Source organism: Mycobacterium cajalii (assembly GCF_045809005.2).
In the GTDB taxonomy this organism is placed as follows: Bacteria; Actinomycetota; Actinomycetes; order Mycobacteriales; family Mycobacteriaceae; genus Mycobacterium.
The window spans coordinates 4,456,410-4,514,080 of record NZ_CM141436.1; the positions used below are offsets into that span (position 1 = coordinate 4,456,410).

Consider the following 57,671-nt stretch of genomic DNA (forward strand, 5'->3'; position numbering starts at 1 on the left):
TCGGACAATTTCACGACGGCCACGGAATCGTTGGCCTCAGCCATGATCACCAACTCGACGTGCCATACGTGTCACCGCCGACCAAGCCTCTCACCTCGGACCAATCGCCACCACAACGCTAGTCGGGTTGACGGGCTGGTGAAAAGGCACGATCCGGTCGCGGGCCCCGCGCCGGCGACGGGTCCGGACGTCAGCTGGCGGACGTGACCGCCAGCGGCAGCGAATCCATCAGCGCGCTCGAGCGCCGCCCGTAGACCACACCGAAGAAGTCGGCGACGGCGTCGGCGGCCAGCCGCGAGCGCAGCGTCGGGGTGATGTCGAAGGCGTGGTGGGCGTTGGCGAGCTCGGCGTAGCCAACCGTGGGTGCGCCGGCCGCGCGCAGCGCCGCACAGAAGGAGCGGGCCTGGCCGCAGGGAACGATTTCGTCCTTCTCGCCGTGGAGCACGAAGAACGGCGGAGCCTCGGGGTGGACGTAGGAGATCGGGGACGCCGCCTCGAACCGCTCGGGGGCGCTGGCGTAGCGGGCTTTCATCACGAACTGCTCGAGGAACGGCAGCATCAGATCGTGCATGTTGTCGGCGTCGACGAAGTCGTAGACCCCGTAGTAGGGCGCGACGGCCTGGACCGTGGTGTCGGCGCGTTCGAATCCGGGTTGGAACCTCGGATCGTTGGGCGTGAGCGCGGCCAGTGACGCCAGGTGCCCGCCGGCCGAGCCGCCGGTCATCGCGATGAAGTCGGGGTCGCCGCCGTAGTCGGCGATGTTCTCGCGGACCCAGGCGATCGCACGCTTGACGTCGATCAGGTGCGCCGGGAACGTGCAGCGCGGGCTCTTGCTGTAGTTGATCGAGACGCAGATCCAGCCGAGTTCGGCCATCCGGCTCATCAGCGTGTAGGCCTGAACCCGTTTGTCGCCGACGGTCCATGCGCCGCCCGGCACCTGGATCAGCACCGGGGCGCGGCTGCCGGGTGCCACGTCGGGGCCCCGCCAGATGTCGAGCAGGTGCGCGGTGCCACCGGGACCGTAGGAGATGTCGGAGGTGTGGCCCGCGTAGCGGCGGTGCGGGCCGGGCCGTTGGAAGAGGCCGTCGCGGGGGGTGCGCTGCGACGTACGGCAGGTCGGATGCGACACCTGGTCGCGAAAGTCGGGCCCCAAAGCGTCCTCGAGGGCCGCGGTGAGGGCCTGATCGGCGCGCTGTGCCGCCCAGGTGGTGGCGACCCGGCCGACGGCCGGGTGGGCCACCCGCGACAACGCGTGTCCGGTCACCACGTGGGGCGGAAATTCCGTGGACAGCCAGCCCGCGACCCAGCCGAGCGCGAACGGCGAACCGCGCAGCAGCAGCGCGCTGGCACGGCAGGTATCCCTGGCATCGGCCGCCAGTCGCAGCGCGTGGGCACTGGCCCGCGAGCACCGCGAAGCCACATCTATGGCCACGCTCATAGCTATGCCACCCCTCGACGTCAGGCACACGCCACATTGCGGTTAACGGCTCATGTCCAGCCGATGTTGTACGTGTGTCGAGGGTCACTACCCTAACCGATAATCGCGGCGGCGGAAGCCCTTTCGGGCGCGTCGTGTTGCTCCGGCCGAACCGCCGACGTCCGTTGGCTAGACTGACGTGCACATTGCCTCCGTAGCTCAGGTGGATAGAGCAAGGGCCTTCTAATCCCTAGGTCGCACGTTCGAGTCGTGCCGGGGGCACTGGTCAGAGCTGGTATCAGCGCGTTGCGTACCCGCACCAGCAGATTCGCCCAAGCGTTCGAACCCACCTCCTGTCAACCGGTTGACGCCACCGCCCGCCCTTACCGCAACTTTTGAAATGTAATCAGCGTGAAGTGTTGAGCGGGCGGGATACGGCCAGGGATATTTTCGCGTTCGCGTGCGTGACGCCTCACCGCGTGCCGTGTGCTGGGCTTGGTCGTATGAGCCTCACTTTCTATGCGCTGCTGTGGGCTCATCCGGGGGCGGATGAGGCGCTGATCGCATACGAAGACAGGGTCTTGGACCTGGTCCCCGAGCACGGTGGCCGCGTCGTACAGCGGTCCCGAAGCGACGGCGCCGACGGACGGCCCCTAGTGTCCTGCGCCATTAATTCGTTACATAATTGTAATCGATGGGCTTCGGCGGCGTTCCGCAACGAATCACGTTGGTGGATGGGATGATTCGTGTATGGCATCACGTGGGCGACCGACGGCGGAGTTGGCCTTGACCGAGGAGGAGCGTGAGACTCTGGTTCGGTGGTCACGGCGGCCGAAGTCGTCGCAGGCATTGGCGTTGCGGTCACGGATCATCCTGGCCTGCGGCGAGGGTTTGTCCAACAAGGCGGTGGCCGCGAAATTGGGTGTGTCACAGCCCACGGTGGGCAAATGGCGTACCCGGTTTGTCGACAAGCGGCTCGATGGGCTGGTCGACGAGCCGCGTACCGGTCGCCCGCCGTCGATCCTGTTGGACAAGGTCGAAGAGGTGATCGTGACGACGCTGGAACACAAGCCGGCCAACGCGACACACTGGTCGCGGACCTCGATGGCAAAGCGCAGCGGCCTGTCGCCCTCGACGATCGGGCGGATCTGGCGCAAGTTCGAGCTGAAACCGCATTTACTAAGGAGTTCGTAAATAAGTCGAGTCAGGCCGCGATGTAGGCCAAATTCGGGTCGCGGAAAAATCCCTGGACCAGGTGTGGGAGTCTCTGCAGTCGGCGTAACGCGTTGGTGGCCTTGTTCTTCAGGTCATCCTTGCTGGTGACGCCGGTCTTGCCGATGCGGTCGTGCTTGACGCTCTTCCACACCCACTAATCGGGGTTGAGCTCGGGCGAGTAGCCGGGCAGGAAGAACAGCTTGAGCCTGCCGCCGGTGGAGGCCACGAATTCCTTGGTGGCCCTGGCTCGGTGGCAGGGGTGGCCATCGACGATCAGGTAGACCGGGGCGGCGGCGTCGCGCAGCAGGCGCTTGCAGAACTCGATGAACACCGCCGAGTTGACCTTGCCGTCGTGGACCATGAATCGCAGCTTGCCCTGAGCACTCACAGCCGAGAGCATGTTGATGCTCCAGCGGGCGCCGGTGTTGGCCACCACCGGTGTGCGCCCGACCGGCGCCCAGGTGGTGCCCGAATGGTAGTCCGAGCGCACGCCGGCCTCGTCGGCGAAATAGATCGTCGCGCTCTCCCTTTTGGCGGCCTTACGAATCGTGGGGAATTGTTCGCGTTTCCATTGTTCGACCGCATCGGGGTCCTGCTGGTAGGCGCGATGCAGCGGTCGCTGCGGGGATAGGCCCATCGTGTGCAGCAGCCGGCCCACGCTGGCCTCGCTGAGGGTGATCGCGAACTCGCGGCGGATCAGCTCGGCGATCATCGAGCGGGTCCATAGGGCGAACCCGAACGACAGCTGGCGCGGATCGCTGCCCACGATCAACTCATATAGTCGCGAGAGCTGCTCCGGCACCAGCTTGGGCGGGCGACCCGGAACCGGTTTGGCCGCCAACGCGTCCTTGCCGCCGTCGCGGACCTTGGCCAGCCACCCGTAGACGGTGTTCTTGTGGAACCCCATTGTCACAGCGACCTTTTCGGGGTGCTCACCCGCCTCGACCTGCTCCACCGCCCGCTTCCGCAGCACTTCGAGCGTCTTGTGATCAAGCTTGCGGCCATCGTTATCGCGCACATACCTATTCTCGCCGAATATCATCGGCCAGCAGGTATTTTCGCTGGCATGTCTCGACTTACTTACGAACTCCTTAGTAAATGCGGTTTCAGCTCGAACTTGCGCCAGATCCGCCCGATCGTCGAGGGCGACAGGCCGCTGCGCTTTGCCATCGAGGTCCGCGACCAGTGTGTCGCGTTGGCCGGCTTGTGTTCCAGCGTCGTCACGATCACCTCTTCGACCTTGTCCAACAGGATCGACGGCGGGCGACCGGTACGCGGCTCGTCGACCAGCCCATCGAGCCGCTTGTCGACAAACCGGGTACGCCATTTGCCCACCGTGGGCTGTGACACACCCAATTTCGCGGCCACCGCCTTGTTGGACAAACCCTCGCCGCAGGCCAGGATGATCCGTGACCGCAACGCCAATGCCTGCGACGACTTCGGCCGCCGTGACCACCGAACCAGAGTCTCACGCTCCTCCTCGGTCAAGGCCAACTCCGCCGTCGGTCGCCCACGTGATGCCATACACGAATCATCCCATCCACCAACGTGATTCGTTGCGGAACGCCGCCGAAGCCCATCGATTACAATTATGTAACGAATTAATGGCGCAGGACACTAGTCACGGGCTTTCACTGTATCGAGTATCGCGTTGCTGGATCGTCAACAAGCGGAGTAACGCCACGGCTTTCGAGGCCGTGCCTCTCGTCAGTTACGTCGTCTATCCTAGGGGGACTGAATGAAGGTGGTGTCCAGGTGACCGGGCTACAGAAGGCCAAGCGCCGGGTCAAAGCCGTCCGCGCAATCCGCCGCAGCACCGAGCTCGAGGGTTCCCGCAGCACCAACGCCACGCGCGCCGACCAGGTCGCCTACGCGCTCGGCTCCATCACCGCCGCTGAACTACGCGACCGCGTCCGGCGCCGATACAACCTCCAGTAGCCGAGCTCGGGAGTGCAGCACCCCTGGGACACCGGCGATCCCGAGCAGAACTGGCGGGGCTATTTCATCCCTGGCACCAGCATCCTGAGAAACCGGGTCGGTGCCCAGACACCTGAAGCGCTGCGGGACGCGGAGAACGACCTCGTCGAGGCGCGTGTCATCGAACTCCGCGAAGCCCCCGGCCTTCTGGGTCACCGCACATACGATCTCGCCTACCTGCAAGCGCTCCACCGTCAGCTATTCCAGGACGTATACGTCTGGGCCGGAGAACTGCGGACCGTCGGCATCGAAAAGGGCGGCGAGCCTTTCTGCCCACCAGGCAGCATCGACCAGCCGATGACCCATGTCGCCGCTGACATTCACCGGCTCAACCAACTCAAGGATGTCCCCGAGGCAGATCTCGCATACACCGTCGCCTACTTGAACGACTACACGAACTTTGCCCATCCCTTCCGCGAGGGCAATGGCCGCACCACCCGCGAGTTCTTCGACCTCCTCCTCTCCGAACGCAGCGCCGGGCTCAACTGGCTGAACACCGACCTGACCGAGCTGCACAACGCATGCCACAGTGCGCGATCCGAATCCGACCTCCGAGGGCTCACCGCGATGTTCGCGAAAATTCTCGACAACGACCCTGCGTACGACTTTTGATTTCGATGAAACGAACCATGCGAGCCAGGCGGATTCAGCGCCGACTCGTCCGAGTGCTCACCCGCTACGGGCCAATGTCGGTACGGCTGCTATTCCTGTTCTTTGGTGTCGGGCCTGTTGCCGATGCGCTCGTCAATCACACTGCGCTGTGGTGAAGCACAATGCCGCTTCCTGCCCGAATCCTCATCAACGACCTCCGCTCACGCCGCAGTTTCATCCCTTCTGCTGTCGACCGACACGACGAACCTAACGCGTGGGTGTGGGAATCACAGGCAGGTGAGGGCGCGTTCGACGTCTGCCAGAAGGTCATCGGTGTCCTCGATGCCCAATGAGATGCGCGCGAATCCGTCCGCCACGGGGTCTCCCCAGCGGGCACGGCGATCGACGGAGGTGTGGATGCCGCCGAAGCTCGTCGCCGCGATGAGCAGTTCGCTCCCCCGCACAAGGGCATGCACGGCGGCGGCGTCGGCCAGCTCGACAGACACCAGGCCACCGAAGCTGCGCATCTGCGCCGCGGCCACGGGATGCGCGGGATCGTTGGGAAGCCCCGGGTAGCGCACCGCTTGCACACTCGGATGGTCCCGCAGCATCGTCGCCAGCGCCTGCGCGTTGTGACATTGGCGCTCGAAGCGCAATCCGGCGCTACCCAGGCTGCGCAGCACCAGCCAGGCCTCGAACGCGCCCAAGATCGCTCCGGCAAGCAGCCGTTGACGTTCGATGGCGGCGAGCAGTTCCGAATCGTTGGTGGCCACGTAGCCGGCCAGCAGGTCGCTGTGACCGGACAGGCCCTTGGTGGCGCTGGCCACCACGAGGTCGGCACCCAGTGCCAGCGGCTGCTGGCCCAGCGGCGTGGCGGTCGTGTTGTCCACGATCAGGCGCGCGCCCCGGCGATGGCAGGCCCTCGCCAGCTGCTGCAGATCGACAACATCGAGTCCCGGGTTGGTGGGAGTCTCAGCCAGCACCACGTCGGCACCTGCCGCGGCATCGCAGATCTGTGCACTGGCCACCTCCTCAACCGTGACTCCAACGGGCACAAGGTATTCAGCCGCATAGCGGCGCACCTGGTAGTAACCGTCGGCCGGCAGCACCAATACCGCCCCCGGCTTGGTCAGTGCGCACAATGCGGCGCTGATAGCCGCCATCCCTGAGCTGAACACCAACGCGCCGGCCGACACCTCGAGCTCGGCGAGCGCCGATTCCAGGTGCCGCCAGGTCGGATTGGAGCTGCGGCCGTAGGCATCGAGGTCCGCGGCGTCGTCATTCGCCAGGTGGAAGGTCGCGGCCAGCACTGCGGGCGGCGCCACCGGATGACCCGGGAAGGCCTGCGCACTCACGGCTTTGACGCTGCGAGTCGAATCACCAAACCGGGCGCTCATCGGCACCTGGACCGCAGTGGCGAATCCGTTCGGCGGCGTCCGGCTGCGCCGGTACCCGCGCTCGGCTGCGCGGTCAGGTCGAAATCGCCCCGCCCAATGGTGATCACCATCGCTACATCATGCTCGTGCGCACCGGCCTGCCGCATCAGGTTTGCCATCACGTCGACTGAGGCTCCGCGAAAACGACGGGCGACAACAATCCGGCCGTGATTGCCCTGGCGGAACGCACGGACGTGCGCCAGGCTGGAACCGATGGTTGCCTACGACCGGATCGGCAGTAGCTATCGCGCAACGCGGCGGCCCGACCCGCGCATCGCCGCCCAAATCCGTGCCGCACTCGCCACGATGAGCACCGTGCTCAACGTCGGGGCCGGAACGGGCTCCTATGAACCGCCCCAGACCGTCGCCGCCGTCGAGCCCAGCATGGTGATGATCAATCAACGTCCGCCGGAATCCGCTCCGGGCATACAGGCCAGCGCCGAAGCCCTGCCGTTGCGAGACAAGTGTGTTGACGCCGCGATGGCAATACTGACAGTGCATCACTGGAACGACCTCGCAGCCGGCATCGACGAACTGCACCGAGTCACCCGCGATCGAATCGTGGTGCTTACGTGGGACCAAACGGTGACCCGTAACTTCTGGTTGCTGCGCGAATACCTGCCCGAGGCCACCCGTATCAGCGACGAACTGTCCGTGCCGATCGAACGCCTCGTAGAGCTGTTGGGGGGCGCAGAGGTGCAGACGGTTCCGGTGCCCCACGACTGCACCGACGGGTTCGGGGCCGCCTTCTGGCGACGCCCAGCCGCCTACCTGGACCCCACCGTGCGCGCCGGCATGTCCATGCTCGCTTACGCACGCGAGCCCGCCCTGACCGAGGGACTAACCCGGCTGGCGGACGACCTGCACTCCGGACATTGGCATGACCGACATGCGGACCTGGTGCACAAAGATCAGCTCGACGCCGGCTACCGCCTCCTGATCAGCCACAACGATCGAGTGCGGTCCCGGTCGTGAAACCATCCCGCCGACGAGACGGGTCACCTCAGGCATCCGCACACGTCAACATCGTCGGGCGGGCGTGACGGATCAAACACCGGCAGAACTCGTTGCTTCCAACCACACGCTTCCGCGGACCTGTTCCGCGAACGTCCAAGAACCTTATTTTTGTCTTAACTTTTCCTTACTTTTCTTATTTTTTGGTGTAGCGTCTTCCGTCATGGGCTTGCTCGAGCCGCGCGATCGCGGGGTCTGGTGGCCGCCATGCCGCACCTGCGCCGGTCAGCGATCTCCCGTAGCGAAAGGGGCCGTAATGTGAGCGAGATCGGTGAGCACGCTGTGGTGTTGGGTGCCGGGATTGCGGGTCTCCTTGCCGCGAAAGCGCTTTCAGAGTTCTACGACTCGGTGACCGTGGTGGAGCGCGACAGGTTGACAGGCCACCCGAGCGAACGCAAGGGTGCGCCGCAGGACCGACATCTCCACAATTTCTTGGGTCGCGGCATCCAGGTGTTGGCGGAATTGTTTCCCGGTCTGCTCGACGAGCTGGCCGCAGCCGGAGCGGTGGTCGTCGACGACGGCGACTTGTCGCGGTTCTACACGCGCGTGGGCCACTGCGAGTTGAAACGCTCGGGCAGGTTGGCCGAGCCGGCAGCGTTGACACTGTGTCTGGCCACCCGACCATTTGTGGAATTCCACGTGCGCCGACACGTGATGACCCTGCCCAATGTGACGGTCAGAGACGGCCACGACGTCGTCGAACCAGTTGCTGGCGGCGACGCAATCACCGGGGCGCGAATCATCAACCGTGACAACGGCGTAGTAACAACATTGGATGCCGACCTGGTGGTCGATGCACTGGGCCGCGGCGCACGCACTCCGGCGTTTCTGGAAGGTCTGGGGTACGGCCGCCCGACCGAGACGCGATCCACCACGGCGCTGGGCTATTCCAGTCAACGGTTCCGTCTGCCCCACGGCCGCATCGACGAACAATTGGTCGCGACCAATCAAGGCCTCGGCCGGCCTGGGGCGTTGCTGATGGCGTGCGAGCACGACACCTGGATGCTGGCCGTCGCCCGGTCTACCGGGCACGGCGGCGCACCGCCCGACTTCGCGACCATGCTCGACGTGGCCGCCGAAACCTTACCCAGGTCAATCTCGGACGTGTTGCGCCGCGCCGATCCTGTCGGGAGGATCGCCATGTTGCGTAACCCGGCCGCGGTGTGGCGCCGCTACGACCGGATGCCGAAATTCCCGCGTGGATTATTGGTGGTCGGAGACGCACTGTGCAGCCTGAACCCCGTCTACGGGCAAGGCATGACCATGGCCGCACTGCAAGCTATTGCGCTGCGCAACTGCCTGCATGGCGGCGATCGCGACCTGGCCCGGCGCTTCTTTGACGCCGCCGCCGCCGACATCGGCCCCACGTGGACCCGCAACCAGGCCAACGACCGCGTCCCGTCGCCCTCCAGCAGACAATCATTGCGCCACAGACTGATGCGTCGAACAGTCAAGGCCACGCTGATCTCCGCCACCTATGACATCACCGTGACCGAACGCCTACTGCGCGTCGTTCACCTCATCGATCCGCCGTCCCGACTGACCGACCCCGCGCTGCTGCCACGCATCCTCGCCGCCAACCTTCGCCACCTTTTCACGCAGGTCAGAAACAGCCGCGGTAAGGCATCGGTCGATCCCGACCGGCGATCCGCACTGATCGACAACCGACGAGGAGGAAGCCCATGCAGGACCCAGCAGTCGTGACAACTACGGGGTTCGACCGACGATTGTCGACGATCACCGCCACGGCGCTGCACCGGCGGCCGGTCGATCGCGACGATTTGTTGGCGGTGTTGGCAAGCAGCGACGACGACCTGCTCGATGTCATCGCCGCGGCCGCACGGGTACGGCGTAAATTCTTCGGGCGTCGCGTCAAATTGAACTATCTGGTGAACATGAAGTCCGGTCTGTGCCCCGAGGATTGCGGCTATTGTTCACAACGGAGCGGGTCGACCACCGATATCTTGAAATACTCCTGGATCACCGCCGATGAAGCCGCCCGCCACGCCCAGTGCGCGATCGATGCCGGTGCCAACCGCGTCTGCCTGGTTGCCGCGGGCCGCGGGCCGGGTGACCGCGATATCGAGCGGATCGCCGACACCGTCGCCGCCATCAACAATTCGGCCCCATCGGTGGAAGTGTGTGTCTGTCTGGGGTTGCTCAAAGACGGGCAGGCCGAACGGCTGCTGGCGGCCGGCGCCGACGCCTACAACCACAACCTCAACACCAGCACCGGCAACTACGCCCGGATCTGCTCGACCCACACCTTCGACGACCGGACCGCCACCGTGGCCGCCGCTAAAACCGCTGGGCTCTCGCCATGTTCGGGCGCCATCGTTGGTATGGGCGAATCCGACGAGGACATCGTCGATGTCGCGTTGACTCTACGTGACCTGCAACCGGACTCGGTGCCGGTGAATTTCCTCATCCCGTTCGAGGGCACACCACTGGGCGGGCAGTGGGCGCTGACCCCGCTACGCTGCCTGCGCATCCTGGCGATGTTCCGGTTCGCCTTCCCCGACGTCGAGGTCAGGGTCGCCGGCGGACGCGAAATTCACCTGCGGAACCTCCAGCCGCTGGCTTTACATCTGGCGAATTCGATGTTCCTCGGGGACTACCTCACCAGCCAAGGACAACCCGGCCACGCCGATCGGGCGATGATCGCCGACGCCGGCTTCGTGATCGAGGGCTGCGACCAGCAGACGGAGGCCGCGCACCACCGCGACCTCGTCGTCGCCCGCCACCGCGGTGCAGGCACCACCATACCCGCCAACACGTAAATCCTGAACATGCCCGAAAGAAGGTCAAATAAGTTGCCCAGCAATGAATTCCAGGAGGGATCGTCTCGGTCCCACACCTGCCGACCACCGCAGCTGTTGCCGATCTCCGACGCCGCGGCGGCCTACCGCCTCGTCTGCAGACGCATCGACGGGCTGATCCGCAGCCGCGCTGAGGTTGCCGACCTGACCGTGCCGGCCTGTCCCGGCTGGACCATCCGCCAGACAGTTGCTCACCTTGCCGGCGTCGCCCAAGACGTCGTTTCCCTCAACATGGAGGAAAAGGCCGCCACCTCATGGACCAAGGCGCAGGTCGATCGCCTCGGCGGGACCAGCATCGACGATCTACTCGACCTGTGGGAGCAGCTGATCGACGCGGTGAGTGCCAGGCTCGATCTGGCCCCCCAGGCATCCGCAAGCCAGCTTGTCTTCGATACCCTCACCCACGAGCATGACATTCGCGGCGCGCTGGCTGAAAGCGGTTCCCGAACTCCAGATCTCACATTCGAGGTGGCACTGGGCTTCCTGACCACGATGGGCGACCGAATTTACCGAGAGGCAGGGCTGCCGGCGCTCCAGTTGACCACCCCCACCACCGGTTCGGTACAGCTCGGCGACCCACAGACCGCGCCAGGTCAACTCGCGCTCGATATCTCTGATTTCGAGGCACTGCGCGCCTTCGGCGGACGACGTAGTATCCGGCAACTGATGGCACTTCCCTGGCGCGGAGACCCGACACACCTGCTGCCCGCCTTCACGCATTCGCTGCCTGCCGCCAGCAACGGCGGCATCCGACCACCGTCCGACGACCTCCTGGAATGATCGAGACGTAACCGCCACAGCGTCACGCCGATGTGGGCCATCTCGGCGCGGCCCCGTTCGTGGAGCCCGGAGACCGCGTCGTCGACCAACATGACGCGGTAGTCGCGCTCGCTGGCTTGATAGAGCGCGGTGCGTGGGCAATTCGGAAAGTTGCATCCGGCGACCACCACGGTGTCGACGTCATTGTCACGGAGATGGTCGTCGAGGGCCGTGCCGAAGAAGGCGCCCCACCGATTCCATCCTGTCGGGTTGGAGCCTGGCACGGCCACGGTCGACCAATGCCGCCCCCGAGGCCAGCATTCCTCGTTCGCCGTGAACTTGCTCAGGTCAGAGATGCCGAGGCTTTTTCCGATGTCGGCGAGTTTGTCGACCATCCCCTCGAAGCCGGCCGGACCGAACCGCCGATGTTCCTCCTCTTCGGAAATCTCAGCCAGGTGGCGAAACTCCGCGGCGGGCAACACCTCACACACCGGGAAAACGACTGTGTCTTCGCGTGCCTCATGGGGCTCATTCATCCGGATATCGAGCCGATCCACGGCACCCGGATTGAGTTCCCGACAAGAAGGGGTGGACGGACGCGCTCGCCGGGTCTACGAGGTCACCGACTCCGGGCAGCCGGCGCTGGCCGGGGAGCGTGCCGCGCTCGCCGAATTGGCCTCCGAGATCCTCGGCCACCGGGAGGAGTCATCGCCAGCGATTTCCCCGCATTGGCGCAGCGACTCGGCACCGGCGGTGCAGGGCTACTGGCCCGCGTTGTGGGCCAGGTCGATGGCGTACTGGTTCACGAACGTGCCCGCCGGCGGGTCGCCTTTGTCGCAGGTCCCGTCGGATTCGCCGGGACGTTTGATCCACAGGTAGGCGTCGGCGTGCGCGCCGCCGGTGGCCGCGGTCGGCGGAGCGCCCAGCGCCCGGCCGCTGGGGTTGCACCAGTTCAACTTGGAGTCGGGCGCCGGCCCGGCGCCGTTGCGCGAGGTGTCGATCACGTAGTGCGAACCGTTCGTGAGCCCCGAGATCGCCTCGCCGTAGCCGATCTCGTCCTCGGTGGTGAAGAAGTTCGCAGTGTTGAGGCTGAAGCCCCGCGCGTGCCCGACGCCGGCCTGGTTGAGTCTGGCGGCCATGTCCTCGGCGCTGTGCCAGCGCAGGTGGCCGCCGTCGACATACACGGCCGTGCCCGGATTGCGGCCCAGCGTGTCGACGGCGTAGCGGATCAAGTCGTAGCGCTCCTGGCGCTGGTCGGCCGGCAGGCAGTCGGCCATGGCCAAAGCATCCGGCTCGAGGATGACCGCCGTCCGCGAGGCGCCCACGTCGGAGGCGATGCCGTCGATCCAGGCGCGGTAGGCGTCGCCCGTCGCGAAGCCCCCCGCGGCGAAGCTGCCGCAGTCGCGGTGCGGGATTCCGTAAAGCGTCAGCACCGGGAGTGCGCCGGCAGCCTGCGCGTCACCGGTGTACTTGGCGACCGTGGCCGCTGAGCCGCCCGGGACGATCCAGTACGCCTGCGGCGTGTTGGCGATTGCGGTCAGCTCGGCGCTCGGCGGATCGGCGTGCTGCGCTGCTCGCATGGCCGCCGAGCCGGGATTGACGTAGAGGGGCATGCCGGCGAACGGGTTGGCGTCGTCGACGAGGCGCACCGCCGGCACCGGACCGACCGGCCCCTCGTGATCGAGAACACCCAGGACGGAAACGGCCGCAACCGTGAGGAGGGGCGCCATCCACTGCGCGACGACACCAGCAGCTGAGAACATCACCTTAGGGAAATTAGTGCTCCAAAGCAGTCAGCGCCAATCCCCGCGGGGTGGCGGTGGCCCGTACGGCGCTTTCGGGATCAGAGTCGAGGTAGCTGCGGCCTGGGTCGAACAAATGCCCGATCCCGCCGTGGGCGGCTTCCGGACTGTCGACCGCACCGCCCTACCAAGAGGTCGAGCTGTTGGTGGCCCGTCGGGCCGCACCGCAACTGTAGCTCCGCCCTTCCGGCAGCGCAGTCATCACCTGAGGGCGAATACCGGTCATAAGCGGCTGTACAGCAGGGTGTTTGGGATATCCGAGCGCGCATTCGAATGCGCGAGTGCACATTTCGGTGAGCTCGATTCGGGTGATCTTCTGCGCTTGGACCCATTTCACACACGCTGCGCGAACGAAACCCAACCATCCCTCCACGGCAATCTCGGTGACATCGCGTGGACGGCCCTCGCCGGCAAGCTTGTCGATCAGGCGTTGGCCGACGACATTCAGCTCATTGTTGATGATCGCCTGGATCGTCGGGTCATCCGATAGCGCGCCACGGTTGATCGCGATCGCCTCAAAAGGATGATCGGCGAAATACTGGATGTGGGCCTCGAGCCCCGCGGCGAGCTGTTCTGCGAGCGGCAGGCCCGGATCGGGGTTGGCCCGCGCCAGCAATCGGTTGCTCGCACGGGTGAATATCGCCACGTACAAGTCTCGCTTGCTCGGAAAGTAGTGATAGAGCAGCGCTCTCGACACACCGGCGCGCGCGGCGATGTCCTCCACGAAGACCTCTTCATACGGTTTCTCCGCGAACATCGCGGCCCCGACATCGAGCAACTGTTGGCGTCGCTGCTGCGGCTCGAGTCGGCTTCGTGTCATGCGCCGATGATAGTGGACACATGTTGCTTAAGCCAACTAAACACGTTATTAGACAACACTTCAACAGTCAGATTCCTGATTTATCAACATATTTGCCCGGCGCGAACGACCCTTGCCCTCGGATCAGTCCGCGTTGCAGTGGAATTGGCCGAATTTGACGGCTCCAACGGTCGATCCGGTCGTTGCACAGTGGCTGATGACGAAGCGGCGGGACGAACTCGCGGTACTCCCATGTCGGCGAGTAACTTATCGAGACTTGCCACCTGCCAGGGGTCTTGAACACAAGGTTCCGGTCCACTCGGGGGTTGCTCCGTGAAATTGCCCGGCGAGAGCGCACCGCCGGCCGCGAAGCATGCCAGGCACCGTCGCCGGTGCTTGACCAAGTCAAGCCAGCCAGGACCGACGCGGATCGGCTCGCCTGCACCAAAGTGGGTAATTCCGGCTCATGGCCGGTGCCATCGAGCGCCGTGCACGCAGCACGCGGCGGAGCGTCTTGTCGTCGCCGATGCTCACGCTGAACGGCTACGTCGCCTTTGCCTTGCCCCGTACGGTGACCGCGCTGGGCGTGTCGCTACTTGCGGTCCTGGCGGCGGTTCACGCCTACGTCTGGGCAACGCGACCGGCACTGCCACAGTACTTCCTCGTATACAGCGCCGCGCTCGTCGCCGGCCGCGTGATCGCGGCAGGCGCCATGGTCTGGGGCGTCAATCGGCGTGCACCGCGAATCGGCTGGTACCTCGGCGACGTGGCCAGCCTGGCATTTCTCGTCGCCTATCTGGCAACCCGGATGCGTCGGGACGATCCGCGAGGTCGGGACGGGCCAGTTTGAACCGCTCGATCAGTGGCGACAGCTCTCTGAGTTCATCACACAGCGACTGGAAGCGGCGCTTGTCGTCGTCGGTGAGCAGGCCGGCCGAACTGTAGTGGGCGATGCGCGGCAGCCGCCCCGCGAGAGCCGTGCCCCACCGCACGCTGAGGTCGTAGACGCCAAAATCGCCGAATTGGTCTCGGCCGCTGTCACACTCACCGAGTTCCTTGAGCCGTTCCATCTGCTCGGTCAGGAACGCCACGCCGTCGTCGATGCCGACCGGCGCCGGGTTCTTCGCTGCCCCGTTCATGTCGTCCTCCTTCACAGGCGCGGCTTTGCCACGCTGATCACGTAGGGCTGGCCTCGCAGCGTCAGGTACACCCTCTCGGGGCCGACTGCCATGCCCGACAACGGGCGCCGCGGCGACCTGCCCGGCAGGCAGCGCCGCCCGGTAGTCGACGGTGCGGACGACCGGGATTGCCCCGTTCGGGTAACCGATGAAGCTCGCCGTCTCGAGCACCGTCAGATCGTGGTCGGTGGCCGCGTAGATGCGGGTGTCGTCGGTCCCCAGGTATCGGATCGGCGACGAAAGTTGGGCGCGGCCGAGCACTTCCATGCCGCTGCCGCTGCGCTGCGATGGGTGTCGAGCGCGTAGAGGACGATCACCATCGCGGGCGGCGACGTAGCTGCGCTTCACCTGGGTCCCGTCCCCGGCGGCGGCACCGACGTCCATGGTGAACGAGCCGCGCTTCTCGGGCGGCGACGACGGGTCTTGGTAGTAGCGGATCCCGGAGGGCCCGTACAGGTGATAGTCGATGGCGCGGTCGCGGTTCGCGCCCTCGATCGTTTCGGCCGGCCCGCCGGTCACCGTGGCGATCGGCAGCTGCCGATAGCCCTATTGGTCCACCGGTGTGACCGCCGACCCGTCCGCCGAGAGCGCGAGCAGGATCCGCATGCCGGCATCCTGGGCGACGTAGGCGGGCGCGGGAGCGGCGTCGACGTCGAAGACGGGCCGCAAGTCGGTCAGGTCGACGACGGCGACCTTGTTGCGCCCGGGCTGCGGCACGAACACCTGCCGGTCGTCCCGCTGGCTGATCTGCAGGTTGGCCCGACTTCCATCGGCGCCGACAGTCGCGTCCGCGCATCCTCGGGACCGGAATACGCGATCTTGGCCAGCCGGTGATCGTCGGTGGGGCCCAACAGGGCGCCGTCGCGATACGACCAGACAGGCTCGCGCATCGGCGCGCCGATACGCGACACCGCAACGTCGGGCGCGCTGTGCGCCCCGCCGCCCACCGAGCAACCCGTGAGCGCCAAGGCGCCGGCCACCGTGCCGCACCACCGCGGCCGCACCGAACCGGCCACGTTGCTCGTCCTTTCGCCGCCCGTTTACCGGTCCGGGTACCCCGTCGCCGTCCCGCTACGCCGCCGTGCCGCGGGCCGCTCACGCCGAGTCGATCTCGACAACCTGCTTGGCGATCTCCGCCAGCACGACATTCGTCCTCTGCGAAAGTTTCACCAGCATATCGAAAGCCTCCACCGCATCGACGGAAAACCGTTCCATCAGCATGCCTTTGGCCTGGCCGATGACGTCGCGGGATTCGAGAGCGCGACGCAGCTGATCACGTTCGCGTGCCAGCGCATGCACGCGCTCCCGGTCCGCGCGCACGGTGGCCGCCAGGGCGCTCAGAATGTGTAGTTGCTCGGCGGGATCGAAGGGTATGGCGTGCTCGTTGTGCAGCGCCAACGCGGTCAGGGCCGCGTCGAGCGCCGTGATCTCGACCACGCGGTGCAGCAATCCGATCTGCTCCCCGCCGTCGTCGATCGCGGTGCTGCTGGACGACCACAGTTTGGGGAGGTAGACGCCCGGGTTCTGCGGATCGGTGATGTCGTACCGGCAGATAGGCATCGGGTCGGTCGAGTGCCGGCGCAGCGCGCTCTCCATCGACGCGGCGAGCCGCGACGAGCCGCTGGCCTGCGGATCGTCGGGGTTGTCGGGAAACACGTCGAAAAAGTTCTGGCCGAGCGTTTCGTCCCGCCGCCGCATGGTGACCGTTTCGAAGGTCGTGTCAAAGCCACGGATGTTGAGGTCACGGTCCAAAAACGCGATCCCGACCGGACCCGACTGCCCGCCGGGCAGCGCCGCCGCGATCGCGTCGAACCGGTGTTCGTCCACGATCCGTGACATCCGTCGCTGAGAAGTCACTCCGATCCCATACCCAAACGTGCGGAATGGTACACCTTTTGGATCCTGATCCACCAGCAAACGCCCAAGTTCACCGGGGCACGCGCGACCGCGCCTACCGTTGCGGGCATGGGACGCGTCGACGGCAAAGTGGTGTTGATCAGTGGCGGTGCCCGTGGGATGGGCGCCGCCCACGCCGCGGCCCTGGTGTCGCAGGGTGCCCAGGTGGTCGTCGGCGACGTCCTCGACGAGGACGGGCGGACGGTCGCCGAGAACCTGGGCGCAGCTGCGCAATTCGTGCACCTCGACGTCACGGACGCCGATCAGTGGGACGCGGCCGTCGCCGCGGCGCTGAGCGCCTTCGGGCGGCTCGACGCGCTGGTGAACAATGCCGGAATCGGAGCACACGGCCCGTTGCGGGGCTCGTCGCTGTCTGATTGGCAACGGGTTCTCGACGTCAACCTGACCGGGGCGTATCTGGGGATGCGCGCCGCCGTCGAGCCGATGATCGATGCCGGCGCAGGCTCGATCGTCAACATCTCGTCGGTCCAGGGCCTGGCCGGCGCCCCCGAACACCACGCCTACGTGGCCTCCAAGTTCGGCCTGCGGGGCCTCACCAAGTCGGCCGCGGTTGAGTTGGCGGGCAACGGCATCCGGGTCAACTCGATCCATCCCGGGCTGGTGCGGACCCCGATGAGCAGGGGCGTGACCGATGAGATGATGACGCCCATCCCGATGCGCCGGGGCGGCTCCCCCGGCGAGGTGGCCAGCTTCGTGGTCTTCCTGGTCAGCGACGAATCGTCCTATGCCACCGGGGCGGAGTTCGTCGTCGACGGCGGCTTGACCAGCTACGTGCCCGTCTAGCACACAGGACTTGTGCCCCCAGTACTCTGACGCCAATGAGCCCCATCGACCCCGTGCTGTATCGCGTCGAGAACCGCGTCGCGCTGATCACCATCAACGATCCCGACCGCCGTAACGCTGTGACCGGCGAGATGTCGGCTCAGCTGCGCGCCGCGGTGGGCCGGGCCGAGGACGACGACGCCGTGCACGCCGTGGTGGTCACCGGGGCGGGCAAGGCGTTCTGCGCCGGCGCCGACCTCAGCGCGCTCGGCGCCGCGGGCACCGGGGCGGCCGAAGCCGGGCTGCAGCGCCTCTACGACGGCTTCATGGCCGTCGGCAACTGCCGCCTGCCCACCATCGCTGCGGTCAACGGCGCGGCCGTCGGCGCTGGGCTGAACCTGGCGCTGGCCGCCGACGTGCGCATCGCCGGGCCCGGCGCCTTGTTCGACGCCCGATTTCAGAAGCTGGGTCTGCATCCCGGCGGTGGCGCGACGTGGATGCTGCAGCGGGCGGTCGGCCCGCAAGTGGCCCGCGCGGCCCTGCTGTTCGGCATGCGCTTCGACGCCGAAGCCGCGGTGCGCCACGGTCTGGCGCTCAGCATCGCCGACGATCCGGTCGCCGCCGCGCTCGGCCTGGCCGCCGGCCCGGCGTCGGCCCCGCGCGAGGTGGTGCTGGCCACCAAGGCCACCATGCGCGCCACCGCCAGTCCGGGGGCGCTGGACAACGAACACCACGACTTCGCCATGCGCACGGAACTGGGTCCGCAGGCACACACCATCCAATCCCCTGAATTCGCAGCCAGATTGGCCGCAGCACAGCGGAAGTAGTCGTTTGGCCCGCGGCCTGAAACAACTTGTGTCACTTTGGTTTCTGTGGTCACATTCCGGGGTTTTCTGTCGGTGGGTGCCGATAGTTTCGCGGTGTGAGTGTTGACCGGGAGGCGTTGGGTGCGGCGTTCGACGCGCTCGACGCCGACCTGGACACGCTGCTGGGGTTCGACTGCGAGGCGTTGACCACCCCGGAGTTACTGGCCTGGCTGGGCCGGGTGGAAAAGGTGCGCCGGCGCCTGCCCGCCCTCGAGCATGCGGTGATCAACACCCTGGCCCACCAAGCCACCCCGGAGGAGTTGGGCGGCAAACTCTCCCACGCCCTCGCCGAGGCCACCCTGATCTCGCGTGCTGCAGCCAACCGGCGGGTGCGCGAAGCCGCCGATCTGGGCGAGCGCCACGGGCTGACGGGGGAACCCCTACCCCCGACGCTGGCCCAGACCGCTTTGCGTCAGCGCCAGGGCACGCTCGGTTGCGAGCACGTCACCGTGATCCGCCGCTTCTGCCACCAGCTGCCCGGCTGGGTCGACCAACCCACCCGCGAACGCGCCGAAGCCGACCTGGCCCGCCACGGCACCCACATCCGCCCCGAACAACTCAGCACACTGGCCGAGCAACTCGACAACGCCCTCAACCCCGACGGCAACTACACCGACACCGACCGGGCACGCCGGCGTGGGCTGATCCTGGGCGCCCAGGGCCCCGACAAAATGTCGCACCTGAGCGGCTGGATCACCCCCGAACTGCGCGCCACCCTCGAAGCGGCGTGGGCCAAACTCGCCGCGCCGGGCATGTGCAACAACCTCGACGAGCAGCCCCGCCTGGACGCCACCCCCACCCAGGAGGCCATCGACACAGATGCCCGCGGCCCCGCCCAACGCCAACACGACGGCCTGCTCGCCGCGCTGCGCGCGATGCTGGCCTCCGGGGAATTGGGTAAGCACAACGGGCTGCCGGCCGCCATCATCGCCACCACCACCCTGGCCGAACTCGAAGCCGCCGCCGGACAAGCTCTCACCGGCGGGGGCACCATCTTGCCGATGAGCGATGTCATCCGCCTGGCCCGCCACTCCCATCATTACCTGGCGATCTTCGACAAGGGCAAGGCCCTGGCCCTCTACCACACGAAGCGGTTGGCCTCACCCGCGCAGCGAATCGTGTTGTACGCCAAGGACCGCGGCTGCAGCGCCCCGGGCTGCACCGTGGGCGGCTACTACTGCGAAGTCCACCACGTCATCCCCTACGCGAAATCCGGCACCACCGGCATCGACGACCTCACCTTCGGCTGCGGCGGCCACCACCCCATCACCGAAAAAGGCTGGACCACCCGCAAAAACACCAACGGCGACACCGAGTGGATCCCACCCAAACACCTCGAGCGCGGCCAACCCCGCACCAACACCTACTGGCACCCCGAAAAACTCCTGCGCCACGAAGACGACGCGGACGAGGAGGACGAAAGCTGATCGCGCCCGTCAGCCCGTGGGCTCCCCCGCCCGCCGCAGCAGCATCTGCGCGTGCTTGAGCACCGGCGAGTCGACCATCTGCCCTTCGAAAGCGAACACCCCGCGCTCGCTCTTCGCCGCCGCCAGAACCCTTCGCGCCCAGTCCACCTTGTCCTCGCTGGGACGGTAGGCCTCGCGCACCACGTTAACCTGGGTCGGGTGGATGCAGACGGTCCCGCCGAAGCCGACGGCGACGGCGTCGTCGGCCTCCGCCCGCAGGCCGTCGACGTCACCGATGTTCAGATGCACGGCGTCCAGCGCGATCCGGTCGAACGCCGACGCCGCGAGCAGCGTCGTCGACCGGACATGCCGCGCGAAGTCGCGGTACCCACCATCGGCCCGCCGGCTCGAACTGCCGCCGAGGGCGGCCACCAGATCCTCTGCGCCCCACATCATCGCGACCGTGCCCTCGGCCGCGGCGATCTCGGCGGCGAACACCGCGCCGCGCGGCGTCTCGATCAGCGCGACGACGTCGCGGGGCACCAACGCGGAAACCTGCGCCGCCGATTCGGTCTTGGACAGCATCACCGTGCCGTATGCGGTATCGGCCAGGGCGTCGAGGTCCGGGGCGTGCTCGTCGGTGCCAACCGCGTTGATGCGGACCACGGTGCGCGCGGGGTCCAGCGGGTTGTCGCGCAATGCCTTGCGGGCGGCCGCCTTATCGCCTTGGGCGACGCCGTCTTCGAGGTCGAGGATCACCACGTCGGCGGCGGCTGCGGCCTTTGCGAATCGCTCGGGGCGGTCGGCCGGGCAGAACAACCATGCCGGGCCGGCGGCGCGCAGGTTCATCGATTTCCCTCCGTAGCGGGCCGCTTCTGTACGAGCGTGGTGCGCACCGCGCGCGCGACGACGTCGCCGTGCTGATTGCGCCCGGTGTGCTCGAGGGTGACGATGCCCTCCCCGGGGCGGCTTTTGGATTCCCGCTTGGCGGTGCACACGGTTTCGGCATAGAGCGTGTCGCCGTGGAAGACGGGTTTGGGGAAGGACACCTCGGAGAAGCCGAGGTTGGCGACGATCGTGCCCAGCGTCAGCTGCGACACCGACAGACCGACCAGCGTCGAGAGCGTGAACATGGAGTTCACCAGCCGCTCGCCCCGGAACCCCGGCTGCTCGGCCGCCCACGCGGCGTCCAGGTGCAGCGACTGGGTGTTCATCGTCAGCGTGGTGAACAGGACGTTGTCGGCCTCGGTCACCGTGCGGCCGGGCCGGTGCAGGTAGGTGGTGCCGATCTCGAACTCCTCGAACCACAAGCCGCGCTGGACGATCGACTTCCCCGGCCCGCTCACGACAGGCCCAGCGATCGCGCGATGAGCATCAGTTGCACCTCGGTGGTGCCCTCCCCGATCTCGAGGATCTTGCTGTCGCGGTAGTGCCGCGCCACCGGATACTCGTTCATGAAGCCGTACCCGCCGTGGATCTGGGTGGCGTCGCGGGCGTTGTCCATCGCCGCCTCGGACGCGATCATCTTGGCGATCGCCGCCTCCTTCTTGAAGGGCTTGCCGGCCAACATCTTCGCGGCCGCATCGTAATACGCCGTGCGCGCGACGTGGGCACGCGCCTCCATCCGCGCGATCTTGAAGCTGATCGCCTGATAGGAACCGATCGGCTGGCCGAACGACTGGCGCTCCTTGGCGTACTTGACGCTCTCGTCGACGCAGCCCTGCGCCGCGCCGGTGGCCAGGGCGGCGATCGCGATGCGCCCCTCGTCCAGGATGGACAGGAAGTTCGCGTAGCCGGTCCCGCGGGCACCCAGCAGGTTCTCCTCCGGAACCCGGGCGTCGGCGAAGGTCAGCGGGTGGGTGTCCGACGCGTTCCAGCCGACTTTGTTGTAGACCGGCTCGACGGTGAAACCCGGTGTGCCGCTGGGCACGACGATCGTCGAGATCTCCTTCTTGCCGCCGTCGAGGGCCCTGGTGACCGCGGTGACGGTGACCAGCGAGGTGATGTCGGTGCCCGAGTTGGTGATGAACTGCTTGTTACCGTTGATGACCCACTCGCCGCCCTCGAGCCGGGCGGTGGTGCGGGTGGCGCCCGCGTCCGAGCCGGCTCCCGGCTCGGTCAGGCCGAAGCCCGCCAGCGCGCGCCCGGCCGTCAGATCCGGCAGCCACCGTTGCTTCTGCTCCTCGGACCCGAAACGGTAGATCGGCATCGCGCCGAGGCTGACCCCCGCCTCGAGCGTGATCGCCACAGACTGGTCGACCTTGCCGAGTTCCTCGAGCGCCAGCGACAACGCGAAGTAGTCGCCGCCCATGCCGCCGTACTCCTCGGGGAACGGCAGACCGAACAGGCCGATCTCGCCCATCTTGCCGACGACCTCGTACGGGAAGCTGTGCTCCTCATCGTGTTTGGCCGATACGGGCGCCACCACGGTCCGCGCGAAATCGGCGACCGTCGCCCGTAGGTCTTCGTACTCCTTGGATAGCGTCATGATTCCTGATCCTTGATCCGCGCCAGCACCTGGTCGACTTTGACCTGGTCGCCGACGAACACCAGCACCTCGACCCGCCCCGAAACCGGTGCGGGCAGAGAATGTTCCATCTTCATCGCCTCGACGACCACCACCACGTCGCCCTCGGCTACCTCGGCGCCGGAGTCGACCTGGACGGCGATCACGCTGCCGGGCATCGGGCTGAGGACCTCGGCCTGCCGCGCGGTGGCCGTGCGGTGAATCCTGTGCTCCTCGGCTTCGCGCAGCTGCCAGGTGCCGCGCTCGTCGGCGATCCACAGGTGCCGGCCGGACTCGGCCCACCGGTGCTCCCGGCGCACCCCATCCAGCGTCACGAACATCCGCGCACCGTCGAGTTCGATACTCGCAGAGCAGGTCTCGCCGTCCCCCACCCGCACGGAGGCGGCGTCCGGCGGCCCCCACACCGACACCGTCTCGGTGCGCAGCGCGGTGTGCATCTCGGTGCGCACCGGCGCCGGGTTCGCGCCGACGCGCCAGCCGGTCGGCGCCGCCCAGAGGTCACCCGATGCCCGTTCGGCCAGGCCACTCTGGCGGTAGAGACCCCCGGCGGCGAGCACGTCGTCGGGCGCGGGCAGCGGCGCGAACTGGGCCACCCGCTCGTCGAGCAGCGCGGTGTCCAGGTCGCCGGCACGCACCCGCTCGTCGGCCAGCAGGAACCGCAGGAATTCGACGTTGGTCTGCACACCCAGCACGGCGGTCCGGGCCAACGCCCGGTCGAGGGCCGCCAGCGCCGTGTTGCGGTCCGCGCCGTGGGCGATCACCTTGCTCAGCATCGGGTCGTAGTCGCTGCCGACCACGGTGCCGGCCAGCAGCGACGAGTCCACCCGCACACCGGCGCCGGACGGCTCGGACACCTGCAGCACCCGGCCGCCGGTGGGCAGGAACCCGCGCGCCGGGTCTTCGGCGTAGACGCGCGCCTCGATCGCGTGGCCGCGCAGCTCGATGTCGTCCTGGGCGAACGCCAGCTTCTCACCGGCAGCCACTCGCAGCTGCCACTCCACGAGGTCCAGCCCGGTCACCGCCTCGGTGACCGGATGTTCCACCTGCAGACGGGTGTTCATCTCCATGAAGAAGAACTCGTCCGGGCGTTCGGCCGAGACGATGAACTCGACGGTGCCCGCGCCGACGTAGTCGACGCTGCGGGCGGTGTTGCAGGCCGCCGCCCCGATGCGCGCCCGGGTCGCCAGGTCGAGCAGCGGGGAAGGGGCCTCCTCGATGACCTTCTGATGGCGCCGCTGCAGGCTGCACTCCCGCTCACCGAGGTGGACGACGTTGCCGTGGGTGTCGGCGAGCACCTGGACCTCGATGTGGCGGGGCCGCAGCACGAACCGCTCCAGGAACAGCGTGTCGTCGCCGAACGAGGAGGCGGCCTCCCGGCGTGCGCTCACCAGTGCGTCGCGCAGCCGGGCCGGATCGTCCACCAGCCGCATGCCCTTGCCGCCGCCGCCCGCGGACGGCTTGATCAGCACGGGGTAGCCGATCTCGTCGGCGGCCGCGACGAGATCGTCGTCGCCCAGCCCGGGCCTGGCCACCCCGGGGACCACGGGCACGTCGAAGGCGGCGACGGTGCTCTTGGCGGTGATCTTGTCGCCCATCACCTCGATCGCCCGGGCCGGCGGCCCCAGGAAGACCACCCCGGCGCGTTCGCAGGCGGCGGCGAAATCGGCGTTCTCCGAGAGGAACCCGTAGCCGGGGTGGATGGCCTCGGCTCCGGTGCGCGCCGCCGCGTCGAGCACCTTGGTGATGTCGAGGTAGCTCTCCCGCGCCGGGGCGGGTCCCAGCCGGACCGCCTCGTCGGCCTCGAGCACGTGCCGCGCCCCGGCGTCGGGGTCGCTGTAGACGGCGACCGAGCGGATGCCCAGCCGGCGCAGCGTCCGGATCACCCGCACGGCGATCTCGCCGCGGTTGGCCACCAATACGGTGTCGAACATCCTCATCACATCCGGAAGACGCCGTAGGAGACGGGTTCCAGCGGTGCGTGAGCGCACGCCGAAAGCGCCAGCCCCACAACCAGTCTGGTGTCCGCCGGGTCGATGATGCCGTCGTCCCACAGCCGGGCCGTGGAGTAGTACGGGTTGCCCTGGTCCTCGTACTGCTCGCGGATGGGCGCCTTGAACGCCTCCTCCTCGTCGGCCGACCACGGCGTGCCCGACGCGGTGAGTTGCTCGCCGCGCACGGTCGCCAGCACCGAGGCGGCCTGCTCACCGCCCATCACCGAGATGCGCGCGTTGGGCCACATCCACAAAAAGCGCGGCGAATACGCCCGGCCGCACATCGAATAGTTGCCCGCACCATAGGATCCGCCGATCACGACGGTCAGCTTGGGCACCCGGGCGCAGGCCACGGCGGTGACCATCTTGGCGCCGTGCTTGGCGATCCCGCCGGCCTCGTAGTCGCGGCCGACCATGAACCCGGCGATGTTCTGCAAAAACAGCAGCGGGATGTTGCGCTTGTCGCACAGCTCGATGAAATGCGCTCCCTTCAGAGCGGATTCGCCGAACAACACGCCGTTGTTGGCGACGATCCCGACGGGGTGGCCGTGGATGCGCGCGAAGGCGGTCACCAGCGTCTTGCCGTAGTTGGCCTTGAACTCGCCGAACTCCGACCCGTCGACCAGCCGGACGATGACCTCGTGGACGTCGTAGGGCACCCGCGGGTCGGGTGGCACGACGTCGTAGAGCTCGGTCTGCGCATGGCCGGGCTCAACCGTGGGCCGGATCTCCCACTGGGCCGGCTCGCGCGGGCCGAAAGTGGCCGCGATGCCGCGCACGATCCGCAGCGCGTGCTCGTCGTCGTCGGCGAGATGGTCGGTGACACCGGAGACCCGCGAGTGCAGGTCACCGCCGCCGAGTTCTTCGGCCGAGACGATCTCGCCGGTGGCGGCTTTGACCAGCGGTGGCCCGCCGAGAAAAATCGTGCCCTGCTCGCGGACGATGACGGCCTCGTCGCTCATCGCCGGCACGTAGGCCCCGCCCGCGGTGCACGAGCCCAGCACCGCGGCCACCTGCGGAATGCCCTTGGCGCTCATGGTGGCCTGGTTGTAGAAGATCCGGCCGAAATGCTCGCGGTCGGGAAACACCTCGTCCTGGCGCGGCAGGAACGCCCCGCCCGAGTCGACCAGGTAGATGCACGGCAGCCGGTTGTGCAGCGCGACCTCCTGGGCGCGCAGGTGCTTCTTGACCGTCATCGGGTAGTAGGTGCCGCCCTTGACCGTCGCGTCGTTGGCGACGATCGCGCATTCGCGCCCGGACACCCGCCCGATCCCGGTGATGATCCCCGCCCCCGGGGACTCGTCGTTGTACATTCCGTGGGCGGCCAGCGGGGTCAGCTCCAGGAACGGGGTGCCCGGATCGAGCAGGCGGTCGACGCGGTCGCGGGGCAACAGCTTGCCGCGGCTGACGTGGCGTTCCCGGGCACGCTCGTTACCGCCGAGGGCCGCCGCCGCGAGCTTGGCGTTCAGCTCCGCGACGAGCCGGCGGTGCTCGTCGGCGAACGAGGGCGCGGTCGTCGTCGTCACCGCGCGGCCGCTGGAATCACTAGGGGCGGTTGGGTCTTGGCGACGACCTCGTCGACCGAGACGTCGGGGGCGGTCTCGACCAGGTGCAGGCCGTCGGCGCGGACATCGATGACCGCGAGCTCGGTGACGATGCGGTTCACGCAGCCGACACCGGTCAGCGGCAGGGTGCAGCGCTCCACGATCTTCGGGCTGCCGTCCTTGGCGGCGTGCTCCATCATCACGATCACCTTGCGGGCACCGTGCACGAGGTCCATGGCACCGCCCATGCCCTTGACCATCTTGCCCGGAATCGTCCAGTTGGCCAGGTCGCCGCTGGCCGAGACCTGCATGGCCCCCAGCACCGCGACGTCGAGGTGTCCGCCGCGGATGATGCCGAACGAGGTCGAGGAGCTGAAGAACGCCGCGCCGGGCAGGGTGGTGACCGTCTCCTTGCCCGCGTTGATCAGGTCGGGGTCGAGTTGCTCGCGCGTCGGGTAGGGCCCCACGCCGAGGATGCCGTTCTCCGAATGCAGGACGACGTGTACCCCCTCGGGCACGTGGTTGGGGATCAACGTGGGCATCCCGATGCCGAGGTTGACGTACTGGCCGTCTTCGAACTCCGCCGCCACGCGGGCAGCCATGCCGTCCCTGCTCCAACTCATCTCGCGCCACTCCTCCTCATCGCTTCGCTCTGCATCGTCGCCGGCGCACTCATCTCGCGCCACTCCTCCTCATCGCACCGTCTCCTTCTCGATCAGCTTGACGGGAATGGGCACGTGCACCACCCGCTGCACGAAGACACCCGGGGTGTGCACCGCCGCGGGATCGATCTCGCCGGGCTCGACGAGATGTTCGACCTGGGCGATGGTGATCCGGCCGGCGCCGGCGCAGTCGGCGTTGAAGTTCGCGGCCGCCTCGCGGTAGACCAGGTTGCCGTGCCGGTCGCCCTTCCAGGCGTGCACGAGCGCGAAGTCGGTGCGGATCGACCGCTCGAGAACGTAGGTGATGCCGTCGAATTCGCGGGTCTCCTTGGCGGGCGACACGACCGCCACCTCCCCCGAGGCGTCGTAGCGCCACGGCAGCCCGCCGTCGGCGATCTGGGTGCCGACCCCGGCCGGTGTGTAGAACGCCGGGATTCCCATGCCGCCGGCACGCAGCCGCTCGGCCAGCGTGCCCTGCGGGTTGAGTTCCACCTCGAGTTCGCCGCACAGGAACTGCCGGGCGAACTCTTTGTTCTCACCCACATAGGAGGCGGTGGTCCGCCGAATCCTCTTGTGCTGCAGAAGCAAGCCCAGCCCGACGCCGTCGATGCCGCAGTTGTTCGACACCGTTTCGAGGTCGGTGACCCCGCTGTCGACCAGCGCGGCGATCAGCGCGTCGGGAATGCCACAGACCCCGAATCCCCCGACGGCCAGCGACGACCCGTCGGTGATGTCCGCGACCGCCTCCGCAGCGGTAGCCACCACTTTGTCCATAGCGCAGGGCCTCCTCGCCGTCGGGGGTTGCGAAGATTCAGTTAATACCGATTAACTGGGGTGAGAATACCATCGCGCCCACCGTCCGTCCAGGCATGCAGTGGCCGCTCAGTCGCGGCCACGGAGGTATTCGATCGCCCGCTGCCGGATCTCGTTCTTGCGGACCTTGCCCGTGACGGTCAACGGGAATTCGTCGACGATCCACAGGTACCGCGGGATCTTGAAGTGCGCGATGCAGGCCGCACAGAACTCGCGCAGCGCCTCGATGGTGAGCTCCGGCGCTCCGGGCCGCAGCATGACCACCGCCATGAGCTCCTCGCCGTACCGGGCGTCGGGGACCCCGATGACATGGCCGTCGACGATGTCGGGATGGGTGTGCAGAAACTCCTCGATCTCGCGCGGGGAGATGTTTTCGCCACCCCGAACGACGATGTCCTTGATCCGGCCCGTGATCCGGACGTAGCCGGATGCGTCCATGACGGCCAGGTCCCCCGTGTGCATCCAGGCGTCGGCGTCGACGACCTCGGCGGTTTGTTCGGGATCGTCCCAGTAACCCGCCATCACCGAATAGCCGCGGGTGCAGAACTCCCCCGCCACGCCCCGGGGCACGATCTCGGCGGTCAGCGGATCCACCACCTTGACCTCCAGGTGCGGACCCACCCGCCCGACCGTGCCGACCCGGCGCTCCAGCGAATCGTCCATGCGTGTCTGCGTGGACACCGGCGAGGTCTCGGTCATGCCGTAACAGATCGAGATGCCCGGCATGTGCATGCGCTCGATCACCCTGCGCATCACCTCGACCGGGCAGGGGGAACCGGCCATGATCCCGGTGCGCAGGCTGCCCAGCTCGTAGCTTGCGAAGTCCGGCAAACCCAGTTCGGCGATGAACATCGTCGGCACGCCGTACAGGCTGGTGCACCGCTCGGCCTGCACCGCGCGCAACGTGGCGGCCGGTTCGAAACCGGGCGCCGGGATCACGATGCAGGCGCCGTGGCTCGTGGCGGCCAGGTTGCCCAACACCATCCCGAAGCAGTGATAGAAGGGGACCGGGATGCAGATCCGGTCCCGGGCGGTGTACTCGAGCAGCTCGCCGACCAGATACCCGTTGTTGAGGATGTTGCGGTGACTGAGCGTGGCAGCCTTCGGGTATCCCGTTGTGCCGGAGGTGTATTGGATGTTGATCGGGTCGCCGCCGTCGAGCGCGGCCGCCCTGTCGCCGAGCGCGGACGGGTCCACCCGGGCGCCGGAGAGCTCGTCCCACCGCCGGCTCTCCAACAACACCACCTCGCGCAGCGCCGGACAGCGCGGAGCCACCTCGGCGAGCATCGCGGCGTAGTCGGTGGTCTTGTACCGCGGGGCCGCGACCACCAGCGCGACCCCGGATTGCTTTAGCGCATACTCCAATTCGCGGGTGCGGTAGGCGGGGTTGAGGGTCACCAGTATCACGCCGATCTCGGCGGTGGCGTACTGGACGAGCACCCACTCCCAACGGTTCGGCGCCCAGATGCCGACCCGGTCGCCCACGCCGACACCCGCACCCAACAGCCCGGTCGCCAAACCCCGCACCGCCGCCCGCAGTTCGGCGTAGCTCCACCGTCGCCCGGCCGGGATGTCGACGAGGGCGTCGTGCGTCGGGTGCGCGGCGGCGGTGTCCGCGAGGTTGGCGCCGATCGTCATTTCGAGCAGCGCGGGCTCGCTCGGGCCGCGATCGATGGACAGCGGATCGAAGTGTGCGGCTCCTGCGGTTGCCACGGTCCCTCCGGCTGGTTTGGATACCAACCTAGACGCTCGCCGAAGTCGATTGCCACCGACTCGTGCTACGTTAGTGACGATTAACCGAACGGTCGAGTTGGGTACGGGAGGTCCGTCGTGACGGCGTCCGCTCCGGAAAGCCAGACCGGTCATCCCGAGGCGCCAAAGCGCCGCAGCCAGTTGAAATCCGACCGGCGCCTGCAACTGTTGGCGGCCGCCGAACGGCTGTTCGCCGAACGTGGCTTCCTGGCGGTCCGGCTGGAAGACATCGGCGCGGCCGCCGGTGTCAGCGGTCCGGCCATCTACCGGCATTTCCCCAACAAGGAGTCGATGCTGGTCGAGCTGCTGGTGGGCATCAGCGCCCGATTACTCGCCGGGGCCCGCGACGTGCGGGCGCGCAACGCCGACGCGGCGGCGGCCCTCGAGAGCCTCATCGACTTTCACCTGGACTTCGCGTTCGGCGAACCCGACCTGATCCGCATCCAGGACCGTGACCTCGCGCACCTGCCCGAGGCGGCCGAGAAGCAGGTCCGCAAAGCCCAACGCCAGTACGTGGAGGTCTGGGTCTGCGTGCTGCGCGAACTGAACCCCGAGTTGGCCGAAGCCGATGCCCGGCTGGCCGCCCACGCGGTGTTCGGACTACTGAACTCGACGCCGCATGCCATGAAGTCCCCCGACAACTCGCGCAGCAAGCCCGGGCGCACGGCGAGGTCGCGCGCCGTCATGCGCGCCATGACCGTCGCCGCGCTCACGGCGGGAAATCAGTGCCCCTGAATCGGGCGTCCGACGGTGAGCAACCTGTCATGGTTTCGGCACAGGTACCCTGCTAGCCATGAGGTGGACATGAACGATCCACGTCGACCCGAGCGGTTCAGTCCCCCTCAGTCGGGGTCGGAGCCGACCGATCCGCGCGGTCGCTGGTACCCGCCGCCCGTCGACCCGGCCTACGCCGACCAGGCGCCGTTCGCGCCCACATACGGCGGGCACTATCCACAATGGTCCGCCGGCCTCAACGAGGCCAACCCGACCGCACCGATGCCGACCTACTGGCAGTACGACCAGCCCCCGCCGGGCGAGATGCCGCCTCCGGGGGTCGCCCCGCCGCCGCCGAGGCGCCCGAAGACGCCGCGCTGGTTGTGGGTCGCCTCGGGGATCGCAGTACTGCTGGTCGTTGGGCTCGTCGCGCTGGTGCTGATCAACACCGTCATCCAAACCCAGACGGCGCTGCCCCCCATGCCCGGACCGAGCACCTGGGGCCCCACGCCGACCACGGCACCGCCGACGCTCACGCCGCACTCACCGTTTCCCGCGCCGGTGCCGCCGACGTTCGGCCCGGAAACACCGTCGGAAACGACCGGGCCACCGGCCGCCATGCAGGACGTCGTCTACGACGTCACCGGCGAGGGCCGTGCCCTCAGCATCATGTACGTCGCCACCGGCGGCCTCATCCAGACCGAGTTCAACGTCGCGCTGCCGTGGAGCAAACAGGTCAGGCTGGCCAAGTCGCCCACCCACCCGGCGAACGTCACGATCGTGAACTTCGGCCACGACGTCACCTGCACGGTCACCGTCGCCGGGGTGCAGGTCAGCCGACGGGTCGGGGTGGGCCTGACGATGTGCGATGCCAGGGGCTGAGCGCCGCTACGCCTGTTCGGCGAGGACGACGCTGCGCGCCGGCGCACGCACCGCCAGCATCCCGAGCAGGCCGGCGATCAACACCAGGGAAATGCCGGCGAGACCGGCGCGGACGGCGCCGAAGACGTCGACGAAAATCGAGAACAGCCACGGCGCCAGGAACGACGCCGCCCGACCCGTCATCGTGTAGAGGCCGAACGCGACGCCCTCCCCGCCGTGCTTGGACAGGTGCAGCAGCAGTGCGCGCGACGACGACAGCGACGGACCGACAAACATGGCCAGCAGCAACCCGCACAACCAGAAGGCATGCGCACCGGACGACGCCATCAGAGCGAGCGCCACGAGGACGATCGCCGTCAGTGACCCCAGGATGACCGGTTTGGATCCGATCCGGTGGTCGACGAACCCGCCGGCCACCGCGCCGACCGCGGCCACCACACTGGCCGCCATGCCGAACACCAGCACGTCCGCCTGCGAGAGGCCGTAGACGTTGACGCCGAGCACGGCGCCGAAGCCGAACACCGCCGCCAGCCCGTCCCGGAACAGCGCGCTGGCCCCCAGGAAATAGACCAGGTTGCGGTCGCGGCGCCATTCGGCGCTGACCTCCGCCCACAGCTTGCGATAGCCGCCCAGCATGCTCGTCGGATGCGAGGCCACCTCGCCGGAGTCGGGCAGCCGGTGGGCGACGAACAGCAACGGCAGCGCCAGCACCGCGAACCACGCCGCGGTCAGCAGCATCGCCTCCCGGACGTAGAGCCCGTCGTGGACCGGCACGCGCAACAGTCCGCGCACCGGGCCGCTGCCGGAAATGAAGCCGGTATAGAGCAATAGCAGCAGCACGACGCTGCCGGTGAATCCTGCCGCCGCACCCAGGCCGGAGATGCGCCCCACCGTCCGCGGCGTCGAGATCTGACGCAGCATGGCGTTGTAGGGAACGCCGGCCAGATCACCGCACGCGGCCGTGGCCGAAAGCAGCAGCAGACCCGCCCAGAGATAACCGGGATCGTCGCGGATCAGGAACATGGCGCTGGTCGACGTCACCGCGAGACCGCTCAGAACCGTCAGCGTCACCCGCCGACGATGCGGGGCTTCCACCCAGACGCCGACGAGCGGCGCCAACACCGCGATGGTCACCCCCGACACGGCCAGCGCACGACCCAGCCAACTGGCCGGCGACGTACCACCGGACAGCCCCTTCCCCACGCTGCCGGTCAGATAGACCGAGAAGACGAACGTGGCCACGACGGCGTTCATACCGAGAGAGCCGCAATCCCATAGCGCCCACGCCACCACTCGGGACCACAGTGGCCCGTCCGAACGCGACCCCGGTCGATTCATGTCGGCGACTCTATTGGAACGGGCAGGCGACCCGCCGCGCCCGGCTCCGCCGCGCACGCTGTCTACCATGGGCCCATGCCGGTACCCGCCCCCAGCCCCGACGCGCGCGCGGTCGTCACCGGGGCCTCGCAGAACATCGGTGCGGCGCTGGCCACCGAACTGGCGGCGCGCGGATACAGCCTGATCATCACCGCCCGACGCGAGGAACTGCTCAACGAGCTGGCGGCCCGCCTGGCCGACCGGTACCGCGTCGCCGTCGACGTCCGGCCCGCCGACCTCGCCGACCCCACGGACCGGGCGAAGCTGTGCGAAGAACTCGCCGCCCGCCCCGTCTCCATCCTGTGCGCCAATGCCGGCACCGCGACTTTCGGTCCGATCACGAAGCTCGACCCGGCGGGCGAGAAGGCGCAGGTCCAGCTGAATGCGGTGGCGGTGCACGACCTGACGTTGGCCGTGCTGCCCGGCATGGTGGCGCGGAGGGGTGGCGGCATCTTGATTTCCGGTTCGGCGGCGGGCAACTCGCCCATTCCCTACAACGCGACGTACGCCGCCACCAAGGCGTTCGCGAACACCTTCAGCGAATCGTTGCGCGGGGAGCTGCACGGCTCCGGTGTGCATGTGACCCTGCTGGCGCCGGGCCCGGTGCGCACCGATCTGCCCGACGACGCCGAGGCCTCGCTGGTGGAAAGACTGGTGCCCGACTTCTTGTGGATCTCCACCGAACACACCGCCCAGGCCTCGCTGGATGCGTTGGAACGCAACAAGATGCGCATCGTCCCGGGACTGACATCCAAAGCCATGTCGGTGGTCAGCGGGTATGCCCCACGCGCCATCGTCGCGCCGATCGTCGGCAGCTTCTACAAGAAGCTGGGCGGCGGGTAGAGAGTGTCGCAAGCGAGCGTCATGCTCGCGACGAGCGCGGCCATCCTTATCTCGCTTTGCGACGGCCGGTGCCGAACTTGGCTCTGATGAGCTCGCGGATCCCCGTGTTCACGGCGCTTTGCACTTCCGGATCGTGCCACAGCCTTGCCAGCACGCCGGGCCGCTCCGGCTCGAAGGGCTCCGGCATCGGCGGAACCGGTTCGTCCGGCGGGCTCGAGGGGGAGCCGGACCGGGCTTGCGGCGGCTGCGGCTCTCGTTGCACCGTATTGCCGTACTTGTCCTGCAGCGGACTGGATTTGGCCGCCGCGGCGATCGCATCGGTACCGATCGCGGCCATCAGCGATCGGGGTGCGCGCAAGCGCGTCCACGCCACCGGTGTCGGTGCGCCCTTCTCCGACAACACGGTGACGACGGCCTCGCCGATCCCCAGCGACGTCAACGCCGACTCCAGGTCGTAGACATCGGTTTTGGGATACGTGCGGACGGTCCTGCTGAGCGCCTGCTGGTCGTCGGGGGTGAACGCCCGCAGCGCGTGCTGGATGCGCGCGCCGAGCTGGGACAGCACGTCGTTGGGCACGTCCGTGGGCAACTGGGTGCAGAAGAAAACCCCGACGCCCTTGGAGCGGATCAGCTTGACGGTTTGCTCGACCTGCTCGAGGAACGCCTTGGAGGCGTCGGTGAAGAGCAGGTGCGCCTCGTCGAAGAAGAAGACCAGCTTGGGCTTGTCGACGTCACCGACCTCGTCCAGTTCGGCGAACAACTCGGCGAGCAGCCACATCAGGAAGGTGGAGAAGATGACCGGGCGCAACGACTGACCGCCGAACTCCAGCAGCGAGATGATGCCCCGGCCCTGAGCGTCGACGCGCAGCAGGTCGTGGGGGTCGAGCTTCGGCTCGCCGAAAAAGGTGTCACCGCCCTCCCCGGCAAGATTCACCAGCGCGCGCAGGATGACGCCCGCCGTCGTCGACGAGACCCCGCCCAGGTCTTTCAGGTCGGCCTTGCCCTCGTCGCCGGCCAGGTGGCTGATCACGGCGCGCAGATCGTCCAGTGTGACGAGCGGACGGTCGACCTGCCTGGCCCAATGAAAAATCAGCCCGAGCGTCGACTCCTGGGTGGCGTTGAGCCCCAACACTTTCGACAACAGGACCGGGCCGAAACCGGCGACGGTCGCCCGCACCGGTACACCGACGCCACCGGTGCCCAGCGACAGAAACTCCACCGGGAACGCCGCGGGCTCCCAGTCGTCGCCGGTGTCTTTGGCCCGCGCGGCCGTCTTGTCGTTGGCCTCCCCCGGTCGCGACAACCCCGACAGGTCGCCCTTGACGTCGGCCATCAAGACGGCCACGCCCGCGGCGCTGAGCTGCTCGGCGATCAGTTGCAGCGTCTTGGTCTTGCCGGCCCCGGTCGCCCCGGCCACCAGACCGTGCCTGTTGATCGTGGCCAGCGGAATGCGAATCCGCGCGGCCGGGTCGGCGACACCGTCGACGACGACGCTGCCCAGTTCCAGGGACCGGCCGTCGACGGCGTAGCCGGCGGCGATCCGTTGCGCGGCCGTCGCCGCTGATTCGGTGCTCATGTGCTGCGCCCTCTTTACGATCGTCACCCGCTCGGCAAACTCACCCTACTTGCCAGGGGGATGCGGGAGCGATGGCTCGCGTACGCCTACGCTGAGCGCTGTGGTGGACGAATTGGTGTGGATCGACTGCGAGATGACCGGACTGGACCTGCGTTCGGACAAACTGATCGAGATCGCGGTACTTGTCACCGACCCCGACCTGAACATCCTGGGCGAGGGCGTCGACGTCGTCATCCACGCCGAGGACGCCGCTCTGTCGTCGATGATCGACGTCGTCGCCGACATGCATGCGCGGTCCGGGCTCACCGACGAGGTGAAAGCGTCCACCGTCGACCTGGCGGCCGCCGAGGCGATCGTGATGGACTACATCGGCACCCACGTCAGACAACCGAGGAGCGCGCCGTTGGCGGGCAACTCCATCGCCACCGACCGCTCCTTCATCGCCCGTGACATGCCCGCACTGGACTCGTTCCTGCACTACCGGATGGTCGACGTGAGTTCGATCAAGGAACTCTGCCGGCGCTGGTACCCACGCATCTACTTCGGCCAGCCAGAGAAGGGCCTCGCTCACAGGGCACTGGCCGACATTCACGAATCCATCCGCGAGTTGCAGTACTACCGCCGGACCGCCTTCGTTTCCCCGCCGGGCCCCTCTACCAGCGAAATCGAGGCGGTCGCCGCTCACCTTGCGGACAAAAGCGACCCACCGGAACCAAACGATTCGGCCCCCGGGCCAACGACCGGCTAGTATCGACGTCGCCGTTCGTCGGCCCCGGTCCGGGGCCGGCCCGGCGGCATGGTGAGTGTAGTTCAGTTGGTAGAGCACCAGGTTGTGATCCTGGAAGTCGCGGGTTCGAGCCCCGTCACTCACCCCACCGGTCAGAGGTGGTATCGAGCCCCTCTGACCTTGTTCATTGCAGTCTCGACGGGTTGATCCTCCGTATGCCCGACGGTGGGCCAAAGCCGGTCGCCGACGCTGCGCGACTGCGTCAGGTGTCGGCGTTGCCGGCCTTCCACACCGGCCACGGGATGTTCCAGTCGCCCAGGCCCTCGGTGCCCGACAGCGTCGGGCCCACGGTGTTGACGACCTCGACGATGTCGCCGCGCTTGACATGGCCGTAGAACCACTCGGCGTTGGCCGGACTGACGTTGAGGCAGCCGTGGCTGGTGTTGCTGCGGCCCTGCGCGCCGACCGACCACGGCGCGGAGTGCACGAACACGCCGCTGTAGGAGATCTGCGTGGCCCAGTCGACTTCCGTGCGATATCCGTTGGGCGAGTTGACGGGCACCCCGTAGGTCGAGGAGTCCATGATGATGTGCTTGAACCGCGAGCCGACGATGTAGATGCCGTTGGCCGTCGGGGTGCTGTCCTTGCCCATCGACGTCGGCATGGTCTTGACGACGTCGCCGTTGACCCGCACGGTGATCGTCTTGGTGCTGTCGTCGGCGGTCGCGATGACCTCGTCACCGATGGTGAAGTGCGTCTTGACGTTGTCCTCGCCGAACATGCCGTCGCCCAGATCGACGCCGTAGGTGTTGACCGCTACGTCGATGGTGGTCCCTGGCTTCCAGAAATGCTCTGGGCGCCAACGAACCTCGCGGTTGGTCAGCCAGTAGAACGCGCCTTTGACGGGCGGGTCGGTGGTGATGGTGATGGCCCGCTGCGCCGCGGCGCGGTTGGCGATGTTCTCGTCGAAACGGATCGCCACCGGCTCACCGATCCCCACCACCTCGCCGTCGCCCGGATAGACGTACGGCATGGTCAGGTGGGCGGGGGAACTGGTCTGGAAGGTCATCTGCCGGCTCGCCGCGCCACCCAGGCCCAGCGCCTTGGCGGTCAGCGTGTAACGCCGGTTGTAGCCGAGTTGCTCGGTGGTCGCCCAGCGCAGGCCGTCGGGGCTGAGCCGGCCGCTGATGGACCTGCCGTTCTCGTTGACCATGGTGACCGACGCGAGCACCCCGTCGGCGACGGTCACCGTCACCGGCGCGTCCACGGTGACGCCGACGGCGCCGTCGGTCACCGAGGCGGTGAGCTTGGGGACCAGCAGATCGGCGAACGGGGTGCCCTTGTCGACGATGACGTTCGCGGGTGCCGCCCGGCGGTCGGCGCTGCACGAGACGCCGAACACAGCAACCGTGACGGCTAACACAGCCAGCCACGATCGGCGTATCAGCAAAGCCGCCATCGAGTGACCTTCCACATCATCCTGCCTGCTCCGGTCACCACTGACCCGCATGGTTGGAAGCATTTTACGGGGTTTGCCGACGCCCCCGTGACGAGCCGAAGGCGGCGATTTCGGACACAAGTCGGTCACCATGGGAGCTCGTCGCGGGGCCGGGGCGACACCGGGGACCGCCGCCCTTGCGCTATTCTGGGAGCATCCGGCCAATTTCGTCCCGCGGCGGGATGCCTGTTATTGTCGCAAACGCGGTCGAGACCGACCGAAAGCGCCGTTAGCTCAGTTGGTAGAGCAGCTGACTCTTAATCAGCGGGTCCGGGGTTCGAAACCCTGACGGCGCACCACCGAAAACCCCTACTCCGGAGGGGTCTTTTGCATTTGCCCGAGCCGCTTTCCGCAGCTGCAGAACCGCCCCGTCTGCGCCGCCGGGCCGGGGAAGGCCGAGGTTCGACCCCGCGAACGGCCAGAAGGCGGCTTTTGCGGCGATCACGCCCGGTCAGATCAGCCAGCAGATCCGTGAGCGCGCCCGTCACGCATCCCTGCCGGACTGGGGACGCATCTGGTGCGGCTGCACCGGTCTCCTGCCCCACCGGCGCAGCGACCTGCGTGAGCGTCTGGCGCCCACGTAAGGATCGGCGGGGGCGGGAGCCCGGCGCCGGCGGAATCAGCGATCGCCGCGCCACCGCAGATTCCATCACCCCCTGCGTGGAGAGCTGGAAAACGGAGACGGACTCCTACACAAGCGAATTCACCGAAAAAATATCGGGATTCACGGTGACGGGAACCTGGACGACCCACCGAACCGGTCATTCCCCGGCGGACCCCGGGTGCATGATCGACGAAACCTATTCCGGGCCGGTGACTTACGTTTGCAGCCCGGATGGTGGTGCGACGCCTCTCGCCGGCGGGGCCACCACGACCTGGACGACGAGGGCGTCCCGGCGGTGCGAGGACACCGTCCGCAGCGCATCGGTTAGATTGGCTCAGTCACTGGCCTAACCGAGGCTGAGCAAACCGGCAGACGGCGTAAAGCGGGGCGGCGTAGACGCTCCCGCGCGAGCGGGCAAAAGGGGCAGCAATCATGACTGCGGATGCCTGGATCACCCTTGCGGTGGTCATCGTGGCGATAGTCCTGCTGGTGCGCGACCGGTTCAATCCCCCTCTGGTCATGGGCGGCGCGGTGCTGGCCCTCTACCTGGCGGGGGTGGTGGACCAGAGTCAAGTTCTCGGGGGCTTCGCCAACGAGTCGCTGGCCGTGGTCGCCGCGCTCTACGTCGTGGCCGGAGCGGCGGATGTCACCGGGGCCTTCGAGGGCGCTACCTCGCGCCTGCTCGGCAGGAGCACGCGAGCCCAACCCCGCCGAGAGCTCTTGCGGACATGTGCACCGGCTGCGGCGGCGTCCGCCTTCATCGCCAACACCCCACTGGTGGCGATGTTCGCCCCTCGGGTGATCCGCTGGTGTCGACGCACCGGACGATCGCCATCGCACTACCTGATGCCCTTGAGCTACGCGATCATGCTGGGTGGCTCGACGACGATGATCGGGACCTCGACCAACCTGTTCGTCAACGATCTCATCGACAAGGCGGGCCTCGGCAGGTTGAGCCTGTTCTCGGTCACCGGAATCGGATTGCCCCTCGCCATCGGCGGCGTCGTCCTCCTGGTGTTGCTGGGACCGCACCTGCTCCCGAAACGTCCCGCACCCGGCGACAGCCTGGCCGGCACCGAACGCGAGTTCACCGTGGAGATGACGATTCCCCACCACAGTGAGCTGGCCGGTGCCACCGTCGCCGAAGCGGGCCTACGCAACCTCGAAGGCGTGTTCCTCGTGGAAGTCGAGCGCCGGAACAGGGTCATCGCGGCGATCGGACCCGACGAGCTACTGGCCGTCGGGGACCGGTTGGTCTTCGTCGGAAACCTTGCGCGCGTATTGGATTTACAGCGCATGTCGGGGCTGGTCTCGTCGGAGGCCCGTCACTTCGACCATCTGGCACGCAATCCCCAGCGTCAGTTCGTCGAAGCGGTGATCGGTGCGGGCTCGCCGCTGGCCGGGTCGAGTCTCAAAGCCGCCGGGTTTCGCCGCCGCTACGGGTCGGCGGTCGTGGCGATCCATCGGTCCAGCGAGCAGCTGAAGGGCAAACTCGGCGAGGTGCGTCTCCGGGCCGGAGACGTCCTGCTGGTATTGGCAGGGCCCGACTTCAGCCAACGCTTTCACCAGCACCGCGACTTCGCCATCGTGGCTCCGCTGAACTGGGACAGGCCGATTCGCCGCGAGCACGCCGGGGCCGTGGAGCTGAGCATCGTCGCGCTCGCCGTCGTGGCCGGTACGGGGCTCCTGAGTCTGTTGCAGGTGTCGCTGCTGGTCGCGTTCGGGCTGGTCGTGGCCCGGATCGTGACGGTCGAAGACGCGCGCCGGTCGATCGACCTCAACGTCCTGGTTCTGATGGCGACGAGTTTCGCGCTCGGACACGCGGTCGAGAGCAGCGGGCTCGCCCACAAGCTGGCACACACGGTCGTCGGCGCCGCGGCACCGCTGGGCGCCTATGGCCTGCTCGCGGCCGTCCTGGCGGCCACGATGCTGGTGACCGAGGTGATCTCGCACGCGGCCGCGGCCGCGCTTATGTTTCCCATCGCCATCGCCATCGCCGAGCAGGTGGGGTTGCACGCCTTGCCGTTCGCCGCGGTCGTGATGTTCGGTGCAACCCAGTCGTTCCTGACGCCCATCGGCTACCAAACCAACACCATCGTCTGGGCGATGGGCGGCTACCGGTACACCGACTTCATGCGGCTTGGCGCGCCCCTGACCGTCCTGCTGCTGATTGCGACCCCGCTGCTGGTGCCGATTTTCTTCCCGTTCCACTGAATTGTTCCGGCGGGACATCTCCACCCGCCCTTCCCCGCATGCTCCGCTGGTGCGCGTGCGCGAGCGGGTTCCAGTCCCTCCAATCCGCGCGGATCTTCTCCGGGTTCACGCGATACAGCCGTCGGTAATAGGCCGCGCCAGCTTGCAGAAACGGTGGACTCGCGTCCTGACTGTGCAGCGCCTGCACGAGTGTGAACGCGATGTCGTGGGCACGGCGCGGCGACTCGGGCACCACGGCGTATGACGCGTTGTCGATGTCGAGCCAGCGCATCCGTACGTTCTTCACGCTGCACCGGCAGGAATACCGGCTGGTCGACGCCGCGACGGGCGAGTTCGAGCGTGGCTACGTCGACGTCGCCGACATGGCCGATACCCAGCCTTGGGCCGATGACATTCCAATTCACGTCCGGCGCAGCGCCCGCGCGGTCAGCGATTCCTGACCCGGTGCACCACCACCACGACGATGAGCGTTCCGACGCCCGCCAGTGACACCATCACCGCCGGCTTGGTGACGAATTCGATCGCCTTGGCCTTGATGTCGTCCGCGAGGCGGCGGGGGTTGGCGCGCTCGGCGAGCGAATCGACGGTGGCCGCCAGCTGGTCACGCGCGCGGTCGATCTCCTGCTTGATGACCTCGGGATCCCGGTCCGCCACGTCTCTGTCCTCCAAGTCCGCTTGGTGCACGTCAGGCACTACCCTAGATCAGCTGGCGCCGATGCCGACGCGGCGGTGAACAGAAAGGGAAGAACCTTGACCGAGACCACGCGGCTGGCGCCGGGTGACAAAGCGCCCGCTTTCAGCCTGCCTGACGCCGACGGCAACAAGGTGTCGCTGGCCGACTACAAGGGACGGCGCGTCATCGTGTACTTCTACCCGGCCGCCTCCACGCCGGGATGCACCAAACAGGCCTGCGACTTCCGCGACAGCCTGCGCGAGCTCAACGCGGCCGGCCTCGACGTCGTCGGGATCTCTCCCGACAAGCCGGAGAAGCTGGGGAAGTTCCGGGACGCCGAGAAGCTGACGTTCCCGTTGCTGTCCGATCCCGACCGCAAGGTGTTGACCGCCTGGGGCGCCTACGGCGAAAAGCAGATGTACGGCAAGACGGTGCAGGGCGTGATCCGGTCCACCTTCGTCGTCGACGAAAAGGGGAAGATCGCCGTCGCGCAGTACAACGTCAAGGCCACCGGCCACGTCGCCAAGCTGCGCCGCGACCTGTCGGTCTGATCAGGCCAGGCCGGCCAGCAGCAGCGCCTCGGCGATCGCCGCGCGTTCCAGCACCCCCAGATGCAGGCTCTCGTTGACGCTGTGCGCCTGGGTGCCGGGGTCCTCGACGCCGGTCACCAGGATCTTGGCCTGTGGGAACGCCGCGGCGAACTCGGCGATGAACGGGATCGAGCCGCCCATGCCCATGTCGATGGGGTCGGCGCCCCAGGCCTGCCGGAACGCCGCCCGCGCGGCGTCATAGACGGGGCCGGTGGCGTCGATCGCGTAGGGCTCGCCCTTGTCGCCGGGCGTGACGCTGACGCGGGCGCCCCACGGGGCATGCCGCTGCAGGTGGGCGGTCAATGCGTCCAGGTGCGCCGCGGCGTCGCCGCCGGGGGCGACGCGCATGCTGATCTTGGCCCGGGCCCGCGGGATGAGGGTGTTCGAGGCCGCCGCGACCGGTGTGGTGTCGATGCCGATGACCGTGATGGCGGGTTTGGCCCACATCCGCTGCGGCACCGACCCCGAGCCGATCTCGGACACGCCGTCCAGCAGGCCCGAGTCGGCGCGGACGCGCTCGGCCGGGAAGTCGGGATAGTTCAGGCCGGCTACATCGGTTTCGTGCAGGCCTTGCACGGCCACGTTGCCGTCGTCGTCGTGCAGGGTGGCCAGCAGCCGCACCAGCACGCTGAGCGCGTCGGGCACCACCCCACCCCACAGCCCGGAGTGCAGCCCGTGGTCCAGGGTGGCGACCTCCACCACGCAGTCGACCAGCCCGCGCAGCGACACCGTCAGTGACGGGGTCTCGGCGCTCCAGTTGTCGGAGTCCGCGATCACGATCACGTCCGCGGCCAGCGCGCCGCGGTGGGCGGCCAGCAACGCGCCCAGGGACGGCGACCCGGACTCCTCTTCGCCTTCGACGAAAACCGTCACGCCCACGGGCGGCTGCCCGCCGTGCGCCCGGAACGCCGCCAGATGCGTTGCGATGCCGGCCTTGTCGTCGGCGCTGCCGCGCCCGTAGAGCCGGCCGTCGCGCTCGGTCGGCGCGAAAGGCGGCGAGAACCACTGGCTTTCGTCCCCTTCGGGCTGCACATCGTGGTGGGCGTAGAGCAAGACCGTCGGGGCGCCGGGCGGGGCCGGATGCCGGGCGATGACGGCCGGCGCGCCACCCTCGCTGACGATACGCACGTCGCCGAAACCGGCCTGCGCCAGCAGATCCGCCACCGCCTGGGCGCTGCGGTGCACCTCGGGCCGCCGCCCGGCGTCGGCCCACACCGACGGGATGCGCACCAGGTCCTCGAGATCGGCACGCACCGACGGCAGCACCTCGCGGACGCGCTCGACGAGATCGCCCATGGTCTCCCCTTTCTTCGCGCGAGCGTGCGCAGAATGCCGCTCATCACCGGCGTGTCGCGTACAAACACGCACGCTCGCGGTCGAGGCTACGGCGCCTCCAGGATGGCGACCGCGGCCGCGGTGTCGCCCTCGTGGGTCAGCGACACGTGGATCGTGACGTCGGCCAGGTGCTTGGCGATGTCGCCGGTCAGCCGCACCCGCGGCCGTCCCCACATGTCGGTGACCACCTCGATGTCGCGGTGGATGGCCTCCGGTAACACCGGCCGCTGGGCGAACCGCGACCCCGACCAGGCCTTGATCACCGCCTCCTTGGCCGCCCAGCGGGCCGCCAGGTGCCGTGCCGCCGACGAACTCTTGTCCGACGCGTCGCGACGCTCGCCCGGGGTGAAGGTCTCCGAGAAGATCGTTCCGGGCTGGTCGACCTGCTCGGCGAAATCAGGAATGGAAACCAGGTCGATCCCCACTCCGACGATGCCCATGGATCGCCAGGCTAACGGATGGGCCCGCCCGGCGACGATGCGGTCCGCGCAGCGGACCGAGGAGAAGCCGGGCCATGCTGCGGGGTCATCCCGCGGACACCTGGTATGCTCCGTCCCCACCCAGCCGGGCGGCCGGGTCCAGCAGCATCGCCGCCTCCTGGCGCTTCTCCGGCGCGTCGTGGTCGAAGCGGCGGTCCGGCGGCCGCTGGTACATCGGCTCGCCGCCGGCGATGGCCGAGACCAGCCGGCGCTGGCCGGCCAGCAGGCGGGCGTCCGCGCGACGCTGGTAGTCGGCGCGCTGCCCGGGATCCAGCGACGCGATGAACGCCTGCGGGTGCACCAGGGCCACCAGGCCGGACACGTGCCCGAAGCCCAGGCTGGTCAGCATGCCGGCCTTGAGCGGGAACTTCTCGCCGAGCCGCAGCGTGTCGCGCACCCACACGAAGTGCGCGGAGCCGGCCAGCTCCTCGTCGACGCAGTCCAGGCTGCGGTTGGGCGGGATCACCCCGTCGCGCAGCATCTGGCACAGGCCCATCATCTGGAACACCGCAGCGCCGCCCTTGGCGTGCCCGGTCAGGCTCTTCTGCGACACCACGAACAGCGGCGCACCCGGTGAGCGGCCCAGCGAGTCCGCCAGCCGCTCGTGCAGCTCGGTCTCGTTGGGGTCGTTGGCCAGCGTCGAGGTGTCGTGCTTGGAGACCACCGCGACGTCGTCGGCGCCCACGCCGAGCTTGGCCAGCGCACGCGCCAGCGGGGAGTCCTTGCCGCCGCGGCCCGCGCCCAGCGCGCCCAGCCCCGGCGCCGGGATCGAGGTGTGCACCCCGTCGCCGAACGACTGCGCGTAGGCCACCACCGCCAGCACCGGCAGCCCCATCTTCAGGGCCAGGTCACCGCGGGCCAGCAGGATGGTCCCGCCGCCCTGGGCCTCCACGAAGCCCAGCCGGCGCCGGTCGTTGGGCCGGGAGAACTTCGAGTCGGCGATGCCGCGGCCGCGCATCATCGCGGTGTCGGCGGTGGCCGCCATGTCACCGAAGCCGATGATGGCCTCCAACGTCAGGTCGTCCAAGCCACCGGACACCACCAGTTCGGCCTTTCCCAGCCGGATCTTGTCGACACCCTCCTCGACCGACACCGCGGCCGTCGCGCACGCGGCGACCGGATGGATCATCGCGCCGTAACTGCCGATGTAGGACTGAACCACATGTGCGGCAACAACATTCGGCAGAACTTCCTGCAAGATGTCGTTGGGCTTGCTGCGGCCCAGCAGGTTGCCGTGGTACATCGTCTGCATCGACGTCATGCCGCCCATGCCGGTGCCCTGGGTGCTGGCCACCAGGCTGGGGTGGACATAACGCATGACCTCGGCCGGGCTGAAGCCGGCGCTCAGGAACGCGTCGACCGTCGCGACGATGTTCCACAGGGCCACCCGGTCGATGGAACTGGCCATGTCCTGGCTGATTCCCCACACCGTCGGGTCGAACCCGGTCGGGATCTGCGCGCCGACGGTCCGCGACAACTTGGTCTTTCGCGGTACCCGAATCTCGGTGCCCGCCTTGCGGATCACCTGCCAGTCGGGGGAGTCGGGAACGGGCCGCACGACCGTGTGCTCGGGGTCGAACTCGGCGAAGGCGCGGGCGTCGGCCTCCGAGGAGACGACGAAGGAGAAGTCCTTGTCCAAGAACACCGACACCAGCAGCGGCGAGGCGTGGTCGGGGTCGATCGCGCCGTCGTCGACGAACTCGCGGATGCCGCAACGCTGTACGACGGCGTCGTGGTAGCGCTCGACGAGCTCGGCCTCGTCGATCAGCTCACCCGTCTCGGTGTCGTACCAACCCGGTTTGGGGTCGTCTTCCCAGCGGATCAGGCCGGTCGTCCAGGCCAGCTCGAGGACGCCGGCCGCCGACAACTCGTTGTCGACCTCCATCTCGAAGCGGGTGCGCGAGGAGCCGTACGGGCCGAGTTCGGCGCCGCCGACGATCACCACCAGGTCGGCCGGGTCGACGTCGAGGTCGTCCCAGTGCGGCGGCGGTGCCGGGGTGAATCCGCGCGGCGGGGACGGCAGCGCGGCGATCGCGTGCGCGGCCTGCCCGGTCTCGGCCTCCTCGGGCGGCGCGGCCTGCTCGCGCGCCTTGGCGGCCAGCTCGGCCATGTCCAGCTCCACCTCGCCGAGCCCGCCGGTCAGGTCGACCTTCATGGGCGAATGCGCCGCCGCCACCTTGGATTCCACGTCGCACAGGTCCAGCAGCATCGCGGCCATCTCGTCGGTGGAGTACGTGGTGACGCCCGCCTCCTCGACCGCGCTGACGATGGCGTCGTTGTGACCCATCAACCCGGTGCCACGTGTCCAGCCGATCAGCGCATGCGCCAGGCTGACCCGCTGCGACCACGACGACTCCGCGTGCCACCGGGACACCACGGCGTCCAGCGCGGACTTGGCTTCGCCGTAGGCGCCGTCGCCGCCGAACATGCCGCGGTTGGGTGAGCCGGGCAGCACCACGTGCAGCCGCGACGCGATGTCACGCTCGACGCCGATCTTCGACAGCCCGCCGATCAGCCGCTGCACCGCCCACAGCAGCACCTTCATCTCCATCTCCGAGCGCGCACCGGCCTCGGACAGGTCGCCGGCCACCCGCGGCGCCGCGAACGGGAACAGCAGCGTGGGCGTCTGCGCGTCCTTGATGTGAATGGACTGCGGCCCAAGGCTTTCCGTCTGCCCGGTCCCGACCCACTCGACCAGTGCGTCGATGTCGGCATAGGACCCCATGTTGGCCGCGACCACCCACAGCGCCGCACCGTAGCGAGCGTGGTCGCGGTAGAGCCCGCGGTAGAACGCCAGCCGTTCCTCGTCGAGCTTGGACGTCGTCGCGATGACCGTGGCACCGCCGTCGAGCAGTCGCGCGGCCACCGACGCGGCGATCGAGCCCTTCGAGGCGCCGGTGACCACGGCGATTTCACCGCTGTAGCGGCCCGGCTCCGGGTTCTCGGCCCCGGCGGCGATGCGGCCGTACAGCGCCGCGTGAATCTGGCGCCCCGCGGCCAGCGCCTTGCCCTGCCACCAGGTGGCCTGGGTGGCGACGACATGCCCGGCGCCCTCGAACCTCTCCGAGAGACGCGCCCAGTCTGCGTCGATCTCGACCTCGTCGGCCAGCCACAGCCTGACCAGGTCCTCACGCGCACTGGCCCAGCGGTCGTCGAAGACGACGGCCTTGCGCGCGTCGAACACCGGCGCGACCAGACGTGGCCAGTCCGCGCCCAGTTCGGTGGTGACCAGGTCGATGAGTTCGGCGTCCGTGGCCCCTGACGACCCAGCCAGCGCGCTGACCGGCTCGTCGTGGCCCAGCTGGCCCAGCACCAGGCGGGCCGCCGCGGCCAGCACGCCGTCGCGGCCGGTGATCTGCTCGGTGAACTCGCCCAGCGCGGCCGCGTCCACGGTCGCGCCGCCGCCACCGCCCGCCGACGGCAGCGCGACCGAAATGCCTCGGCGCGCCGCCACGGAAACCACCGCGGCGTCGACGACCCTGTCGACGGTGGCGGCGTCGGCCAGGGCTCCCTCGTGCAGGTGGCCCATCGCACCGCCGCGCACGCTGGTGCCCTCCCGGGTGCCCAGCGCCACCTCGACGGTGACGTGCTTGGCCCAGCCGTCGCCGAGCTCCCAGGTCTTCTTGACCCGCTCGGCGATCGCGCCGGGCCGCTTGCCGGAGGGCCCCAGAACGGTGCGCAGCTGGTCGTTGATCGCGTCGGAAAGCACCGGGCCATAAGGCTTGTAAGTGCGCGCCAGCTTGGTCACCTGCGCGCGGAGCCCCGCCAGGTCGGCCTCGGCCGCGCCGTCGATGGCCCCCAGGTTCAGCTCCGAACCCAGGTCCACCAGCAGCTGGTTGCGCCGCGACGACGCACCGTCGGTGATCGACTCGATGGAGTCCAGCTCCTCGATCTGGTCGATGCGCATCTTGGCCGACAGCGCGATCAGCGCCAGCGTGGCATCGGCGGCGTCGAATGCGATGTCGTCCGGGCGGACCCCGCCCGAGGGCGCGGACGGCGCCGCAACGGGGGCCGGCGCCGCGTCGACGGCGACGGCGCTCTCGGCCACCGGTTCCGGCGCGTCGTCGGGCTCCGGCTCGGGGTCGGTGTCGTTGGCGAACAGCACCGCGGCGTCGCGCTCGGCGTTGAGCACTTCGACTGTGCTGTGGGCATATTCGGACAACTTGAGGGTGTTGGTGGCCAGGCCGGCGACGGTCGGCGCGGACTTCACGCCGATCTCGACGAACCGCTCGACACCCAGGCCGCCGGCGGCCTCCTCGGTGAACAACAGGTCCTGCGTCTCGATCCAGCGCACCGGGCTGGCGAATTGCCACGCCAACAACTCGATCAACACCTTGCGGGCCAGCTCGCGCGGCTTCTCGTCACGCCAGGCGTCGTAGTCGGCGAGGATCTCGTCGAGCGGCTCGGCCGGCACCAGATCGCGGATCTCCTGGACGAAGTCGCGATCGAGGGTGAACGGGCGGGGCACGAGGTTGGGGATGTAGCGCCCGATGATGATGTCGGGATCCTTGTCGCGCGGCATGATCCGGTCCAGGGCGCGCCGGAAGTCGGCCACCCCGACCCGCAACACCCGCGAGTGGAACGGCACGTCGATGCCCGGAACCAGGATGAACGACCGCTTGCCGCCGGTGATCTCGCGGCGTCGCTCCACCTCCGCCTCCAGCGCCTCCAGGCCCCGCACCGTGCCGGCGATCGCATACTGGGAGCCCCGCAGGTTGAAGTTGACGATCTCGAGAAACTCACCGGTGCTCGCCGCGATGTCGGCGACGAAGCCGCGGACCTCGTCGTCGGGCAGGTCGATCTGGGAGGGCCGGATCGCCGCCAGCCGGTAGTTGGAGCGGCCCAGCTCGTCGCGCGGGACGATGTCGTGCATCTTCGAGCCGCGGTGAAAAACCGCTTCCAGCAACGCTTCCAGTTCGAAGATGCCGCTGACGCAGGCCAGGGCCGTGTACTCGCCGACCGAGTGGCCGCAGGCGATCGCACCCTCGACGAAGGCGCCCTGTTCGCGCATCTCGGCGACCTGCGCCGCGGCCACCGTCGCCATCGCGACCTGGGTGAACTGCGTCAGGTACAGCACGCCCTCGGGGTGGTGGTAGTGCACGCCGCCGGCGATGATGCTGGTCGGGTTGTCGCGCACCACATTCAGCACCGAGAAGCCCAGGACGTCGCGGGTGAACTTGTCGGCCTTGTCCCACACCTTGCGGGCCGCCTTGGAGCGGGCCCGGACCTCCATGCCCATGCCCTTGTGCTGGATGCCCTGGCCGGGGAACGCGTAGACCGTCTTGGGGGCGGCCAGCCGGGCGGTCGCCGACATCACGAGGTCCGAGCCGATGCGGGCGACGACCTCCAAAACCTCGGCGCCCTGGTCGATTCCGACGCGGTCGACGCGGAAGTCGACCTGGTCGCCAGGCCGGACCATGCCCAGAAAACGCGCGGTCCAGCCGACCAGCCGGGCCGGCGGGCGGGCCTGACCGTCGGTGGCCGTCACTGCGTGCTGCGCGGCGGCCGAGAGCCACATGCCGTGCACGATCGGCGATCCCAGCCCCGCCAGCAGCGCGGCCGCGCGGTCGGTGTGGATGGGGTTGTGGTCGCCGGAGACCATCGCGAAGGGGCGCATGTCCACCGGCGCGCTCAGCGTCACGTCGCGGCGGCGCCGACGGGGGGTGTCGGTGGCGTTCTGCGAGACCGCACCCCCGGCGCGGGCCGGGTCGGTGAGCTCGGCGGCCCCGGTGCGCCCGAGGATGGCGAACCGTTCGTCGAGGGTGGCGATCACCTCGCCGCCGGCCGTCGCGATCGACACCGACACTCCGACAACGCGGCCCATGTCGGTGTCGACGGCCGGGGAAGCCGTTGCGGTGACGACCAACTGGGCCCGGTCAGCGGGCAGCGGCCCGACCAGACGGGCGGCATGGTCCAGGTGTACCAGGCTGAGCAAGCCCTCGACGACCGGAACGCCGGTGTCGGTCGTCGCGGCGCCGACGGCCGCGAAAACCGCGGGCCAGCAAGGGCCGACGAGCGCGTCGGGCACGGTGGTGAGGGTGGGCGCCAGCGGCTCGCCGAAAATCGCGGTTACCCCGGTGTGATCGGCGACCCGCTCGGGATCCCAGTCGACCGCCACCGTGGCCGTCCCGTCGACGACCGCGGGGAGGAACTCCGGCCCGTCCACACCGGCGGCGATCGCCAGCACCGCGCGCATGGCCTCGCCGGCGTCGGCGGTGGACACGACCGGGGCGCCACCGTCAACGGTGTTGGCCGGCAACGTGAACGGGATGTCGACCCAGACGCCGGACAGTGGGACGCTGAGCACCACCCGGTCGGCCCCCTCCACCTGCAGCCGAGCGCCAGTGGACGAGTGTGTGGCGCAGCGGCTTTCGGGTCCGTCGTGCACCTGCCAGTCGGACGGCTCGGCGATGCGGTGCACCGGGTTGGTGGTGGTCCGGCCGGCCCACAGCACGTCCGGCGCGTCCAGGACGGTGGCCAGCGGGCCGGTCACGTCGGGGCGGCCCAGCCGGCGCGAGGTGACGGCCTGCGGCTCGGTTCCCGATGATGCGAGCACCTCGAGCGCTTCATCTATGGCGGCCTGCTCGAAGCGGTCCAGCAACTCCCCGACGGGCTCGTCCAGCCGGGTGATACCGGCGACGGCCGCGATACCCGGGATGATGCACACCTGGTCGGCGTCGTAGCGGGCGTCGTGCGCCTGCCACAGCGAGTCGCTGCGCCACCAGCGCCGCACGTCCTTGTCGATGACCGGCACGAAGTTGACCGGCTTACCCGGCGCCTTGCACAGCGTCACGAAGAACGGCAGATCCGCCGGATGCAGCTGCACGGTGTCCGCGTCGGGGTAGCGGGCGAGCAGCAGCTCGATCGCCGCCTCCGGGCTCTCCAGCAGCGCCGGGTCGGCGAACAAGGTCTCGATGGGGCCGTGATCCTGCGGATGCAGCCGCGCCTCGGCGCGCTGCAGCATCTGCTCGAACCGGTCGCGCCAGGTGTCGGCCAGCCACGGGCTGCCCGGTGCGGCGGTGTCGGCGGTCGAGTCGCCGTCGCCGATCGCCAGGTCGACGTAACGCCGCAGCCACTGCAGGTAGGTCATGTCCGCGACGTCGCCGAAATACGGCTTGGCGGTTTTTGCCATCGCCGCGATGATCTCGTCGCGGCGCTCGGCGACCGCTTCGGCGTCGCCGGCGACCTCGTCGAGCAACCGGCCACAGCGCGAGGCGCTGTTGTCGATCTCGTGGATGTCCGCACCGAGCTGGCTGCGGCTGGAGGCCATGCCGCCCTGGGCTTTGCCGGCGCCGATCCACTGGTCGGTGCCCTGGGTGTCGACCAGCATCCGTTTGACCGACGGCGACGTCGTGGCCTCCAGCGTCGCCATGGCCGCGGTGCCGACCAGGATGCCGTCGATAGGCATCGACGGGAAGCCGTAGGTCTGCGCCCAGCGCCCGGACAGGTAGTCGGCCGCGCGCTCGGGGGTGCCGATGCCCCCGCCGACGCACACCGTGATGTTCGGCCGCGACCGCAGCTCCGAGTAGGTGGCCAGCAGCAGGTCGTCGAGGTCCTCCCAGGAGTGGTGACCGCCGGCACGGCCACCCTCGATGTGCACGATCACCGGCTCGGTGGGCACCTCGGTCGCGATGCGGATGACCGAGCGGATCTGCTCGATGGTGCCGGGTTTGAACACGACGTGGGTGATGCCGACCTCGTTGAGCTCTTCGATCAGCTCGACGGCCTCCTCGAGCTCGGGGATGCCGGCGCTGATCACCAGGCCGTCGATCGCCGCGCCGGACTGACGGGCCTTCTGCACCAGGCGCTTGCCGCCCACCTGCAGCTTCCACAGGTACGGATCGAGGAACAGCGCGTTGAACTGGTAGGTGCGGCCGGGCTCGAGCAGCCCGGACAGCTCCTCGACGCGGTCGGCGAAGATCTCCTCGGTGACCTGCCCGCCGCCGGCGAGTTCGGCCCAGTGCCCGGCGTTGGCGGCGGCGGCGACGATCTTGGCGTCGACGGTGGTCGGGGTCATGCCCGCCAGCAGGATCGGCGAGCGGCCGGTCAACCGGGTGAACTTCGTGGAGAGCTTGACGCGGCCGTCGGGCAGCCGCACCACCGTCGGGGCGTAGCTCGACCAGGCGCGGGCCACCTCGGGGACGGCCCCGACGGTGAACAGGTTGCGCTGGCCGCCGCGGGTGGCCGCGGGCACGATGCCGATGCCCAGCCCCCGGATCACCGGCGCGGTCAGCCGGGTCAGGATGTCCCCGGGTCCCAGGTCGAGGATCCAGCGGGCTCCGGATTCGTGCACCCGGGTGATCTCCGCGACCCAGTCGACGGGGCTCACCAGGATGGCCTCGGTGAGCTGGCGGGCCAGCGCCACGTCGAGGCCGGCCTTTTCGGCCCAGGCGCCGACGATGTCGATGCCGTCGGCCAGCCGCGGGGTGTGGAATCCGACCTCCACCTGCACCGGGTCGAAGACCGGCGCGAAGACGTCGCCGCCGCGGACCTTGCTCTTGCGGTCGGCCTCTTCCTTCTCCGAGATCTGGCGGCAGTAGAGCTCGAAGCGCGACAGCTGCTCCGGGGTGCCGGTGATGACGACGGAACGCCGGCCGTTGCGGATGGACAGCGCCGGGGGCTGCACGGTCCGGACGTCCTGTGCGAACTCGTCGAGCAGGTGCTGGATGCGCTCGGGATCGGCGTTGCTGACCGACACCATCGGCGGGCGGTCGCCGAGGACGGCGATGCCGCGCCGCCGTGCCACCAGCGTGCCCGCCGCGCCGATCAGCTGCGCCATGGCCAGCAGCTCGGCGTCGCGGCCGGCCCCGTCTTTCAGGGCCCGCAGCGCCTCGACCGCGAGCACGCCCTGGGAATGGCCCGCCAGGGCCGCCGGCGGGGTGGCCGTCAGGTCCATGCCCTGGCGCGCCAGGGCGCGCATGGCCGCGATCTGGGTGAGCAGCACCCCGGGCACCGAGACGGCCGCCGAGGTCAGGTACTTGTCCGCGGGAACGGGGTCCTCGGCCGCCAGCGCGCGCACCCACTGCAACGGCTCGAAGCCGATCGGACGCACCACGACCAGCTCTTTGGCCACCGGCTCGAGCAGCAACTCCACCTCGCCGACCAGCGTCGCCAGGTCTGTCTCGATCCCGGCCGAGGACACCAGCTCCTCGAGCGTCTCCAGCCAGGCGCTGCCCTGCCCGCCGAACGCCACCGCGTACGGCTCGCCGGCCGTCAGACGGTCGACCAGAGCATGGGTGCCCTGCGGGCCGTGCCCGTCGCGGTCGGCGGACACCCGGTCGTGCTCGTGGATCGTCACGTTCTACGTCTCCCCTACATGCGTCTTCTGTCGGTTCGGGCCGGCACCCTGGTCGTCGCCGACGGGCCGCCCCCTCGGTCGATCGGCGCGGCGGACTGCTTGGGCTGTAATAAGAGTGTCATAAGGATCAGTGCCCTTTTTCCGAGCTGATTGGTTACTGGTGAGTTCTACGCACGGGTAACCGTGTCCTGGGTAACACCGGGTCAAACCGCGCGCGCGGGCGTGGCGGACAAACTCGCTGCATGTAGGTGGTTACGGTCGAGTAGCTATAACTTCGCTGTTCAAAGCGCTATTGTTATGGAATCGTTATATTAAGAATTTCGGCCTTCGGTCGCGTCTCGCGTGCGAGCAACCTCGCCCTCGTGCGGCCACCAGATCTCGGCGGCACCCCGCTGTCAGCGGCCGGTTGTTTGCTAGACCGGGTGCCGACGGCCTAGATCCACTGCCCGAATTGGGGCTTGAGGATTTGATTGAGGTCCACCCCGACGCCGCCGACACTGCGTTTGTCGATCTCGACCTGATGAAGGTTCGCGGCCGGATGGGTGTACCCCGCGGGGGAACCCCAGTTGTGCTGCCAGAAGTAGGACCCCAAACCGTCCTGCAGCGCCCAGTCGATGGTCTTGGAATTGGCGTACACACCGGTGCGCTGGTGCCCGATCACCGATTCCCAGGACCGCAGGTAGGGAGCGACCTGCTGCTTGTACTGGTCGTAGGACGGGTTGTCGTCGATCGAGGCGTAGATGGGAGCGCCGGGCGGACCCCCGGCCGCGGCGTGCAACTGCATGCCGCGGCGGGCGTGCTCCACGCCGGCGGCGGCCCCGCCCAGCCAGTCGGAGGTGCTGCCCTTGCCGTACTGGTAGCAGGACACGATCTTGAGCCCATTGCTGGCGAGGTCGCGCGCTTCGCCGGCCTGGATCGGCTTGCCGAGCATCCAGTTACCACCGGGCCGCCGATCCGACACGTACCGGATCGATCCCACCGCCCCGGCCGCCCGGATCTCGCTTGCGGGGATGACCCCGGCCGCGTAGTCCAGCAGCATCCCGAGCGCGGCCGACGCCGGCGCGGCGCGCAGCGATGCCGCGGCGAGGCCGAAACCGACCAGTCCCGGGGTCGCGGCGGCGAACTTCAGCACGTCGCGGCGCGAAAGCGACATGGGCCCAGGGTACGACACAACCATCACCGGACACATTGACCCCACCGGTCACATGTGCATCACATTGGCGCATCACCGGTCCGCTGTTCGGGCGCAACGAGCCGGGGCTGCAGCACCGCCACATCAGCTGGGCGACGAGACTGTAATTCTGCAGTAGAAGTGCGAGTAGACACCTGCGGATTTACAGTCTCGGCGCGAGCCGCCTAAAGATCCTCGGACAGCGCCGCGACGAGGTCCCCGACAAGGGTTGCCACCGTGTCGTTCTCGACCAGCTGCAGGCCGGCCAACAGCTCGATCGCCTCGCCGCGGCGGCCGGCGGCCACCAACGACGCGAGCTGGTCTGCGAGGCTCTGCAGTTGCGGGGCAACCGATTCGGCGCCGCCGACGACGGCGGCCAGCACGTCGACGAGTTCCCAGTCCCGGTACAGCGCCAGCGACCGCTCGTAGAACGCGAAGCCGGTGACCGGCTCGCCCCACAGCGTTCCCCGGTAGCGGTACGGACCCTCCATGTACTCGATCGGCAGGCCGTGCGCCGGTGCGGCCACCAACGGCTCCCCCACGAGATCGAGTTGCATTGCCGCGCTGGTGATCCGGTGCCGGTCGGGCAGGTAGCGGCCCGCGGCGAGCGGGCGCACGAGCGGGCGCACCGCCTCCGGCCACCGGACATAGCTGCTCACCGTGACCTCGACGTCCTCGGCGCACTGCGGCGGCGGCACGGGCTCCACACCCGGGTCGGGACAGCTCGTCGTCACCCCGGAGAACGGCTGCAGCGCATTGCGGTTCGTGCGGTCGAACTGGTGCCAGATGCTCAGGTCGACGCCGTTGTCGAGGTTGATGGTGCGCCACTCGTGCGACGCGGCACGCGGGTCGCCGCCGGTTCCGCCGCCGCCGGCATACTTCGGGAACCACTGCCGGTCGACGTGCCCGCCGCTGCCGAACACCTGCTCGACCGCATCGCCCCAGCGCAGGGTGCCGGTCATCTTCATCCCGCTCTGGAAATAGGAGTACGTGTCGTGCTGGCCGAAGCAGCAGATCTTTCCGTTGTAGGTCGACGCTCCCACCGGTGTCGGCGCACGCGTCGGTGTCACGGCCAGGTCCAGCCGCATGGGCCGGCCGGACTGGTCCTCGCCCACCAGGCTGACGCGGTAGGTGTAGGGCAACAGCCCGCCGTCGCCGTTGCGGCACGTGGCCCACGACGCGGTGCCGGCGCCGCTGCGGTAGCTGACGTCGAGATACCCCGGCGCCATGGCCAGCTTGGGCCGGGCGCCCGGTTGGAGGTTGGCCGGCGGCATGTCGTAGTCGGTATAGGTGCCGTAGTCGCCGCTGTCCAGATCGAAGAGCGCCATCGTGTAGAAATCCGCGACCACCGTTGCGCCGGGCCGGTTCTTGTTGAAGATGGTCAGGAACGCGAACGACCGGTCACTCCCGGCCGAGTCGAGTTGGCCGGCGATGAACCAGGTGTCCGACTCCTGATCGGGGTGTTCGCCTTCGGCGGCGGGAAACTCCAATTGGGCGTCACCGGGCACCAACTGGAACGGGTAAGTGCGCCAGTCGTCGTTCATCTCACGCCTCGGTGACCTGGTTCGCGTCGTATCCGGCCATGTTAGCGTCAACGATGGCGAAAAGCTCCGGCCATCGTTCCTACGACGCGGTCTTCGTCGGGGGCCAATGGCGCAAGCCCGCCAATCCCCGCCGACTGGACGTCATTTCGCCGCATTCCGAAGAGTCGATCGGCCACGTCCAGGCGGCAGGACCCGACGACATCGACGCGGCCGTCACCGCGGCGCGGCACGCTTTCGACCAAGGCCCGTGGCCGCGCCTGGCCCCCGCCGAGCGGATGGCCGCGATCGAGAAGCTCGCCGCGATCTACTCCCAACATCTCGACGAGATGGCCGACCTCATCACCGAGGAGATGGGGTCTCCGCGCAGCTTCAGCAGGCTGGGCCAGGCGGCGGGCGCGGCGGCGATGATGCAGCGCGCGCTGGCTGTCGCCCGCGACTATCCCTGGGCGGAACGCCGCCGGGGCGTGCTTGGCGAGGTGCACCTGAACAGGGCTCCGGTCGGGGTGGTCGGCGCCATCGTGCCGTGGAACGTGCCGCAGTTCCTGATCATGCCCAAGCTGATTCCCGCCCTGATCGCCGGCTGCGCTGTCATCGTCAAGCCCGCGCCCGAGACACCTTTGGACGCCCTGTGGCTGGCCGAGATGATCGAACAGGTCGGCCTGCCCGACGGGGTGGTGTCGATGCTGCCCGGCGGAGCGGACGCCGGCGAGGCACTGGTGCGCCATCGCGGTGTGGACAAGATCTCGTTCACCGGTTCGAGCGCCACCGGGCGCCGCATCGCGGCGTTGTGCGGCGAGCAGCTCAAGCGGGTGAGCCTGGAGCTCGGGGGCAAGTCGGCGGCGATCGTCCTCGACGACGCCGACGTTGGCAAGACCGTGGCCGGGCTGAAGACCGCCGGCCTGATGAACAACGGGCAGGCCTGCGTCGCGCAGACCCGCATCCTGGTCAGCGAGCACCGCCACGACGAGCTCGTCGACGCGCTGGCCGACATGATGTCGGGTCTGCAAGTGGGGGATCCGGCCGACACGGCCACCGACATCGGTCCCCTTGTCGCACAACGACAACAGCGCCGGGTCCAGGACTACATCCGGTGCGGCCTACAAGAGGGCGCGCGCATCGTCGTCGGCGGCGACGACGCGCCGGCCGGGCGGGGCTGGTATGTGCGGCCGACGCTGTTCGCCGACGCCAGCAACGACATGCGCATCGCCCGGGAGGAGATCTTCGGCCCGGTGTTGACCGTGCTGCGCTACCGCGACGAGGCCGACGCGATCCGGATCGCCAACGACAGCGACTACGGGCTGGCCGGCTCGGTGTGGACCGCCGACACCGCGCACGGTCTCGAAGTCGCCGGCCGGGTGCGCACCGGCACCTACGGCATCAACATGTACATGCTCGACACCGGCACCCCGTTCGGGGGCTTCAAGCAGTCCGGCATCGGGCGCGAGTTCGGCCCGGAGGGCCTCGACGAGTACGTGGAGTTGCAGTCCGTGGTGTCCCGGGGGCAGATGCCAGCGTTGCCTCGTTGATTCTCAACGTGTTTCGGGCATCTCCAGGGTGAGTTCGACCGGGCAGCATAGCGCGCCGTGCTGATTGGTCACCTCGATCCGGACGTCGACCAGGCGGAGCGGCGGATCCACCGAGGTGTCGCGCCGCTTGGCCACCGCGCGGCCCCTGCCGACCATCGTGTCGCCGGCGAAGATCGGGCCGGCCAGCCGCATCGCGCGGCGTACCACGCGACTGCCCGGGCCGGCCCACTCGGTCGCGACGCGGTCGGCGAACCCGGCAAGGTGCATCGTGTTGACGTAGATCGTCGGGTTTCCCTGACTACGGGCGTAGTCGGGGTCGAAGTGGCCGGGGAAGTAGTCCCATGTCGCCCCGGCATTCTCGACCACCCGCTGATAGCTGATCGGGTCGATGACCTCCGGCAACTCGACCGGAACGACGACGTCGTCCCAGTCCAGGCCCGACCCGCTCACGCGGCGTCCCCGGGCGTGAACCTGAACAGGGTGTTCCGGCAGGTTGCCACCACCGTCCCGTCCTGGCGGCGATAGGTTTCCAGCGTCTCGACGAAATGACCGGCACCGAGCCGGGTCCGCTTCTCCGGCGACACCGACACCAGTTCCTCGACGACGGTGAGCACGTCGCCCTCGAGGATGGGCCGCAGGAACTCGCAGTCGTTGGCCGCGTTGATGAAGGTGCTGCCCGGCAACGGGACTCGCAGCGCAAGCGATGCCGGCCGGGCGCTTCCCTGGTCGGCGGGCTGCCACGGTGGCGGTATCAGCCAGCCCATCAACAGCGCCGGCGGGGCCGGCATACCGCCCCACTGGCGCCGGGCGAACCCGGGGTCCCAATACGATCGGTTGCCGTCGTGCACCATGGCGGCGAACAGCTGGATGCGCGCCCCGCTGACCGGCGTCGCCGCGGTCCGCGGTCCGCTCGCCGCGCCGACCATCCGCAGCGCGTCCTCGTAGGTGCCGTAGGCGAGTCCGTAATCGCTCACATGACGAGCGGCTGGCGGCTTGGCACCACGTCCCAGGTGAGTTCGCGCGAGGCGAAGTACCACGCACCCCGCTCGTAGCTCAGCGCATCGCGGTAGCTCCCGGTCGCCCGCAGCGTGGTGTCGCCGTACATGTTGGCGAAAAGCACTGCGACACAATGCTGGGTGGCGTTGACCCCGTCGACGTGGATCTCGTGGTCCAGCGTCACCAGTCGCTGCCCGTCGCCGCCGTGGAAGGCCGGCCGCAGGTCGGTGAACACCTCGCCGTCGCGAGCGTAACTGGCGCCCGAGTGGCGGAACGTCGCGATCCACCGGTCGCGATCGCCCGCGGAGAACGCCCGATTGTGCCGCGCGTTCAGGTCCAGGATGGCGGCCCGGCCCGTAGCGGTCTGCAGCAGCTGT

At 68.4% G+C, this 57,671-nt stretch carries 45 protein-coding genes, 3 tRNA genes and 6 pseudogenes (2 of these 54 cut by a window edge); 22 read left to right on the forward strand and 32 right to left on the reverse strand.

Annotated features, from left to right (window positions below; translation table 11 throughout):
• Both ACJ512_RS21080 and lipQ read right to left on the reverse strand, forming a co-directional pair.
• A protein-coding gene (locus tag ACJ512_RS21080) for a WS/DGAT/MGAT family O-acyltransferase (RefSeq protein WP_407685786.1) crosses the window boundary here: on the reverse strand, positions 1 to 44 show its 5' end (the start). 1,438 nt of this gene lie to the left of the window's left edge; only the first 44 of its 1,482 coding nucleotides appear in the window; its start codon is at positions 42 to 44; its stop codon lies beyond the left edge, outside the window.
• A 146-nt stretch (positions 45 to 190) separates the two neighbouring features.
• On the reverse strand, positions 191 to 1,438 hold the full coding sequence (gene lipQ, locus ACJ512_RS21085; protein WP_407685785.1) for an esterase LipQ: 1,248 nt from the start codon (positions 1,436 to 1,438) through the stop codon (positions 191 to 193).
• 187 nt (positions 1,439 to 1,625) lie between these two features.
• Here lipQ and ACJ512_RS21090 point away from each other — a divergent pair.
• Positions 1,626 to 1,699 (forward strand) — tRNA-Arg (locus tag ACJ512_RS21090).
• Between the two features lie 468 nt (positions 1,700 to 2,167).
• The gene (locus tag ACJ512_RS21095; protein ID WP_461479831.1) at positions 2,168 to 2,611 is read left to right on the forward strand and encodes a helix-turn-helix domain-containing protein; all 444 of its coding nucleotides are present in this window, start codon (positions 2,168 to 2,170) and stop codon (positions 2,609 to 2,611) included.
• A gap of 10 nt (positions 2,612 to 2,621) precedes the next feature.
• On the opposite strand, the pseudogene ACJ512_RS21100 reads toward ACJ512_RS21095, so the two are convergent.
• Positions 2,622 to 3,674, reverse strand: a pseudogene (locus ACJ512_RS21100) (IS630 family transposase).
• Positions 3,675 to 3,712: 38 nt separating this feature from the next.
• Entirely contained in the window at positions 3,713 to 4,156 is a 444-nt protein-coding gene (locus tag ACJ512_RS21105) for a helix-turn-helix domain-containing protein (protein WP_461479831.1), read from the reverse strand.
• Positions 4,157 to 4,387: 231 nt separating this feature from the next.
• Here ACJ512_RS21105 and ACJ512_RS21110 point away from each other — a divergent pair, with 231 nt between their 5' ends.
• The 3 genes and pseudogenes from ACJ512_RS21110 to ACJ512_RS21120 all read left to right on the forward strand — a co-directional run.
• On the forward strand, positions 4,388 to 4,570 hold the full coding sequence (locus tag ACJ512_RS21110; RefSeq protein WP_407688992.1) for an antitoxin VbhA family protein: 183 nt from the start codon (positions 4,388 to 4,390) through the stop codon (positions 4,568 to 4,570).
• A gap of 12 nt (positions 4,571 to 4,582) precedes the next feature.
• Positions 4,583 to 5,221, forward strand: coding sequence for a Fic/DOC family protein (locus ACJ512_RS21115; RefSeq protein WP_407688993.1), 639 nt, complete (start codon positions 4,583 to 4,585; stop codon positions 5,219 to 5,221).
• A pseudogene (locus ACJ512_RS21120) lies at positions 5,140 to 5,376 on the forward strand (hypothetical protein); the annotation flags it as partial. The gene ACJ512_RS21115 and the pseudogene ACJ512_RS21120, both read left to right, overlap by 82 nt.
• Before the next feature lie 111 nt (positions 5,377 to 5,487).
• Here ACJ512_RS21120 and ACJ512_RS21125 read toward each other — a convergent pair.
• On the reverse strand, positions 5,488 to 6,597 hold the full coding sequence (locus ACJ512_RS21125) for a cystathionine gamma-lyase (protein ID WP_407688994.1): 1,110 nt from the start codon (positions 6,595 to 6,597) through the stop codon (positions 5,488 to 5,490).
• Between the two features lie 252 nt (positions 6,598 to 6,849).
• Between ACJ512_RS21125 and ACJ512_RS21130 the strand changes: the two genes are divergently transcribed.
• The 4 genes from ACJ512_RS21130 (at position 6,850) to ACJ512_RS21145 (ending at position 11,249) form a co-directional block, all read left to right on the forward strand.
• The gene (locus ACJ512_RS21130; protein ID WP_407688995.1) at positions 6,850 to 7,611 is read left to right on the forward strand and encodes a class I SAM-dependent methyltransferase; all 762 of its coding nucleotides are present in this window, start codon (positions 6,850 to 6,852) and stop codon (positions 7,609 to 7,611) included.
• 297 nt (positions 7,612 to 7,908) lie between these two features.
• A complete protein-coding gene (locus ACJ512_RS21135) occupies positions 7,909 to 9,354 on the forward strand; it encodes an FAD-dependent oxidoreductase (protein ID WP_407688996.1) in 1,446 nt (481 codons plus the stop codon).
• Positions 9,333 to 10,430 carry a biotin synthase BioB gene (gene bioB, locus ACJ512_RS21140; RefSeq protein ID WP_407688997.1) on the forward strand — a complete coding sequence of 366 codons (1,098 nt, stop codon included), beginning with the start codon at positions 9,333 to 9,335 and terminating at the stop codon, positions 10,428 to 10,430. The genes ACJ512_RS21135 and bioB overlap by 22 nt, the downstream gene beginning before the upstream one ends.
• Positions 10,431 to 10,526: 96 nt before the next feature.
• Complete coding sequence (locus ACJ512_RS21145) at positions 10,527 to 11,249, forward strand: maleylpyruvate isomerase N-terminal domain-containing protein (protein ID WP_407688998.1); 723 nt, start codon at positions 10,527 to 10,529, stop codon at positions 11,247 to 11,249.
• A 107-nt stretch (positions 11,250 to 11,356) separates the two neighbouring features.
• Here ACJ512_RS21145 and ACJ512_RS21150 read toward each other — a convergent pair.
• The 7 genes and pseudogenes from ACJ512_RS21150 to ACJ512_RS21180 all read right to left on the reverse strand — a co-directional run.
• A pseudogene (locus ACJ512_RS21150) lies at positions 11,357 to 11,518 on the reverse strand (hypothetical protein); the annotation flags it as partial.
• A gap of 42 nt (positions 11,519 to 11,560) precedes the next feature.
• Positions 11,561 to 11,770: pseudogene (locus ACJ512_RS21155) on the reverse strand (hemerythrin domain-containing protein); the annotation flags it as partial.
• Between the two features lie 219 nt (positions 11,771 to 11,989).
• Complete coding sequence (locus ACJ512_RS21160) at positions 11,990 to 12,994, reverse strand: glycoside hydrolase family 6 protein (protein WP_407688999.1); 1,005 nt, start codon at positions 12,992 to 12,994, stop codon at positions 11,990 to 11,992.
• Positions 12,995 to 13,154: 160 nt separating this feature from the next.
• Positions 13,155 to 13,850 (reverse strand): TetR/AcrR family transcriptional regulator, encoded by a 696-nt coding sequence (locus ACJ512_RS21165; protein ID WP_407689000.1) that lies wholly within the window; start codon positions 13,848 to 13,850, stop codon positions 13,155 to 13,157.
• Between the two features lie 704 nt (positions 13,851 to 14,554).
• Positions 14,555 to 15,526, reverse strand: coding sequence for a hypothetical protein (locus ACJ512_RS21170; protein WP_407689001.1), 972 nt, complete (start codon positions 15,524 to 15,526; stop codon positions 14,555 to 14,557).
• 27 nt (positions 15,527 to 15,553) lie between these two features.
• On the reverse strand, positions 15,554 to 15,730 hold the full coding sequence (locus ACJ512_RS21175; RefSeq protein ID WP_407689002.1) for a hypothetical protein: 177 nt from the start codon (positions 15,728 to 15,730) through the stop codon (positions 15,554 to 15,556).
• Positions 15,731 to 16,102: 372 nt separating this feature from the next.
• A complete protein-coding gene (locus tag ACJ512_RS21180) occupies positions 16,103 to 16,918 on the reverse strand; it encodes an ANTAR domain-containing protein (protein WP_407689005.1) in 816 nt (271 codons plus the stop codon).
• 54 nt (positions 16,919 to 16,972) lie between these two features.
• On the opposite strand from ACJ512_RS21180, the gene ACJ512_RS21185 reads away from it, so the two are divergent.
• The 3 genes from ACJ512_RS21185 to ACJ512_RS21195 all read left to right on the forward strand — a co-directional run bounded on the left by ACJ512_RS21185 (position 16,973) and on the right by ACJ512_RS21195 (position 19,979).
• Positions 16,973 to 17,707 carry a glucose 1-dehydrogenase gene (locus tag ACJ512_RS21185; protein ID WP_407689003.1) on the forward strand — a complete coding sequence of 245 codons (735 nt, stop codon included), beginning with the start codon at positions 16,973 to 16,975 and terminating at the stop codon, positions 17,705 to 17,707.
• A 35-nt stretch (positions 17,708 to 17,742) separates the two neighbouring features.
• Positions 17,743 to 18,513, forward strand: coding sequence for an enoyl-CoA hydratase (locus tag ACJ512_RS21190; RefSeq protein ID WP_407689004.1), 771 nt, complete (start codon positions 17,743 to 17,745; stop codon positions 18,511 to 18,513).
• 95 nt (positions 18,514 to 18,608) lie between these two features.
• A complete protein-coding gene (locus tag ACJ512_RS21195) occupies positions 18,609 to 19,979 on the forward strand; it encodes an HNH endonuclease signature motif containing protein (protein WP_461479832.1) in 1,371 nt (456 codons plus the stop codon).
• A gap of 9 nt (positions 19,980 to 19,988) precedes the next feature.
• Here ACJ512_RS21195 and ACJ512_RS21200 read toward each other — a convergent pair whose 3' ends face one another.
• The 8 genes from ACJ512_RS21200 to ACJ512_RS21235 all read right to left on the reverse strand — a co-directional run bounded on the left by ACJ512_RS21200 (position 19,989) and on the right by ACJ512_RS21235 (position 29,133).
• The gene (locus tag ACJ512_RS21200) at positions 19,989 to 20,807 is read right to left on the reverse strand and encodes an HpcH/HpaI aldolase/citrate lyase family protein (RefSeq protein ID WP_407686122.1); all 819 of its coding nucleotides are present in this window, start codon (positions 20,805 to 20,807) and stop codon (positions 19,989 to 19,991) included.
• Entirely contained in the window at positions 20,804 to 21,304 is a 501-nt protein-coding gene (locus ACJ512_RS21205; protein WP_407686121.1) for a MaoC family dehydratase, read from the reverse strand. The genes ACJ512_RS21200 and ACJ512_RS21205 overlap by 4 nt, the downstream gene beginning before the upstream one ends.
• On the reverse strand, positions 21,301 to 22,446 hold the full coding sequence (locus tag ACJ512_RS21210; RefSeq protein ID WP_407686120.1) for an acyl-CoA dehydrogenase family protein: 1,146 nt from the start codon (positions 22,444 to 22,446) through the stop codon (positions 21,301 to 21,303). The genes ACJ512_RS21205 and ACJ512_RS21210 overlap by 4 nt, the downstream gene beginning before the upstream one ends.
• On the reverse strand, positions 22,443 to 24,416 hold the full coding sequence (locus tag ACJ512_RS21215) for an acetyl/propionyl/methylcrotonyl-CoA carboxylase subunit alpha (protein ID WP_407686119.1): 1,974 nt from the start codon (positions 24,414 to 24,416) through the stop codon (positions 22,443 to 22,445). Before ACJ512_RS21215 ends, ACJ512_RS21210 begins: the two co-directional genes overlap by 4 nt.
• A gap of 5 nt (positions 24,417 to 24,421) precedes the next feature.
• Complete coding sequence (locus ACJ512_RS21220; RefSeq protein WP_407686118.1) at positions 24,422 to 26,002, reverse strand: carboxyl transferase domain-containing protein; 1,581 nt, start codon at positions 26,000 to 26,002, stop codon at positions 24,422 to 24,424.
• Entirely contained in the window at positions 25,999 to 26,643 is a 645-nt protein-coding gene (locus ACJ512_RS21225) for a CoA transferase subunit B (RefSeq protein WP_407686117.1), read from the reverse strand. The genes ACJ512_RS21220 and ACJ512_RS21225 overlap by 4 nt, the downstream gene beginning before the upstream one ends.
• A gap of 69 nt (positions 26,644 to 26,712) precedes the next feature.
• Positions 26,713 to 27,456 (reverse strand): CoA transferase subunit A, encoded by a 744-nt coding sequence (locus ACJ512_RS21230; protein WP_407686116.1) that lies wholly within the window; start codon positions 27,454 to 27,456, stop codon positions 26,713 to 26,715.
• Between the two features lie 108 nt (positions 27,457 to 27,564).
• Complete coding sequence (locus ACJ512_RS21235; protein ID WP_407686125.1) at positions 27,565 to 29,133, reverse strand: AMP-binding protein; 1,569 nt, start codon at positions 29,131 to 29,133, stop codon at positions 27,565 to 27,567.
• Positions 29,134 to 29,325: 192 nt separating this feature from the next.
• On the opposite strand from ACJ512_RS21235, the gene ACJ512_RS21240 reads away from it, so the two are divergent.
• Positions 29,326 to 29,982, forward strand: a complete 657-nt coding sequence (locus ACJ512_RS21240) for an SACE_7040 family transcriptional regulator (protein ID WP_407686115.1) — start codon at positions 29,326 to 29,328, stop codon at positions 29,980 to 29,982.
• A 69-nt stretch (positions 29,983 to 30,051) separates the two neighbouring features.
• Positions 30,052 to 30,843, forward strand: a complete 792-nt coding sequence (locus ACJ512_RS21245; RefSeq protein ID WP_407686114.1) for a hypothetical protein — start codon at positions 30,052 to 30,054, stop codon at positions 30,841 to 30,843.
• Positions 30,844 to 30,849: 6 nt separating this feature from the next.
• On the opposite strand, the gene ACJ512_RS21250 is transcribed toward ACJ512_RS21245, so the two are convergent.
• Complete coding sequence (locus ACJ512_RS21250) at positions 30,850 to 32,181, reverse strand: MFS transporter (protein WP_407686113.1); 1,332 nt, start codon at positions 32,179 to 32,181, stop codon at positions 30,850 to 30,852.
• A 75-nt stretch (positions 32,182 to 32,256) separates the two neighbouring features.
• On the opposite strand from ACJ512_RS21250, the gene cmrA reads away from it, so the two are divergent.
• The gene (cmrA, locus tag ACJ512_RS21255) at positions 32,257 to 33,063 is read left to right on the forward strand and encodes a mycolate reductase (RefSeq protein WP_407686112.1); all 807 of its coding nucleotides are present in this window, start codon (positions 32,257 to 32,259) and stop codon (positions 33,061 to 33,063) included.
• Positions 33,064 to 33,109: 46 nt separating this feature from the next.
• On the opposite strand, the gene ACJ512_RS21260 is transcribed toward cmrA, so the two are convergent.
• Positions 33,110 to 34,639, reverse strand: coding sequence for a helicase HerA-like domain-containing protein (locus tag ACJ512_RS21260; protein ID WP_407686111.1), 1,530 nt, complete (start codon positions 34,637 to 34,639; stop codon positions 33,110 to 33,112).
• A gap of 100 nt (positions 34,640 to 34,739) precedes the next feature.
• On the opposite strand from ACJ512_RS21260, the gene orn reads away from it, so the two are divergent.
• Positions 34,740 to 35,387, forward strand: coding sequence for an oligoribonuclease (orn, locus tag ACJ512_RS21265; RefSeq protein ID WP_407686110.1), 648 nt, complete (start codon positions 34,740 to 34,742; stop codon positions 35,385 to 35,387).
• Positions 35,388 to 35,438: 51 nt separating this feature from the next.
• Positions 35,439 to 35,514: transfer RNA gene (locus ACJ512_RS21270), tRNA-His, on the forward strand.
• Positions 35,515 to 35,628: 114 nt separating this feature from the next.
• Here ACJ512_RS21270 and ACJ512_RS21275 read toward each other — a convergent pair.
• The gene (locus ACJ512_RS21275) at positions 35,629 to 36,825 is read right to left on the reverse strand and encodes a L,D-transpeptidase (RefSeq protein WP_407686109.1); all 1,197 of its coding nucleotides are present in this window, start codon (positions 36,823 to 36,825) and stop codon (positions 35,629 to 35,631) included.
• Between the two features lie 262 nt (positions 36,826 to 37,087).
• Between ACJ512_RS21275 and ACJ512_RS21280 the strand changes: the two genes are divergently transcribed.
• From ACJ512_RS21280 to ACJ512_RS21290, 3 genes and pseudogenes are all read left to right on the forward strand, one after another.
• Positions 37,088 to 37,163, forward strand: a tRNA-Lys gene (locus ACJ512_RS21280).
• Positions 37,164 to 37,900: 737 nt separating this feature from the next.
• Positions 37,901 to 39,682, forward strand: coding sequence for an SLC13 family permease (locus tag ACJ512_RS21285; protein WP_407686108.1), 1,782 nt, complete (start codon positions 37,901 to 37,903; stop codon positions 39,680 to 39,682).
• Between the two features lie 287 nt (positions 39,683 to 39,969).
• Positions 39,970 to 40,122: pseudogene (locus tag ACJ512_RS21290) on the forward strand (DUF3556 domain-containing protein); the annotation flags it as partial.
• Here ACJ512_RS21290 and ACJ512_RS21295 read toward each other — a convergent pair.
• Positions 40,109 to 40,336, reverse strand: coding sequence for a DUF3618 domain-containing protein (locus ACJ512_RS21295; protein ID WP_407686107.1), 228 nt, complete (start codon positions 40,334 to 40,336; stop codon positions 40,109 to 40,111). The pseudogene ACJ512_RS21290 and the gene ACJ512_RS21295 overlap by 14 nt on opposite strands.
• Positions 40,337 to 40,432: 96 nt before the next feature.
• On the opposite strand from ACJ512_RS21295, the gene bcp reads away from it, so the two are divergent.
• Entirely contained in the window at positions 40,433 to 40,906 is a 474-nt protein-coding gene (bcp, locus tag ACJ512_RS21300) for a thioredoxin-dependent thiol peroxidase (RefSeq protein ID WP_407686106.1), read from the forward strand.
• On the opposite strand, the pseudogene ACJ512_RS21305 reads toward bcp, so the two are convergent.
• The 5 genes and pseudogenes from ACJ512_RS21305 to ACJ512_RS21325 all read right to left on the reverse strand — a co-directional run bounded on the left by ACJ512_RS21305 (position 40,857) and on the right by ACJ512_RS21325 (position 54,772).
• Positions 40,857 to 42,241, reverse strand: a pseudogene (locus ACJ512_RS21305) (M20/M25/M40 family metallo-hydrolase). The gene bcp and the pseudogene ACJ512_RS21305 sit on opposite strands and share 50 nt — an antisense overlap.
• Positions 42,242 to 42,327: 86 nt before the next feature.
• Positions 42,328 to 42,720 carry a holo-ACP synthase AcpS gene (gene acpS / locus ACJ512_RS21310; protein ID WP_407686105.1) on the reverse strand — a complete coding sequence of 131 codons (393 nt, stop codon included), beginning with the start codon at positions 42,718 to 42,720 and terminating at the stop codon, positions 42,328 to 42,330.
• 85 nt (positions 42,721 to 42,805) lie between these two features.
• Complete coding sequence (locus tag ACJ512_RS21315) at positions 42,806 to 52,057, reverse strand: fatty acid synthase subunit beta domain-containing protein (protein WP_407686104.1); 9,252 nt, start codon at positions 52,055 to 52,057, stop codon at positions 42,806 to 42,808.
• A 433-nt stretch (positions 52,058 to 52,490) separates the two neighbouring features.
• Positions 52,491 to 53,210, reverse strand: a complete 720-nt coding sequence (locus tag ACJ512_RS21320; RefSeq protein ID WP_407686103.1) for a DUF1906 domain-containing protein — start codon at positions 53,208 to 53,210, stop codon at positions 52,491 to 52,493.
• A 203-nt stretch (positions 53,211 to 53,413) separates the two neighbouring features.
• Positions 53,414 to 54,772, reverse strand: a complete 1,359-nt coding sequence (locus tag ACJ512_RS21325; protein ID WP_407686102.1) for a secreted hydrolase — start codon at positions 54,770 to 54,772, stop codon at positions 53,414 to 53,416.
• A 53-nt stretch (positions 54,773 to 54,825) separates the two neighbouring features.
• Here ACJ512_RS21325 and ACJ512_RS21330 point away from each other — a divergent pair, with 53 nt between their 5' ends.
• Entirely contained in the window at positions 54,826 to 56,298 is a 1,473-nt protein-coding gene (locus tag ACJ512_RS21330; RefSeq protein WP_407686101.1) for an aldehyde dehydrogenase, read from the forward strand.
• Between the two features lie 3 nt (positions 56,299 to 56,301).
• Here ACJ512_RS21330 and ACJ512_RS21335 read toward each other — a convergent pair whose 3' ends face one another.
• The 3 genes in view from ACJ512_RS21335 to ACJ512_RS21345 are tightly spaced (at most 44 nt apart) and all read right to left on the reverse strand, a layout consistent with a single transcriptional unit that may run on beyond the window.
• Positions 56,302 to 56,748 carry a MaoC family dehydratase gene (locus tag ACJ512_RS21335; RefSeq protein WP_407686100.1) on the reverse strand — a complete coding sequence of 149 codons (447 nt, stop codon included), beginning with the start codon at positions 56,746 to 56,748 and terminating at the stop codon, positions 56,302 to 56,304.
• Positions 56,745 to 57,224, reverse strand: coding sequence for an FAS1-like dehydratase domain-containing protein (locus tag ACJ512_RS21340; RefSeq protein ID WP_407686124.1), 480 nt, complete (start codon positions 57,222 to 57,224; stop codon positions 56,745 to 56,747). The genes ACJ512_RS21335 and ACJ512_RS21340 overlap by 4 nt, the downstream gene beginning before the upstream one ends.
• Before the next feature lie 44 nt (positions 57,225 to 57,268).
• Positions 57,269 to 57,671: the 3' portion of a nuclear transport factor 2 family protein gene (locus ACJ512_RS21345; RefSeq protein ID WP_407686099.1), read on the reverse strand. It continues 23 nt past the right edge of the window; the window shows 403 of its 426 coding nt (coding positions 24-426); the start codon falls outside the window, past its right edge — the gene reads right to left on this strand; the stop codon is at positions 57,269 to 57,271.

Bases quoted from the DNA above. Each gene is read 5' to 3' on its own strand.
- ACJ512_RS21185 (WP_407689003.1), top strand. From the start codon at position 16,973: ATGGGACGCGTCGACGGCAAAGTGGTGTTGATCAGTGGCGGTGCCCGT.
- acpS (WP_407686105.1), bottom strand. From the start codon at position 42,720: ATGGGCATCGTCGGAGTGGGGATCGACCTGGTTTCCATTCCTGATTTC.
- ACJ512_RS21235 (WP_407686125.1), bottom strand. From the start codon at position 29,133: ATGACGATCGGCGCCAACCTCGCGGACACCGCCGCCGCGCACCCGACG.
- ACJ512_RS21230 (WP_407686116.1), bottom strand. From the start codon at position 27,456: ATGGACAAAGTGGTGGCTACCGCTGCGGAGGCGGTCGCGGACATCACC.
- ACJ512_RS21275 (WP_407686109.1), bottom strand. From the start codon at position 36,825: ATGGCGGCTTTGCTGATACGCCGATCGTGGCTGGCTGTGTTAGCCGTC.
- ACJ512_RS21130 (WP_407688995.1), top strand. From the start codon at position 6,850: ATGGTTGCCTACGACCGGATCGGCAGTAGCTATCGCGCAACGCGGCGG.
- ACJ512_RS21330 (WP_407686101.1), top strand. From the start codon at position 54,826: ATGGCGAAAAGCTCCGGCCATCGTTCCTACGACGCGGTCTTCGTCGGG.
- cmrA (WP_407686112.1), top strand. From the start codon at position 32,257: ATGCCGGTACCCGCCCCCAGCCCCGACGCGCGCGCGGTCGTCACCGGG.
- ACJ512_RS21210 (WP_407686120.1), bottom strand. From the start codon at position 22,446: ATGACGCTATCCAAGGAGTACGAAGACCTACGGGCGACGGTCGCCGAT.
- ACJ512_RS21190 (WP_407689004.1), top strand. From the start codon at position 17,743: ATGAGCCCCATCGACCCCGTGCTGTATCGCGTCGAGAACCGCGTCGCG.
- lipQ (WP_407685785.1), bottom strand. From the start codon at position 1,438: ATGAGCGTGGCCATAGATGTGGCTTCGCGGTGCTCGCGGGCCAGTGCC.
- ACJ512_RS21125 (WP_407688994.1), bottom strand. From the start codon at position 6,597: ATGAGCGCCCGGTTTGGTGATTCGACTCGCAGCGTCAAAGCCGTGAGT.
- ACJ512_RS21095 (WP_461479831.1), top strand. From the start codon at position 2,168: ATGGCATCACGTGGGCGACCGACGGCGGAGTTGGCCTTGACCGAGGAG.
- ACJ512_RS21320 (WP_407686103.1), bottom strand. From the start codon at position 53,210: ATGTCGCTTTCGCGCCGCGACGTGCTGAAGTTCGCCGCCGCGACCCCG.
- ACJ512_RS21215 (WP_407686119.1), bottom strand. From the start codon at position 24,416: ATGTTCGACACCGTATTGGTGGCCAACCGCGGCGAGATCGCCGTGCGG.
- ACJ512_RS21105 (WP_461479831.1), bottom strand. From the start codon at position 4,156: ATGGCATCACGTGGGCGACCGACGGCGGAGTTGGCCTTGACCGAGGAG.
- ACJ512_RS21200 (WP_407686122.1), bottom strand. From the start codon at position 20,807: ATGAACCTGCGCGCCGCCGGCCCGGCATGGTTGTTCTGCCCGGCCGAC.
- ACJ512_RS21165 (WP_407689000.1), bottom strand. From the start codon at position 13,850: ATGACACGAAGCCGACTCGAGCCGCAGCAGCGACGCCAACAGTTGCTC.
- ACJ512_RS21325 (WP_407686102.1), bottom strand. From the start codon at position 54,772: ATGAACGACGACTGGCGCACTTACCCGTTCCAGTTGGTGCCCGGTGAC.
- ACJ512_RS21340 (WP_407686124.1), bottom strand. From the start codon at position 57,224: ATGGTCGGCGCGGCGAGCGGACCGCGGACCGCGGCGACGCCGGTCAGC.
- ACJ512_RS21245 (WP_407686114.1), top strand. From the start codon at position 30,052: ATGAACGATCCACGTCGACCCGAGCGGTTCAGTCCCCCTCAGTCGGGG.
- ACJ512_RS21225 (WP_407686117.1), bottom strand. From the start codon at position 26,643: ATGAGTTGGAGCAGGGACGGCATGGCTGCCCGCGTGGCGGCGGAGTTC.
- ACJ512_RS21250 (WP_407686113.1), bottom strand. From the start codon at position 32,181: ATGAATCGACCGGGGTCGCGTTCGGACGGGCCACTGTGGTCCCGAGTG.
- ACJ512_RS21260 (WP_407686111.1), bottom strand. From the start codon at position 34,639: ATGAGCACCGAATCAGCGGCGACGGCCGCGCAACGGATCGCCGCCGGC.
- ACJ512_RS21285 (WP_407686108.1), top strand. From the start codon at position 37,901: ATGACTGCGGATGCCTGGATCACCCTTGCGGTGGTCATCGTGGCGATA.
- bioB (WP_407688997.1), top strand. From the start codon at position 9,333: ATGCAGGACCCAGCAGTCGTGACAACTACGGGGTTCGACCGACGATTG.